47 protein-coding genes, 1 tRNA gene and 1 pseudogene (1 of these 49 running past the window's edge) are annotated in these 57671 nt (G+C 67.0%); 25 read left to right on the top strand and 24 right to left on the bottom strand.

All coding sequences use genetic code 11. From position 1 onward, the window contains the following. Positions 1-703, bottom strand: the 5' portion of a protein-coding gene (locus AC0B44_RS13140) for a class I SAM-dependent methyltransferase (RefSeq protein ID WP_471903375.1). It extends 53 nt beyond the left edge of the window; the window shows 703 of its 756 coding nt (coding positions 1-703); the start codon lies at positions 701-703; its stop codon lies beyond the left edge, outside the window. Between the two features lie 177 nt (positions 704-880). On the opposite strand from AC0B44_RS13140, the gene AC0B44_RS13135 reads away from it, so the two are divergent. Beyond that, a complete protein-coding gene (locus AC0B44_RS13135) occupies positions 881-2083 on the top strand; it encodes a glycosyltransferase family 4 protein (protein ID WP_471903299.1) in 1203 nt (400 codons plus the stop codon). Here the strand turns inward: AC0B44_RS13135 and AC0B44_RS13130 are convergent. Continuing rightward, complete coding sequence (locus AC0B44_RS13130) at positions 2021-3766, bottom strand: MmpA family trehalose lipid delivery protein (protein ID WP_471903298.1); 1746 nt, start codon at positions 3764-3766, stop codon at positions 2021-2023. The two genes, AC0B44_RS13135 and AC0B44_RS13130, sit on opposite strands and share 63 nt — an antisense overlap. Positions 3767-3808: 42 nt before the next feature. Here AC0B44_RS13130 and AC0B44_RS13125 point away from each other — a divergent pair, with 42 nt between their 5' ends. Next, on the top strand, positions 3809-5050 hold the full coding sequence (locus AC0B44_RS13125; protein ID WP_471903297.1) for a lipopolysaccharide biosynthesis protein: 1242 nt from the start codon (positions 3809-3811) through the stop codon (positions 5048-5050). Positions 5051-5082: 32 nt separating this feature from the next. Here the strand turns inward: AC0B44_RS13125 and pgfA are convergent, their stop codons facing one another. Next, a complete protein-coding gene (gene pgfA, locus AC0B44_RS13120) occupies positions 5083-6318 on the bottom strand; it encodes a cell envelope lipid trafficking protein PgfA (protein ID WP_471903296.1) in 1236 nt (411 codons plus the stop codon). A gap of 192 nt (positions 6319-6510) precedes the next feature. Between pgfA and AC0B44_RS13115 the strand changes: the two genes are divergently transcribed. Further along, positions 6511-7683 carry an acyltransferase family protein gene (locus AC0B44_RS13115; RefSeq protein WP_471903295.1) on the top strand — a complete coding sequence of 391 codons (1173 nt, stop codon included), beginning with the start codon at positions 6511-6513 and terminating at the stop codon, positions 7681-7683. Here AC0B44_RS13115 and AC0B44_RS13110 read toward each other — a convergent pair. The 4 genes from AC0B44_RS13110 to AC0B44_RS13095 form a co-directional block, all read right to left on the bottom strand. Next, positions 7572-11861: an alpha-(1->3)-arabinofuranosyltransferase gene (locus AC0B44_RS13110; RefSeq protein ID WP_471903294.1), complete on the bottom strand. Its 4290-nt coding sequence runs from the start codon at positions 11859-11861 to the stop codon at positions 7572-7574. The two genes, AC0B44_RS13115 and AC0B44_RS13110, sit on opposite strands and share 112 nt — an antisense overlap. Further along, positions 11842-12015, bottom strand: a complete 174-nt coding sequence (locus AC0B44_RS13105; RefSeq protein ID WP_471903293.1) for a DUF2613 domain-containing protein — start codon at positions 12013-12015, stop codon at positions 11842-11844. The genes AC0B44_RS13110 and AC0B44_RS13105 overlap by 20 nt, the downstream gene beginning before the upstream one ends. Before the next feature lie 96 nt (positions 12016-12111). After that, positions 12112-13194: an isochorismate synthase gene (locus AC0B44_RS13100; protein WP_471903292.1), complete on the bottom strand. Its 1083-nt coding sequence runs from the start codon at positions 13192-13194 to the stop codon at positions 12112-12114. A gap of 33 nt (positions 13195-13227) precedes the next feature. Further along, a complete protein-coding gene (locus AC0B44_RS13095) occupies positions 13228-13695 on the bottom strand; it encodes a universal stress protein (RefSeq protein WP_471903291.1) in 468 nt (155 codons plus the stop codon). 161 nt (positions 13696-13856) lie between these two features. On the opposite strand from AC0B44_RS13095, the gene AC0B44_RS13090 reads away from it, so the two are divergent. Together AC0B44_RS13090 and AC0B44_RS13085 are read left to right on the top strand one after the other, a co-directional pair. Continuing rightward, entirely contained in the window at positions 13857-15029 is a 1173-nt protein-coding gene (locus tag AC0B44_RS13090) for a glycoside hydrolase family 3 N-terminal domain-containing protein (RefSeq protein WP_471903290.1), read from the top strand. A gap of 75 nt (positions 15030-15104) precedes the next feature. Further along, entirely contained in the window at positions 15105-15713 is a 609-nt protein-coding gene (locus AC0B44_RS13085; protein WP_471903289.1) for a TetR/AcrR family transcriptional regulator, read from the top strand. 87 nt (positions 15714-15800) lie between these two features. On the opposite strand, the gene AC0B44_RS13080 is transcribed toward AC0B44_RS13085, so the two are convergent. Continuing rightward, positions 15801-16658: a MaoC family dehydratase gene (locus AC0B44_RS13080; RefSeq protein ID WP_471903288.1), complete on the bottom strand. Its 858-nt coding sequence runs from the start codon at positions 16656-16658 to the stop codon at positions 15801-15803. After that, on the bottom strand, positions 16658-18004 hold the full coding sequence (locus AC0B44_RS13075; RefSeq protein ID WP_471903287.1) for a 3-oxoacyl-ACP reductase: 1347 nt from the start codon (positions 18002-18004) through the stop codon (positions 16658-16660). Before AC0B44_RS13075 ends, AC0B44_RS13080 begins: the two co-directional genes overlap by 1 nt. 107 nt (positions 18005-18111) lie before the next feature. On the opposite strand from AC0B44_RS13075, the gene AC0B44_RS13070 reads away from it, so the two are divergent. The 4 genes from AC0B44_RS13070 to AC0B44_RS13055 all read left to right on the top strand — a co-directional run bounded on the left by AC0B44_RS13070 (position 18112) and on the right by AC0B44_RS13055 (position 24759). After that, complete coding sequence (locus AC0B44_RS13070) at positions 18112-19425, top strand: acetyl-CoA C-acetyltransferase (RefSeq protein WP_471903286.1); 1314 nt, start codon at positions 18112-18114, stop codon at positions 19423-19425. Positions 19426-19641: 216 nt separating this feature from the next. Then, positions 19642-22095, top strand: coding sequence for a VanW family protein (locus AC0B44_RS13065; RefSeq protein WP_471903285.1), 2454 nt, complete (start codon positions 19642-19644; stop codon positions 22093-22095). Positions 22096-22167: 72 nt separating this feature from the next. Then, positions 22168-23598, top strand: coding sequence for an aldehyde dehydrogenase family protein (locus AC0B44_RS13060; RefSeq protein WP_471903284.1), 1431 nt, complete (start codon positions 22168-22170; stop codon positions 23596-23598). 45 nt (positions 23599-23643) lie between these two features. Beyond that, positions 23644-24759 carry an NDMA-dependent alcohol dehydrogenase gene (locus AC0B44_RS13055; RefSeq protein ID WP_378605861.1) on the top strand — a complete coding sequence of 372 codons (1116 nt, stop codon included), beginning with the start codon at positions 23644-23646 and terminating at the stop codon, positions 24757-24759. 89 nt (positions 24760-24848) lie between these two features. On the opposite strand, the gene AC0B44_RS13050 is transcribed toward AC0B44_RS13055, so the two are convergent. Together AC0B44_RS13050 and AC0B44_RS13045 are read right to left on the bottom strand one after the other, a co-directional pair. Then, on the bottom strand, positions 24849-26684 hold the full coding sequence (locus AC0B44_RS13050; protein WP_471903283.1) for an acyl-CoA dehydrogenase: 1836 nt from the start codon (positions 26682-26684) through the stop codon (positions 24849-24851). Between the two features lie 97 nt (positions 26685-26781). Beyond that, the gene (locus tag AC0B44_RS13045; RefSeq protein WP_471903282.1) at positions 26782-27390 is read right to left on the bottom strand and encodes an SAM-dependent methyltransferase; all 609 of its coding nucleotides are present in this window, start codon (positions 27388-27390) and stop codon (positions 26782-26784) included. Between the two features lie 163 nt (positions 27391-27553). Between AC0B44_RS13045 and AC0B44_RS13040 the strand changes: the two genes are divergently transcribed. Together AC0B44_RS13040 and AC0B44_RS13035 are read left to right on the top strand one after the other, a co-directional pair. Continuing rightward, complete coding sequence (locus tag AC0B44_RS13040) at positions 27554-28576, top strand: beta-ketoacyl-ACP synthase III (protein ID WP_471903281.1); 1023 nt, start codon at positions 27554-27556, stop codon at positions 28574-28576. Positions 28577-28579: 3 nt separating this feature from the next. After that, positions 28580-29296: an HNH endonuclease family protein gene (locus AC0B44_RS13035; protein WP_471903280.1), complete on the top strand. Its 717-nt coding sequence runs from the start codon at positions 28580-28582 to the stop codon at positions 29294-29296. 60 nt (positions 29297-29356) lie between these two features. On the opposite strand, the gene AC0B44_RS13030 is transcribed toward AC0B44_RS13035, so the two are convergent. Then, the gene (locus AC0B44_RS13030; protein WP_471903279.1) at positions 29357-30277 is read right to left on the bottom strand and encodes a sigma-70 family RNA polymerase sigma factor; all 921 of its coding nucleotides are present in this window, start codon (positions 30275-30277) and stop codon (positions 29357-29359) included. A 110-nt stretch (positions 30278-30387) separates the two neighbouring features. Between AC0B44_RS13030 and AC0B44_RS13025 the strand changes: the two genes are divergently transcribed. Then, positions 30388-31710 (top strand): FAD-binding oxidoreductase, encoded by a 1323-nt coding sequence (locus AC0B44_RS13025; RefSeq protein ID WP_471903278.1) that lies wholly within the window; start codon positions 30388-30390, stop codon positions 31708-31710. Positions 31711-31751: 41 nt separating this feature from the next. Here AC0B44_RS13025 and AC0B44_RS13020 read toward each other — a convergent pair whose 3' ends face one another. Both AC0B44_RS13020 and AC0B44_RS13015 read right to left on the bottom strand, forming a co-directional pair. Then, positions 31752-33098, bottom strand: coding sequence for a cytochrome P450 (locus AC0B44_RS13020; protein ID WP_471903277.1), 1347 nt, complete (start codon positions 33096-33098; stop codon positions 31752-31754). Positions 33099-33206: 108 nt separating this feature from the next. Next, positions 33207-33941, bottom strand: a complete 735-nt coding sequence (locus AC0B44_RS13015; protein ID WP_471903276.1) for an SDR family oxidoreductase — start codon at positions 33939-33941, stop codon at positions 33207-33209. Positions 33942-34071: 130 nt separating this feature from the next. Here AC0B44_RS13015 and AC0B44_RS13010 point away from each other — a divergent pair, with 130 nt between their 5' ends. Continuing rightward, the gene (locus AC0B44_RS13010; RefSeq protein ID WP_471903275.1) at positions 34072-34983 is read left to right on the top strand and encodes an alpha/beta fold hydrolase; all 912 of its coding nucleotides are present in this window, start codon (positions 34072-34074) and stop codon (positions 34981-34983) included. 16 nt (positions 34984-34999) lie between these two features. Here AC0B44_RS13010 and aroD read toward each other — a convergent pair whose 3' ends face one another. The 4 genes from aroD to AC0B44_RS12990 form a co-directional block, all read right to left on the bottom strand. Beyond that, positions 35000-35773 carry a type I 3-dehydroquinate dehydratase gene (gene aroD / locus AC0B44_RS13005; protein ID WP_471903274.1) on the bottom strand — a complete coding sequence of 258 codons (774 nt, stop codon included), beginning with the start codon at positions 35771-35773 and terminating at the stop codon, positions 35000-35002. Between the two features lie 114 nt (positions 35774-35887). After that, complete coding sequence (locus AC0B44_RS13000; protein WP_471903273.1) at positions 35888-37555, bottom strand: MDR family MFS transporter; 1668 nt, start codon at positions 37553-37555, stop codon at positions 35888-35890. Next, positions 37552-38166, bottom strand: a complete 615-nt coding sequence (locus tag AC0B44_RS12995; RefSeq protein WP_471903272.1) for a TetR/AcrR family transcriptional regulator — start codon at positions 38164-38166, stop codon at positions 37552-37554. Before AC0B44_RS12995 ends, AC0B44_RS13000 begins: the two co-directional genes overlap by 4 nt. A gap of 94 nt (positions 38167-38260) precedes the next feature. After that, a complete protein-coding gene (locus AC0B44_RS12990; RefSeq protein WP_471903271.1) occupies positions 38261-38584 on the bottom strand; it encodes a hypothetical protein in 324 nt (107 codons plus the stop codon). A gap of 154 nt (positions 38585-38738) precedes the next feature. On the opposite strand from AC0B44_RS12990, the gene AC0B44_RS12985 reads away from it, so the two are divergent. Continuing rightward, positions 38739-40328: a hypothetical protein gene (locus AC0B44_RS12985; RefSeq protein ID WP_471903270.1), complete on the top strand. Its 1590-nt coding sequence runs from the start codon at positions 38739-38741 to the stop codon at positions 40326-40328. Positions 40329-40332: 4 nt separating this feature from the next. Here AC0B44_RS12985 and AC0B44_RS12980 read toward each other — a convergent pair whose 3' ends face one another. The 3 genes from AC0B44_RS12980 to AC0B44_RS12970 form a co-directional block, all read right to left on the bottom strand. Then, positions 40333-40713, bottom strand: coding sequence for a hypothetical protein (locus AC0B44_RS12980; RefSeq protein WP_471903269.1), 381 nt, complete (start codon positions 40711-40713; stop codon positions 40333-40335). Between the two features lie 64 nt (positions 40714-40777). Then, entirely contained in the window at positions 40778-44221 is a 3444-nt protein-coding gene (locus AC0B44_RS12975) for a bifunctional proline dehydrogenase/L-glutamate gamma-semialdehyde dehydrogenase (RefSeq protein WP_471903268.1), read from the bottom strand. 58 nt (positions 44222-44279) lie between these two features. After that, the gene (locus tag AC0B44_RS12970) at positions 44280-44687 is read right to left on the bottom strand and encodes a hypothetical protein (protein ID WP_471903267.1); all 408 of its coding nucleotides are present in this window, start codon (positions 44685-44687) and stop codon (positions 44280-44282) included. 162 nt (positions 44688-44849) lie between these two features. On the opposite strand from AC0B44_RS12970, the gene AC0B44_RS12965 reads away from it, so the two are divergent. After that, entirely contained in the window at positions 44850-45692 is an 843-nt protein-coding gene (locus AC0B44_RS12965; RefSeq protein ID WP_471903266.1) for a DUF1206 domain-containing protein, read from the top strand. A 120-nt stretch (positions 45693-45812) separates the two neighbouring features. Here the strand turns inward: AC0B44_RS12965 and AC0B44_RS12960 are convergent, their stop codons facing one another. Then, on the bottom strand, positions 45813-46304 hold the full coding sequence (locus AC0B44_RS12960) for a tellurite resistance TerB family protein (protein WP_471903265.1): 492 nt from the start codon (positions 46302-46304) through the stop codon (positions 45813-45815). Positions 46305-46401: 97 nt separating this feature from the next. Here AC0B44_RS12960 and AC0B44_RS12955 point away from each other — a divergent pair, with 97 nt between their 5' ends. Next, a complete protein-coding gene (locus tag AC0B44_RS12955) occupies positions 46402-47340 on the top strand; it encodes a zinc-binding dehydrogenase (protein WP_471903264.1) in 939 nt (312 codons plus the stop codon). Positions 47341-47362: 22 nt separating this feature from the next. On the opposite strand, the gene AC0B44_RS12950 is transcribed toward AC0B44_RS12955, so the two are convergent. After that, entirely contained in the window at positions 47363-48070 is a 708-nt protein-coding gene (locus AC0B44_RS12950) for a GAF and ANTAR domain-containing protein (RefSeq protein WP_471903263.1), read from the bottom strand. Between the two features lie 288 nt (positions 48071-48358). Here AC0B44_RS12950 and AC0B44_RS12945 point away from each other — a divergent pair, with 288 nt between their 5' ends. From AC0B44_RS12945 to AC0B44_RS12905, 9 genes and pseudogenes are all read left to right on the top strand, one after another. Then, a complete protein-coding gene (locus AC0B44_RS12945) occupies positions 48359-48700 on the top strand; it encodes an ArsR/SmtB family transcription factor (RefSeq protein WP_471903262.1) in 342 nt (113 codons plus the stop codon). Between the two features lie 3 nt (positions 48701-48703). Beyond that, positions 48704-49190, top strand: a pseudogene (locus AC0B44_RS12940) (SRPBCC family protein). Between the two features lie 205 nt (positions 49191-49395). After that, positions 49396-50751: a bifunctional lysylphosphatidylglycerol flippase/synthetase MprF gene (locus AC0B44_RS12935; RefSeq protein ID WP_231921750.1), complete on the top strand. Its 1356-nt coding sequence runs from the start codon at positions 49396-49398 to the stop codon at positions 50749-50751. A gap of 151 nt (positions 50752-50902) precedes the next feature. Beyond that, positions 50903-51754 (top strand): formate/nitrite transporter family protein, encoded by an 852-nt coding sequence (locus tag AC0B44_RS12930; protein ID WP_059384755.1) that lies wholly within the window; start codon positions 50903-50905, stop codon positions 51752-51754. 66 nt (positions 51755-51820) lie between these two features. Continuing rightward, the gene (gene cynS / locus AC0B44_RS12925; RefSeq protein ID WP_059384756.1) at positions 51821-52270 is read left to right on the top strand and encodes a cyanase; all 450 of its coding nucleotides are present in this window, start codon (positions 51821-51823) and stop codon (positions 52268-52270) included. 261 nt (positions 52271-52531) lie between these two features. Next, positions 52532-52912, top strand: coding sequence for an amino acid permease (locus AC0B44_RS12920; protein ID WP_064059939.1), 381 nt, complete (start codon positions 52532-52534; stop codon positions 52910-52912). After that, on the top strand, positions 52909-54129 hold the full coding sequence (locus AC0B44_RS12915; RefSeq protein ID WP_064059938.1) for an amino acid permease: 1221 nt from the start codon (positions 52909-52911) through the stop codon (positions 54127-54129). The genes AC0B44_RS12920 and AC0B44_RS12915 overlap by 4 nt, the downstream gene beginning before the upstream one ends. 63 nt (positions 54130-54192) lie before the next feature. Further along, positions 54193-55608: a glutamate decarboxylase gene (locus AC0B44_RS12910; RefSeq protein WP_059384757.1), complete on the top strand. Its 1416-nt coding sequence runs from the start codon at positions 54193-54195 to the stop codon at positions 55606-55608. 245 nt (positions 55609-55853) lie between these two features. Further along, positions 55854-56867, top strand: coding sequence for a zinc-dependent alcohol dehydrogenase (locus AC0B44_RS12905; RefSeq protein WP_059384765.1), 1014 nt, complete (start codon positions 55854-55856; stop codon positions 56865-56867). A 109-nt stretch (positions 56868-56976) separates the two neighbouring features. Here the strand turns inward: AC0B44_RS12905 and AC0B44_RS12900 are convergent. Then, positions 56977-57045: transfer RNA gene (locus AC0B44_RS12900), tRNA-Gly, on the bottom strand. Positions 57046-57671 lie beyond the last annotated feature (626 nt).

The raw sequence follows: 57671 nt of genomic DNA, 5'->3' as shown, positions 1-57671 counted from the left end.
CCGGCACTTTCACGAGCCACCACGCCCATCGCGGGTGGTAGCGCGGAAACGCGGCGAGCAGGATGCCGTCGGTGCTCGACCGCGCCCAGCGCAGACCGTCGCTCGCGCCCACCTCGAACAGGGAGTGCCCGTACCGGTTCTTCGGCTCGCGTCCGTTCTTGCGTGCGTAGCGGCGCGCTGCGTACTCACCGCCGAACGCGTGCCACGGCCCCGTCTCGTGACCGCCGAACGGACCCCACCACAACGTGTACGACAGCACCATGAGCCCGCCCGGCCGTGTCACCCGCAGCATCTCGTCGGCCATCACCCACGGCTCCGGGACGTGCTCGGCGACATTCGACGAAAAGCACACGTCCACCGACGCGTCACGCAGCGGCAACGCCAGTCCCGACCCGCGAATCGCGCCGCCGACCCGGAGTCCGGCCGCGTGCATCTCCGACGGATCGGGCTCGATCGGCACATATTGCGATCCGACCGCGTGGAACGCGTCGGCGAAGTATCCGGGCCCGCCGCCGACGTCGACGACCGTCGTGCCCGCCAGTCCGGTGCCGGTAGCACCGGTGTACAGGTCCCCGATCAGGTCGACGGTGTCGTGGGCGAGCCCGCCGTAGAACTTCTCGGGGGCGGTCTGCTCGAACCGGAAACTGCTCAGCAGGCCCACCGATCGCCGCAGCGTTGCGCGTCGTGCGAAGAGCCGGGTCACGCGGGCGTCGGGCGCGGTCGGGGAAGGCACGTCGAACCACCTTAGTGTGGCGCCCGAGAGAGATCTCCATACCTATAGCGGTCGCGTACCCGTTAGGGTGTTCGTTGTCATAGTTAGGCCCTGCCGGGTCACCACACCGGTCCCTTCGGGACGTCTGCAACACATTGGGGGCTCCGCGTGCAGGAGGTACTGCTGCTCTGCTGGCGTGACACCGGACACCCCCAAGGGGGTGGCAGCGAGCGGTACCTGGAACAAGTGGGCGCCCAGCTCGCCGCGCGCGGTATCAAGGTCACGCTGCGTACGGCCTCCTATCCCGGAGCGCCGAGTCGCGACACCGTCGACGGCATCGACATCAGCCGCGGCGGAGGCCGGCTCACCGTGTACCCGCGCGCGCTCGCCGCGATCGCGGCAGGCCGGCTCGGCTTCGGTCCGCTCGCCGGCATCCGTCCCGATGCCGTCATCGACACCCAGAACGGCATCCCGTTCTTCGCCCGGGTGATCGCCGGTGCGCCGGTCACCCTCCTCGTGCACCACTGCCACCGGGAGCAGTGGCCCGTCGCCGGACGGGTGATGGCCAAGCTCGGCTGGTGGATCGAATCGTCGCTGTCGCCGCGCGTCCACCGCCGCAACCAGTACCTCACGGTGTCGCTCCCGTCCGCCGACGAACTGCGCGCGCTCGGCGTCGACCGCGAACGCATCGCGGTGGTCCGCAACGGCGCCGACGCGATCCCCACCGGTGTCGAACCCGGTGACGACCACACCCGCACCGAGCATCCGAGCCTGTGCGTGTTGTCGCGGCTCGTGCCGCACAAGCAGATCGAAGATGCGCTCGGTGCCGTCGCGGCACTGCGTGGACGCATCCCCGGTCTGCACCTCGACGTCATCGGCGGCGGCTGGTGGGAACAGAACCTGCGCGATGCCGCGGCGGACCTCGGTATCGCGGACGCGGTGACCTTCCACGGTCACGTCCCCGAGGACCGCAAACACGAACTGCTCTCCCGCGCATGGCTGCACGTGATGCCCTCGCGCAAGGAGGGCTGGGGTCTGGCGGTGGTCGAAGCCGCTCAGCACGGTGTGCCCACGATCGGCTACCGCAGTTCCAAGGGCCTGACCGATTCCATCATCGACGGGGTGACGGGGTTGCTGGTCGATTCTCCGGCCGAACTCACCGGCGCGGTGGCCGACCTGCTCGAGGATCGTGACCGGCTGCGTCAACTCGGTGGGAAGGCCCGCATCCGGGCCGGGGAGTTCTCGTGGGAGGCCACCGGCGACGGAGTGTTCGACGTCCTGCTGGGCACCACCCGGGGGCAGCCCGTGTCAGGGCTGTTTCCGAGAACGGGCGAACCGCTGCACCGCCACGCCCACAGCACCGCAAGCTGACATCAGCAGCCACACCACGTGCGCCGCGACGGCGGACGCGCGGTGCGGCGACGCGTCGCCGGCCACCCCGTCCACCCGGTAGAGGCTCAGATCGTCGTCGCTGTAGACCTGGTCGAGCGCATCGAGGGTGCGCTGGGAGTCGCCCCGGTCGCCGGGAGTGTCGTGTTCGACGAGCACCCAGCCCACACCCTGCGCGGCGAGTGCTGCCGGGTCGGCACCCGTCAGCAGGAGCCGTTCGACTTCCTCCGCGCGGTGGCCCTCACCGGCTACCGTGCCGCCCGCCACCACGAGCGTGCCGGTCTGCAACACATCCGCGCGCACCAGGCGGGGAGTGGGATCGAGTACGGCGACCGGACCTGAGAAATCGAAGATCCGGAACATCCCTGCGGGTAATACGGCCACCTCACCGTCGCCTGCGGTGACCGACTCGGTGACCTTCTGCCAGCCGTCGGGATAGCGAACCGGCCGGATCTGGCCGGAGACCCCCCACGCGAGATCGGGCAGCGCGAGCATGAGGCAGGCGATCAGCGCGGCCGCCCATACCGTCGCGGGGCCGGAGAAGCGCCGACGCAGCGCTCCCACACCCGCCGCCGCGGCCAGCGCGTAGCCGGGCATCGCCAGGGCCACCCACTTCTGCGTATCGCGTAGCAGGCCGACGCCGGGCACGTTCTCCATCGACCATTCACCGGCCGCGAGCCCGGCACCCGTCGCGGCAACGGCAGGTCCGAGCACCGCCACCACAGCCAGTAGTGCGGTCGTGAGCACCACCGGGTGCCGACGACGCCGCCACAGTGCCGGGACCCCGCACGCGACGACGGCGAGCAACAGCACCGTGCCGACGAGCGCCCAGGGCGTGGTTCGAGAGCCCGGCACGGCGTCGGCGTTCCAGATGCCGCCGAGCCCGGCGAGCGAACCGAGGGTGCCGAGCATCGGCTCCGCGCGCGCGGCGAATGCCCGGACACCCGCCGGGTCGGCCTCGGTCCCTCCGCCCGCCAGAAGGGTGGCCGTGAGCCACGGCAGCGACGCGCAGACGGTGAGGGCAGCCCCGCCGGCCACCCGCGCGAGCATCGAGACGCGTCCTCCGGGGACGGCGAGTACCGCGAGTGCCGCCACGGCGGCGAGGAGAACCCCGGTCGGGGTCAGACCGGCCACCGCGAGACTCAGCGCGAGCGCCGGCCACCCACCGCGCTGGCGGCGACGAATCGCCACCGCCGCGCACATCGCCCACGGCATCGCGGCGTAACCCGCGAGCAGACTCCAATGTCCCTGGAGCAAGCGTTCCGCGACGTAGGGATTCCAGATCGCGACGGTGGCCGCAACCAGCTGCGCGGGAATCCCGGCCCGTGGCAGGACGACGGTGACGAGCCGCGCCGCTCCCCACCCGGCCACCCACACCGACGCCACCAGGATGACGGTCACCGCGAGTCCTCCGTCGACCACGGTGGTCACCCAGGCGAGCAGCGCATCCTGTGGGACCGCGCGAGCTGCCGCGTCGGACAATCCGAGTGCCGAGTCGGTGAGAAACGACCGCGGCGTGCTCACCGCATCCCGAAGCAGCAGGTAACCGGGCGAGGTCACGAGCGGCCCGAGCACGACGAATGTCAGCAGCAGAGACCACAGGGCCGGCACGAACGCGCGCACCGACACCGGTGCGAGCGAACGCGAGGACACCGGCGTGAGCATGGCGGCAGAATACGGTGTCCCTGCTGATGCGAGGATGGGCGGATGCCTCGACCCGAGACGACGCGCCGGTCGGCTGCCGCCGGAATGACGATGGTGACCGTCGGGGCGATGACCGCCAACATCGCGGCATACCTGCTGCACCTCCCGGCCGGGCGCTGGCTCGGCCCCGCCGGATACGGAGAGTTCGCGAGCCTGCTGGCCGCTCAACTCGTGCTCGCCGTCCCGGCGCTCGCGTTGCAGACCGTCGTGGCGCGTGAAGCCGTGCACGGCAGCAGTGTCGCGGTGCTGCGCCGCCTCGGCTTCCGGTGTGCAGCGGCGGCGGGTGTGGTCGCGCTGGTACTGGTCCCGGTGGTCGCGTGGGCACTCGACACGAGCGTCGCGGGTGCGTTCGGGTCTCTCGTGACCGCACCGCTGCTCGTACTCCTCGCGGGCGAACAGGGACTCCTGCAGGGCAACGGCAGGTTCGGCGCGCTCAGCGTCGTGCTGGCCACCGCGGGCGTCGCGAAAGTGGTTCCGGCGGTCGTAGTGCTGATGCTGGGCGGCGGCCCGGGTGCCGCGCTGTTCGCCGGTGCCGTCGGAACCGGCATCACCGCCCTCATCGCGGCTGCGCTCGTGGGACGTGGCGACCGAGGGGAGCAGGGATCGTCTCCGGGGCCGAGCGCCGGTGCGGTACTGCGTGCCTCCCAGGTGCAACTCGCACTGATCGCGCTGACCTCACTGGACCTGCTGCTGGCACGGGTGGTGCTCGACCCCGACTCCGCAGGTCTCTACGCCCTCGGCGCGGTGGCGACGAAGGTCGCGTTCTGGCTGCCGCAGGCGGTGGGCGTGGTGCTGTATCCCCGCATGGCCGATCCGGCGGAATCCGCCGCGGCTGTGCGGTCCGCGCTGACGGTGCTCGTGGGTCTGGGCGCGGTGCTGGTCGCGGGGGCCGCGGTGTGCGCGCCGCTCGTCCCGCTTCTCGTCGGTGACGCGTACCGGCCCGTGCAATCGCTGCTGTGGATGTTCGCACTGCAGGGCGCGTGCCTGGCGGTGCTGCAGGGCGCACTGCTGTCGGCGATCGCGGGCGAACGTACGCATCTCGCGATGGTCGCGTGGGCCGGCCTGGCCGTCGAAGCGGTTCTGATGGTCACGGTCGCCTCGACGATCGAACAGTTTGTCGGCGTCGCGGTGGGAGTGGCGGCAGCGACCGCCGCGGTCGTGGCCGTGCTGGCCGTGCGTACCGCCGGGGCGTCCGTGCCGGGTCCGGACGCAGAGAACGGCACCGCCCCCCACCGTGGACGGTGAGGGGCGGCGCCGAGGTGCAGTGACCTGATGTTCTACTGCGGAGGCTTACGCAGATCGGTGCGCGGGATCTCCTGCGTCCGGTCGGTCGTCCAGTCACGCTGCTGCGTGTCCGAATTCGAGTCCGTGCGCGGGATGACCTCGGTCCGATCGTCGGTGTAGTCGCGCTGCGACGTCGTCGACTGCGACGAACCCACCGTGGTGGTCGCCGGACCGGCCGGCGACGGCTCGGTGGCAGCAGCGGCACGACGGCCACCGTTCTGCCCGCCGCGGAGAGCGAGGACGAAGCCCGCGATCAGCAGGAGGGCGCCGATGATGCCGAGGATGATCGGCACGGTGCGGCCGAACAGGGACAACTGGTCCTGCCCGTCCTTGGCCTGGCCGATCTGGTACTCGACGGTCTCCTCGTTGAACGGCAGCGTCACATCGAGAATGGTCACCTCGGGGGTGTCCGCCTCGCGTGCGTAGTACTGGTTCTGCACTTCCTGGCCCTTTACGACGACACCGGTGATCGGGTCGACCCACAGGTCACGGACGTTGTTGTACCAGCGGATCATCGTGATCGGCTCGTCACCCTCGCCGACACCCCAGGTGGACGCGGGCAAGCTCAGCTTGTACGTCGGAACCTCGGGATCGGCCTCCGACAGGTCGATCGGTCCGAGTTCCTGGCTGAAGTGGTAGACCGCCATGCCATTGACTTCTTCCTCACCCTTGAACTCGAGGGGGAAGGTCTCGCGGGCGTTGATGTCGTAGTAGGGGTACGACTCCTGCTTGACGTCGAACGGGAACTTGTACTGCAAGCCACCGCGGTCGCCGAGGTCGGTGGGCGGCGCGTCGGCAGTCGACTGCACCGTGCTCACCCGATCGGCGAATTCCTCGGTGGACACCGGCATCGACGTGTCGCGGTCGATGGTGACCCGGTCGACCGTCGCCGAGACCAGGCCGGTGTCGCCCTGCATGTCGAGACGGCGCACCGTCTGACCTGCCTGGAGCGTCATGATGTCACCGTTCGACGGATCCTCCACCGTGACGTAACGCTGTGCCACGATCGGGACGTCGGTGTCGACCTGTGCGTTGCCTGCGAGCAGCGCTCGTGAATTGAGGATGTCGCCGGTGCCCTCGGCGATGGTGGTCACCTCGAGGTCAAGGGGCGTGGTCGCCAATTTGCCGACAGTGTAGGTCGGTACGAGAATTGCGATTACCAGGAGGAACGCCCCCAGGCCTATCAGACTCAACGCAAGTATCCGGCCGGAGCTCGAACGCTCAGCCATGCTGTCTCTCCTCACTCAACGGGTTGTCATCGAGTACCCCCACCGGCAGCAGGGCTGCACGGATCGCCTTGGCATCCGACCCGCGAACGCCACGTGAGCCCAGACACTAACAGCCCGCGCTGTCGACTTGCTCGCCGCTCGTGACGAACCCGCATTTACGCGGGTACATGTGGGCGGGCACACTGGTGGCCGATGAGTAGTACCAGGCCCTCCGACCCCCGCGTGAACGGCTTTCTCCCAGCGCTCGAAGGCATGCGCGGGCTGGCTTCCGTCGCCGTGGTCGTCACGCACGTCGCGTTCCAGACCGGCGCGGTGCACGACCCGCTGATCGGCCGGGTCTGGGGGCGGCTGGATCTTGCTGTAGCCCTGTTCTTCGCCCTGTCCGGATTTCTGCTGTGGCGGCCGCATGCTGCCGAGGTGCGTGGTCTCGGTCCGCGACCGTCGACGCGGCGGTACCTGGTCTCGCGCGCGACGCGCATCCTGCCGGCCTACTGGATCGCGGTGATTCTGGTGCTGTGGCTGCTGCCCGGCGCCGGCGGCGGAGCCACGGTGTGGTGGGCGAACCTGGCGTTCACGCAGGTCTTCGTGCCGCTTACCCTCACCGAGGGGCTCACCCAGATGTGGAGCCTGTCGGTGGAGGTCGCGTTCTATGCGGCGCTGCCGTTGATGGCGCTCGCCGTCTGCCGGTTGCGGGGCCCGGCCGCACGGATCCGGATTCCGCTCCTGCTCGGAGTGAGCGTGCTCTCGCTGCTGTGGGTGTGGTTGCCGGTGCCGACTCCCGAACACATCAACCACGAGAACTGGCTGCCCGGGTACGTGCCGTGGTTCGCTGCCGGGATGGTGCTCGCCGAACTCGTGATCGGTCCCAGGACCTGGGTGCATCGGCTCGCGGAGCGCCGGTACCTGATGCTGGGGGTCGCAGCGGTCGCATTCGGTCTGGCGACGACACCGCTCGCCGGACCGAAGACGCTCACCGACCTCGAACCGTGGGAGTACAGCAACAAGATCGTGCTGGGCGCGATCATGAGTTTCGCGCTGCTCGCTCCGCTGGTCCTTGCCCCCCGCGCCCACCACGGCTTCCTCGCGAGCCCGCCGGCGCTTGCGGTGGGGCGCTGGTCCTACGGCTTGTTCCTCTGGCATCTCGCGGTGATGGCGATCATCTTCCCCGTCTTCGGGATCGCGCCGTTCCAGGGGCATTTCTGGCCGGTGCTGGCCGTGACCTTCGTGCTCAGCATTGCGATCGCGTCGGCCAGTTACGCGCTCGTGGAGGTACCCGCGCGCGATGTCTTCCGGCGTTGGGACCGGTCTCGCAAGGGCAGGGCGGCGAGGCCCACCGCGACGAGCCCCACCAGCGCCGCGAGCTGAATCAGGTACGAGTGCCCGACGTAGCCGCCGGGTGAGCGCCACGGGCCGGTGGACAACAACGCCATCGCGATCATGGTGGCGCCGCCGGCGGTACCCACCAGCAGGCGGGATGCGGCCCGCTGTCCCCGACGGCGCGCCACGGCAGCGAGCCCCGCGGCACCCAGAACGACGATCGCGGCGCCTGCACCGCCGGCGACGACAACTGCTGCGGCCAGAAGACCGGCGAATGCCACCACCGGCGACCGCCACGTGCGCGATGCGGGACCGGGATCGGATGTGCGACGCCGGGAGACCGGCCACAGGGCCAGCGCGAACAACGGCAGCAGCAGTGCGAGACCGCCGAAGATCCCCACCCGGTACCAGCGGTCGGTGGTGAACTCGAGCGTGAGCGTGCTTTCCGGTCCGGCGGGCAGGATCCAGCCCTGTTGCCAGCCGTCGACGACGATCGGGGTGGCGGCGAGGCCGTCCGCGCTGCGTGCCGTCCACCCGACGTTGGTGCTCTCGGGGATCACCACCAGGCGGTCCTCGTCGCTCGCGGGCACGGTCAACTCGCGCAGGGCGGCAGACCAGCGCCCCTTCTGCAACTCCGTCGGCGACGTGGCAGGAGGCTCGGCACCGGGCACGGTCAGCCGCAGGCGCGACACGATGAACGCGGTTCCCGGCGTGACGTCGACATCGACCCGGCCGGCGTCCATGCTCACCGCATCGGCATCGCACAGCGTCGCGGGGACTTCGGCACCGGAAGCGAGATCGGCGACGGTCGCCGTCACCGACGTGCGGTACTGCCGGCCGTCGATGGTGACCACCGGGCCGTCGTCGCAGCCGACGGTCACCTCTCGGTCGTAGATCGGATCCTGCGCACCGATCGGGCCGTCGTCGCCGCGCACGGTGATTTCGGCGATCCCGGGAGGTGCGAGTTTCGAGAAGCCCAGCACCGTCCGGTCGAGGACGTCGTCCCACCGCAGGAGCGTGAGGGTGATCCGATCGGTGACATACGGGGTGAGGTCCACCGACGAGGTGCCCTCGCTCAGTTCGCGCACCTGCGGACCGTTGCCCAGGTTCACCGCGACGGCCTGCGGCGCGACGGGCAGCGTCCCCAGCGACGTCGCGATGTCCAGGCCCGTCACGCGTTGCGGCGAGGGCAGTTCCAGCGTCAGCGTCGGGCGGGCACCACCGGGCGCGAGTGAGCCTTCGTCGGCGGCCCACGACGTGCGAGGGTCGCCATCGGTCACCGCGAATGCCGATCCTTGCAGGTCGACGACCTCGGCGTCGCCGCGCGCGACGACCCGATCTGTGCGGGTGACGACGTCGTCGAGAGCCGGTCCGGGCCGCGCCCGCACCCACAGGTCCGGTTCCACGACGGTCGCGGTGGGAACCTCGAGCGTGCGGGTGAACCTGTTGGGCTCTTCGGTCGACGTCGCGAGGCCGCGCGCGCACCGCACCCGGTCCGGGCTGTCGACGCAACTACCCCGCCCGGGGAACTCCTGTCCGAGTTCCCAGCCGCGAACCGCGACACCTTCCGAAGGTCCGGGGACGACGATGCGCCGCCGGATGTCGATGCGCTCGGGGGTGCCGTCGGTGAATTCGTCCACCGCGAGTTCGGCGATCCCGAACTGGTTGCCTGCTGTTCCGCGGTCGGTGTAGGTGGAGGTGATCCGGATCCACGACGTCGTTCCCAGCGGCAACGCGACCGTCTGGGGGCGCCCGGGTTCCTCGACACGTACGGCGGCGCTGCCACGTTCGGTGGTCACCTCGAGCCATCGCACGGGATCGCCGAGCGCGCCGGAACTGGTGGTGAGCTGCAGCATGCCGGCGTGGATCGGGGTGTCGAGGTCGAGTTGCAGCCACTGGCCGACGGCGGATTCGAGGCCGTTGCTGTGCCAGCCCGTGGTCGGGTCTCCGTCGACGACCGCCGCGGGTCCGCTGCCCACCGCGGTGCCGCCGAGCTGGGTGGCATCCGAGGCGGCGCTCGACACGGTGATCCGCGCACCCTCCCACTCGGCGCGGACGAGGTCGGCGTCCGGCACCGGGTAGTCGGGCACCGCGTTGTGGGTGCGCCGCGGGTCGTCGGCGGCGCGGATCGCCGACGAATGGTGGTCGACCTGGCCGTAGTCGGTCTCCCGGTCGGTGGGGGTGTCGGTGACGGTGACCTCGTCGACGGGGCGGCCCGCTTGCTCCGCGTCGGCAGCGAGCAGGGTCGGCCCGACCCGGTCCGGATCCACCGTATTGAGGCCGAGCAACGATTCGGGGCCGCCCTGGACCACGGGCACGTCCGCCGCGTCCACCGTGTACGGGCCGACCGGTGCGGCTTCCGGGGAGGTCACCCGGTAGATCTCCACCGCCGGATACACCGGACGCAGGTCGGCGTCGGTGACGAATCCGTCGGCGTTCGCCACCACGATGTCGTCGCCGAAGCTCGCGACCCGCTCGATTCCGGGCGACTCGTCGAGAGCGCGATGAACCAGCGCGGGCCGTGTCGCCGGGGACGTATCCGGATCGAGGTCGTTGCGCACCACGAGGAACCCGATGCCCTGACCACGCAGGGTCGCGGCGAGGCCCGGTGAGGGGCGTCCGTCCGCGATCTGGCGTTGGACCGAATCGAGAGCGCGGATCGCGCCCGGCGGGACGAGGGGGACGGCGTCGCGCGACGCCCACGGCGTGGAGGCGAGTGCCTGCAGCGGCTCGTCGCGGGTCAGTCCCCAGATCTGGCTGCCGAACGGAGCGCCGGGCACGATCAGGGCGCGTTCGCCGCGCTCGTCGGTGTGGTCGTCGAGCCACGCGGCGGTGGCGTGCCAGTAGTCGGGCACGCTTTCGTAGGCCCCGCGCGGCGCGAGCTTTCCGGTCCACGCGAGCGACGTCGCGAGCGTGAGGGAAACGAGAACGAGCGTCCCGACGGCGACCATCGGGTTGCGTTCGGGGTGGGCGAACGCCGTCCGGGTGCGTGCCCACGGCACCGAACCGGGAAGTGGGACCCGCCGCAGCAGGTGCGCGAGTCCGAGGACGAGCGGCAACCGGATCAGCGGTTCGAGTTTGTGGACGTTGCGGAGCGGCGCGCCGGTGGAGTCGAGGAACGTCCGCACCTGGTCCGCGAACGGGGAACTGAGCTCCCCGATGTACCCGGCTCCGAGACCAGCGATACCGACGAACAGGATCAGGGTTAGACGGCCTCGTGCGGGCATGGACCGCATCGCGAGCCCGGCCATCCCGGCAGCGGCGAGCGCACCGGTGACGAGCACCGCGGCGGGCTGCGTCACCAGGACCGCGCCGGCGATGCGTTCGGGGGAGACGAACGGTGTCCAACTACTCGTCCCGCGAAGCACCTCCGCGAGCGACGTCCATTCGGTGGTCACACCCGACGATTCGATGAAGTCGAGGAACGGTGGGCTGACGCGGCCGAGCAGGAGCAGCGGAACCATCCACCACGTCACCGCGACCAGGCACAACGGGATCCACCACCGCGTGAACTGCCACCACCTGCGGTCGGGCCGGTGCGCGACCCACCAAAGCGCGGCGATGAGACATGCGGCGGCGGTGGCCACGGCGTTGATCGCGCCCATGAGGGCGACCGCCACGGCCGATTGCGCCGCCAGCCTGCGCGGCGACCCCACATACCGGGTGCTCAGGTAGCGCACCAGCGGCAGGAGCACCCACGGGGCCAGCATCATCGGATGCGCCTCGGAGGAGATGGACCCGAGTGTGGTCAGGACGCGGGGAGAGAGGACGAACACGACCGCCGCGACCACTCGGGAACCGCGGTTGCCGACTCCGAGGGCCTCGGCGAGCCGCACGATTCCCCAGAACCCGACGACCAGCAGCACAGCCCACCAGGAACGCTGGGTGATCCACGGTGGGATGTGCAGCAGTTGCCCGGCGGCGAAGAAGGTGCCGTGCGGGAAGAAGTAGCCGTACGCCTGGTTCTGTACCTGCCCGAGCGGTGCGGTGCTGCTCCACTGGTGAGCGGCGCGCGCCAGAAACCCGAGCGGGTTCTGCGTCAGGTCGTACTTGGTGTCCGCGACAACCAGGCCTGGCACCTGCGCGAACGACAAAAGCACTGCCACCACGGTGGCGCCGTACAGCCACCGGCGGGACAGGGGTTCGGCGGACGGGTTGTCCGTCGCGCCTCGGTACGTGAGTGAACCTGAAGCGTTACCGGAGCCGTCAGCGGCTGCCGTACTCAACCTGGTTCAGGAGGGAGGAATCGGCGTTTGCGCTGCGGTCGATCTGGGGGCGGGTGTCCTCCTGCACAGCGGCAGTCACTCCGAACACCGCGATGAGGCCGAGAACAGCACCGATCGCCACGCTGCCCAGGGCCGGACCCAGGATCTTCGCCATACCAATCTCCCCATCGTTCGTAACGCATGTCATATTGCTCGCGCCAAACTATCACCCCGGGGAACGATCTCCGACCGCCCGCACCCGGTAAGCGATCTACACCCCGAGTGAGCCCAGCAACGTGCGCAGTTTCGCGCTCGTCTCGTCCAGTTCCGCGTGCGGATCGGAATCGGCGACGATCCCGCCGCCACCCCACGCGATCGCGCGCCGGCAGTCCGAACTCAACTCGGCGCAACGGATCGCGACGAACCAGTCGCCGTCCCCGTCCGCGTCGCACCAGCCGACTGCCCCGCCGTAGAACCGGCGATCACCCTCGACCCGCGCGATGGCGTCCATCGCCGCTTCGGTGGGGGTGCCCGCGACGGCGGGAGTGGGCTGCAATGCGGCCGCGAGGGTGAGCGCGTCGGTCTCCGGGTCGCGCAGGGTCCCGGTGATGGGGGTGGCGAGATGCCAGACGTCCGGCGTGGAGGTGAGTTCGGGCGTTTCCGGGATCACCAGGTCGTGGCACAGGCGTGCGAGGCGGGCGCGGATCCAGTCGACGACGTATCCGTGCTCGGCGAGGTTCTTCGCGGAGCCGAGCAGGTCCTTGCCCGCCCGCAGGTCCTCGTCTGGGTCGTCGCGGCGCGCGGCGGTCCCGGCCAGCGGCCGGCACGTCACGGTGTCCCCGCGGCGGCTGACCAGCAATTCGGGGCTCGCACCGACCAGGGTGTGCCCCCAGAACCGTTCGCCTGCCGCACTCAGATCGACGGCGAACGTCGCCGCATCCGGATGCCGCTCGACCATGCGGGCTGCCAGGGTGAGCGGGTCGATGGGTGTGTCCGCGGCGAGTGCGACCTTCCTGGCCGCGACCACCTTCTCGAATTCGCCGAGTTCGAGCCGCTCCACCAGCGCGCGCACCCGCGCGACGTGCACGCGGGGTAACGGAATCTCCTGCGTCCGGCGGACCTCGGGGAGGTCGGGGAGATCGTCGGGCGACTCCCACGGTCCGTCGGTGACGACGGTGTGTTCGGGCTGGGCCAGCGCGACCGGCCGTGTCGGGTCGAACGGCAGGGCACCGACGACTAGGTCGGCGTCCCCGCGGTGCAGGGCTCGCGACGCCGACGCGACGTCGTCGAAGAGACGACGCGTGCCGGTGGCGTGCACGGTGCGATCGGCGCGGGAGAGCAGAAAACCGTCCATGGTGATTCGACGATATTCCTGCGCGCGCCGCCCTCAGCGGCCAGGTGGCACGATCAGCACGGGACGGTGGCTGTGACGCAGGACGTGGTCGGCCACCGACGACTGCAGAAGGGAACGCAGTCCGGTGGTGCCGCGCGTGCCCGCGACGATGATGTCGACGTCGAGGTCGTCGGCCGCTTCGACGATGGCCGCCCACACCGCGTTGACCACCTCGACGGTGCGGCCCTCGGCGTGCAGGCCGAGCGAGTTGGCGAGTTCGAGGCCCTCGGCGTTGGTGACCTTCGCGTCGGTCAGCGCGATGTCCTCGCGGTCCTCGTCCGGCACCCACTCGGGTTGCATGACACCGGAGAGTCCGGACATCCGCGCGGCCTGCCGCACCATCGGCTCCCACGCCGTGACGACCACAGCCCGGCACGACTCGAGGAACCGCCCGGCGTACTGCACGGCCCGCTTGGAGTTCTCGGATCCGTCGTACGCGATGAGGATCAGATCTGCGCCCACCGGCACCTCCTGTGTCGAGTGTTACGGGGTCGGGTGAGTCCGGGTGCGCCCCGGGCGGGCCTCGGCGACCGCGGGATCCGGCACGAATGTTCGGGTGCACCTTAGCGTGCGGAGACCGGCTGCGGGAGGCTTCCCGACGCCGGTCCGCTACCGTCGGAACGATGCGCACCCGCCACACTCTCGCCGTCGTTCTCACCGCTGCATTCGCGGCCGCCGGGTGCGGTGCGAACGACACCTCGGATGTTGCCTCCAGCAGTGGGGCGGAGGACACCGTGACGACGGAATCGCGGGTCACGACACCCTCGGCCGAACCGCTGCCGACCACCACGCCGGTGTGCGGCGACGACCTGCTGGCGTCCCTCACCGGCAGGCAGAAGCTCGCCCAGTTGCTCAATGTGGGAGTGACGGGCGCGGACGACGCCCTCGCGGCCGTGCAGTCCGAACAGATCGGCGGCATCTTCATCGGAAGCTGGACCGATCCGGCAATGCTGTCCGAACGGCAGGTTCAAGGAGTCGCCGCGCAGAGCGCGCTGCCGTTGATGGTCACCATCGACGAAGAGGGTGGACGGGTCTCACGCGTCGGCAAGTTGCTGGGACCCGACCCGTCCGCGCGCGTCACCGCGGAGACGATGACGGTCGAGCAGACTTATCAAATGGCGCTCGAGCGTGGCACGGAACTGCGCGATCTGGGGATCACGGTCGACTTCGCGCCCGACGTCGACGTGAGCAGCCAGCCCGACGACAGTGTCATCGGCGACCGCTCGTACTCCGCCGATCCGCAGGTGGTCGCCGAATACGCGGGCGCCTACGCGCAGGGCCTCCTCGACGCGGGGATCATGCCGGTGCTCAAGCACTTCCCGGGCCACGGGTCGGCGTCGGGGGATTCGCACACCGGTGCGGTCACCGCTCCGCCGCTCGGACAACTCCAGCAGAGCGACCTGGTGCCGTACCGGGCGCTGGTCTCTCCGGACGTCGGGGTGATGCTCGGCCATCTGGATGTGCCGGGACTGACCGGCGGCCTGCCCGCGAGCATTAGCCCCGAGGCAGTGGAACTGCTGCGCTCCGGTTCGTACGGCGGACCCGAGTTCGACGGCGTGATCTTCACCGACGACCTGTCCGGGATGCGCGCGATCACCGACACCTACGACATCACCGAGGCGGTCGAGGCGGCGTTGGTGGCCGGTGTCGACCAGGCGTTGTGGCTGACCACCGCCGAGGTACCCGCGGTTCTCGACCACCTCGAGCAGTCCGTGGCGACCGGTGAACTGCCGCAGTCCCGGGTGGACGACGCCGTCCGCACGGTCGCGCGGGCGAAGGGCGCTGTCGCCTGCTGAAACCCACGTTCGCGCGCGTGCGGAAACTTCCCTACCGTAGAGTAAGAAACCTGTTCGAGGAGGTGGGGAGGGTCCATGGCCGGCGGAACCAAGCGATTGCCGCGCGCGGTGCGGGAGCAGCAGATGCTCGACGCCGCGGTGGACGTTTTCTCCGAGAACGGCTTCCACGACACCTCCATGGATGCCATCGCAGCCCGGGCGTCGATCTCGAAACCCATGCTCTACCTCTATTACGGGTCGAAGGACGAACTGTTCGCCGCGTGCATCAATCGCGAGGGGCAGCGATTCGTCGAAGCGCTCACCCCGGCCGGCGATCCGGCCCTCGCGCCACGTGAGCAACTGAGGGTCGCGCTCGAATCGTTCCTCGGGTTCGTCGACGAGCACCGCAATTCGTGGATGGTGCTCTACCGCCAGGCGCTCGCGCAGCAGGTGTTCGCGGGCCAGGTGAGGGGCAGCCGCGACCGGCTCATCGAACTCACCGCGCACCTGCTCGAGTCGAGTACCCGAGACCCGGAACCGGGGACCGACTTCACGATCATGGCTGTCGCGCTCGTCGGCGCGGGTGAAGCGGTTGCCGACCGCATCGCGGGCGGAGAAATCGATGTCGCGAAGGCGGCCGAACTCCTCGACAACCTGGCATGGCGCGGTCTCGCAGGACGGAAACGCTCGGAACCGTCCGGCTGAGCCGAGGCTCGGCACCGCAGTGCGCCGACGCAGGAGGGCGGGTGCCGGGACGCCCCCATCGCGTCCCGGCACCCGCCCTCCTGTTGTTCAGCGCAGTGTTGCGGTGAGGTGTGGGTAGAGCTTCTTCGGATGGCGAAGCGCGAGATCCCATCCGCTGGCGTCGCGCCGCGCGTAGAGATTCACGGTCGCCGGAAGAAGTACCGGCTTACCGAATTTCACCGTATAGGTCACTGCCCCCGGGACCTTGCCCTCGACGGCGCGCAGTGCCGCCGCCGCGCTCCACATTCCGTGAGCGATGGTCTTCGGGAAGCCGAAGGCCTTGGCGCCCAGGGTAGAGACGTGGATCGGATTCCGGTCTCCGGATACCGCAGCATACCGGGAGATGACCTTCTGATCTACCCTCAACGTGGAAGTCGGGACGGGCGGAATCTCCTGCTCCGGAGGGTCCTGCTTGGGCTGCCCCGACAGCGAAGTCCGTTGCTGGTGAAGGAACGTCGACGTCTGGCGCCACACCTGTTCCCTGCCCACCGAGACTTCGCTGACCACGTCGACCAGCAGGCCCTTGCGGTGCTCACGCATGTTCTCCGCGTGCACCTTCACGTCGAGCGGTTCGGTGACGGAGATCGGCCGCTTCTGTTCGATGACGTTCTCGGCGTGCACCGAACCGACGGCTGCGAAGGGAAATCCCTTGGAGACCATCAGTTTCATCACGAGAGGGAACGTGAGCATGAACGGGTAGGTGACCGGCAGCGTGTCGCCGAACGTCAGTCCGCACACCTTCGCGTACTCGGCGAGGTTGTCCGGGTCGACACGCAGGCCACGCAGCACGAGCGTGTCGTCGGGCAGCGTGCCGCCCTTGGCCCCCACGACCGGGAGTGCCGAGAGCACGGCCCGGCTGTAGATGTCGAGAACCGAAGGGCTCGCCTCGAGTTCGATGAGCCCCATCAGGCCCCCAGCATGGACTGACCGCACACCCGGACGACCTGCCCGGTCACGGCGCTCGACGCGGGGCTCGCGAACCAGGCGACCGTCTCGGCGACGTCGACGGTCTCGCCGCCCTGCTGCAGCGAACTCATGAGCCGTCCGCCCTCGCGGGTGGCGAGCGGGATGGCCGCGGTCATGGCGGTCTCGATGAAACCGGGGGCGACCGCGTTGATGGTGATGTTCTTCTCGGCGAGGACCGGAGCGGTTGCCTGCACGAGGCCGATGACGCCGGCCTTGGATGCGCCGTAGTTGGTCTGGCCCCGGTTGCCGGCGATCCCGGCGATCGAGGAGACGTCGACTACGCGGCCACCCTCCTTGAGGGCGCCCTTCTCGACCAGGACGTCGGTGATCTTCTGCGGCGCAATCAGGTTCACGCCGATCACGGCGTTCCACCGGGAGTCGTCCATGTTCGCGAGGAGCTTGTCGCGGGTGATGCCCGCGTTGTGGACGATGATGTCCGCTCCGCCGTGACGTTCGAGAAGATGTGCCGCGAGCTTGTCGCCCGCGTCGGGGGCGGTGACGTCGAGGGCGAGCGCGGTGCCACCGACCTTGTTGGCGGTCTGCGCGAGCGCTTCGCCGGCGGCGGGGATATCGGCGGCGACAACCGTCGCGCCGTCGCGTGCGAGCACCTCGGCGATGGTGGCGCCGATGCCGCGGGCCGCGCCGGTGACGACGGCGACCTTGCCCGCGAGGGGCTTGTCCCACGACGCGGGAGCCGTGGCGTCACCCTCGCCGATACGGATGACCTGGCCGTCGACGAAGGCCGACTTCGCCGACAGCAGGAATCGCAGCGTCGACTCGGCACCCGACAATCCTGTCGACGCCTCGGGCGAGACGTAGACGAGTTGCGCGGTCGCGCCCCGGCGGAGTTCCTTCGCGAGGCTGCGGGTGAAGCCTTCGAGTGCGCGCTGGGCGATGCGCTCGTCGACCGAGGCGGTCTCCTCGGGGGTGGTGCCGAGCACCACGACGCGGCCGCTGGGCGCGACGTTGCGGATCGCGGGCTGGAAGAACGTGAAGAGCTGTTCGAGCCCCGCGGCGTCGGTGATGCCGGTGGCGTCGAAGACGAGCGCGCCGAAGGTGCTGTCGGCCGGGTCGGCGGTCGGGTAGTCGCTCAGCAGCGAGCGGAGCGGTTCGATCAGCCGGCCGTTGCCGCCGAGAAGGAGGGGCCCGGGGAGTGCGGGTTCGCCGGGCTGGTAGCGCCTGAGCTTCTCCGGCTGCGGCAGTCCGAACTGCTTGGCGAGGAAGGATCCGGGTGCGGACGAGATCATCTGGGCGTAGAGCTTGGGCGCGCCCTTGGCTTCTGCCACGGTTCCACCTTCTTCTTTCGGTCGTCGATGCAGTGGTCGACAACAAACTTACCCGTGAGTAAGAATAGTAACCAGAATTCGAGTCCATCTGAATCCGGGAGACACCAGTGACCACCAAAGCCCGTTCCACGCAACAGCGCCGTGTCGCCGTCCTCGGGGGCAACCGGATCCCGTTCGCCCGATCCGACCGCAAATACGCGCGCGCATCGAACCAGGACATGTTCACCGCGACACTCGACGGCCTCGTCGGCCGCTTCAACCTCCAGGGCGAGCGTCTCGGCGCGGTCGTCGGCGGGGCCGTCCTCAAGCACGCCCGGGACTTCAACCTCGTCCGGGAGTCGGTCCTGGGCAGTGCCCTCAGCCCGTACACGCCTGCCTGGGACCTCCAGCAAGCGTGTGGCACCGGGCTGCAGTCCATCATCTCGGTGGGCGACGCCATCGCCGCCGGCCGCATCGAGGCCGGTATCGGCGGCGGTGTCGACACCACGTCCGACGCACCCATCGCGGTGAACAACGAACTCCGCGAATTCCTGCTCTCGCTCAACCGGGCACGCAGTACCGGCGCCCGCGCCAAGCTGCTCGGCAACGTGCGTCCCTCCATGCTCGGCATCGAGATCCCGCGCAACGGCGAACCCCGCACCGGCCTGTCGATGGGCGAGCACGCCGCGATCACCGCCAAGGAATTCGGGGTCCGGCGCGAGGACCAGGACGAACTGGCCGTCGCGAGTCACCGCAACATGGCCGCCGCCTACGACCGCGGATTCTTCGACGACCTCGTCACCCCGTTCCTCGGGCTCACCCGCGACGACAATCTGCGGCCCGATTCGTCGGTCGAGAAGCTGTCGACGCTGAAGCCGGTGTTCGGCAAGAAGCTCGGCGACGCCACCATGACGGCGGGCAACTCCACGCCTCTCACCGACGGTGCCTCGGCGGCGCTGCTGTCGACGGAGGAGTGGGCGGCCGAACGCAAGCTCCCCGTCCTCGCCTACCTAGTGGATTCGGAGACGGCCGCAGTCGACTACATCCACGGTGGCGACGGCCTGCTCATGGCCCCGACCTACGCGATTCCGCGGTTGCTCCAGCGCAACGGGCTGCCCCTGCAGGATTTCGACTTCTACGAGATCCACGAGGCGTTCGCGTCCGTGGTGCTCGCGACGCTGCAGGCGTTCGAGTCGGAGGATTACTGCAAGGGCAAGCTCGGGCTCGACGCGCCGCTGGGATCGATCGACCGCAGCAAGCTCAACGTCAACGGATCCTCCCTCGCGGCCGGGCATCCGTTCGCGGCCACGGGCGGACGGATCGTGGCTTCGCTCGCCAAGATGCTGCACGAGAAGAAGCAGGAAACCGGCCGGCCGGTCCGTGGCCTCATCTCGATCTGCGCTGCCGGCGGCCAGGGTGTGACCGCGATTCTCGAGGCGTAGATCACACCTCGGAAAAAATCCGGTAGGTCTGTAACGCTCCGGCGAGCACAGCGATAGACCGGTCGACCCCGTGTTGCTGCCTGACCCCCGACCTGGTAGCAACACGGGGTTTCGGCATTCCGCCCGTAGCGGCGTTCAACCGGGGAACTACTCTGGATGTGGTAGATCGGCGCACGAGGTTCCGACCCCGCGCGCCCTGTTGTCGAAGGGATTTGGGTGAGCGGCACACACGGGACCGAGGGCTCCGAACACGAGAACGACGACGTTCGGCCCGCGGAGCCCGATTCGCGGGATTCGTCGGGAGGCGCGTCCGACGGCACCTCCGCTCCGACTGAGCAGTTCGCGGCATTCTCGCCGCCGTCGCCCGGGGAGCAGGCCGGGAACGAGCCCGCCGATCGTGCAGGTCAGCCCGCGGACGCTCCGGCTCGACCCGAGACGGACGAGAACGCCCCGTTCGATGCTCCGACCACGGTGATCCCGGTGGTGTCGAACGCCGCTCGTGGTGAAGAGCCGTCCACCACCCCTCTCCAGCGCTCGTCGGAGCCGTCTGCCCCGAAGCCTGTCGGCAGCACGCCGATTCCCGCTCCGGAGTCGCGCTCCGCCCAGCCGCAGGATTCGCGTCCCAGCCGGCCGCAGGATTCGCGTCCCGCCCAGCCTCCGGCGTCGCCGGCCACCCCGCCGCCCCCGGTGGCCCCGCCGCCCGGCGGCAACGGCTCGGGTGACGGGCCGGGTCCGTGGTGGGCCGGACTTCCGAAGCGGACGGTCGCCCTGGTGGTCGGCGGTGTCGTCGCTCTGCTCGCGGTGCTCTACGTCGCAGATCTCGCCGTCAGTTCCGGCAAGGTGCCCCGTGGGGTCACCGTCGCCGGCATCGAGATCGGCGGGGAGTCGCTCGACGAGGCGGAAACGCACCTGCGTGAGGTGCTCACCGAGCGACTCGACGAGCCGGTTCCGGTCCTCGCCGGCGAGACGACAGGCGACATCGTGCCTTCACAAGCCGGTATCGATATCGACTGGCACGCGACTCTCGACCGCGTGGGATCCCAGCCGCTGAACCCGTTCACCAGGCTCGCTTCCTTCTTCAGTACCGAGGAGATCGGCGTCGTCTCCACCCGCGACGACGCCGCCCTCGCCGTCGCCATCGACGAGTTCACCGCGGCTGCCGCTTACGCCCCCCGCGAAGGCAACATCGTGTTCGAGGGCGGGACGCCCGTTCCCGTCATCCCGCAGCCCGGACAGCGCGTCGACATCGCCGCCGCATCCGACGTGTTCGCCGAACGCTGGGCGTTCGGGGAGGTGTCGCTGCCGGTCGAGCAGGTCGATGTCACGGTGACGCGCGAAGGCCTCGACCGCGCGCTGGCCGACGTCGCGGTACCCGCGGTCTCCGCCGATCTCGTCGTGCGCGGCCGGGACGGTACTGCTGCGACCCTGGCCCGCGACCAGATCGGCGCGGTCCTCTCGTTCGCGCCCGACGGCAAGGGCGGCCTGACCCCCGAGTACCACCCGGAGGCAGCGGTCGAGATCCTCGCTCCTCAGCTGAAGCCGACCGAAACCGAGCCTCGCGACGCCCGGGTCGAGATCCAGGGCGGACGCCCCGCTGTGGTCCCCGGCGTGAAGGGTGAGCTCGTCGACTGGGCGAAGACCCTCGAAACGTTCCCGGAACTGCTCGCCGTCACCGACGATCGGGCGGTCGACGCGGTGTACCAGACGGTGGATCCCGCGCTCACCACGGAAGCTGCCGAGAAGCTCGGCATCAACGAGGTCATCGGTGAGTACACCACCGGCGGATTCGAGTACGCCTCCGGCGTCAACATCCGGCTCGCTGCCGCCGAGATCGACGGTGCGGTCGTGAAGCCGGGCGACACGTTCTCCCTCAACGGGTACACGGGACCGCGCGGCACGGCGGAAGGCTACGTCGAGTCGGGCATCATCGAGGCGGGCCGCCCCGGCAAGGCGGTCGGCGGTGGCATCAGCCAGCTCGCGACGACGCTCTACAACGCGTCCTACTTCGCGGGCATGGAAGACGTGGCCCACACCGAGCACAGCTACTACATCTCCCGGTACCCCGCGGCCCGTGAGGCCACCGTGTTCGAAGGTGCGATCGACCTGCAGTTCCGCAATCCGTTCGACACCGGCGTGCTGATCGAAACGATCACCACCAGCTCCGATGTCACGGTGCGACTGTGGGGCACCAAGACGGTGGACGTCCAGTCGATCACCGGTGAGCGTACGAACTACACGTCGCCGAACACGATCACGTTGCCGGCCGGCCCCGGCTGCATCGCCTCGGCGGGAGCCAAGGGCTTCACCGTCTCCGACACCCGTGTCGTCACCGACGCGAAGACGGGCGCACAGATCTCCACTACGACCCGCACGGTGCGCTACGACCCGGTCCCGATCGTCAAGTGCGTCGAGCCCGACGACAAGGACGACGCGGACTCCGGGCGTGATCAGGGCACAGGCGACGACGCACCCGCTCCGGCGAGCCCGGCGCCCGCCCCGGCGTCGTCGACGCCCGCGAGCGTTCCGGTGGGAGCGCCCGCGCAAGCGCCCGGTGAGGACGCTGCCTCGGACACGGCAGAACCGATCGCGCAGCCGGAAGCGGCCGCGCCGGCACGCAGACAACCCGAGTCCGTGAGCACTCCCGCGCCTGCGGGCACGTCCACGAACTGAGGTCCGGACGGCCGGTCCCGGTGAGCGAGACCCTGCGTCGGGGGTTGTGACCCCGGTCATAATCTCGGCCGCATGACCACACACACCAGCGCGGAATCTTCGGTAGACGGGATTCTCGCAGGCCAGCAGGCACAGTTCCGGACCCGGCGGACGAGTTCTGCCGAGGAGCGCCGAGCCCGGATCCAGCGCGTGATCGACATGCTCGTCGCCCGCTGCGACGAACTCGTCGCGGCGATCGACGCCGACTTCGGTGGACGTCATCCGGGCTACACGACCGTCAACGACGTGCTCGGCTCGGTGACCGCGCTGAAATACGCGCGCGATCACCTCGACGGCTGGATGCAGCCGGAGCAGCGGACAGTGTTCGCGCCCTACGACCAACTCGGTGCCACCGCCGCGATCCACTTCCAGCCCAAGGGCTCGGTCGCGATCATCGGAACGTGGAACGCTCCCGTCTACACGTTGATGGGCCCTCTCGCCGGTGTCCTGGCTGCCGGCAACCGCGCGGTGCTCAAGCCGTCCGAGGTGGTCCCGCGCACCGCGCAGGTGCTGGCCGAGGCGGCCGCCGAGTTCCTCGATCCCCTCGACGTCGCGGTGGTCACCGGTGGCCCGGACATCGCGCGGTCCCTCACATCGCTGCCCTTCGACCACATCGTGTTCACCGGTGGTGTGGCCGCCGGTCGCTCGGTGCTCGAGAACGCCGCCCGCAATCTCGTCCCGGTGACCCTGGAACTGGGCGGGAAATCGCCGGTGATCATCGGGCGCTCCGCCGATCTCGACACGGCGGCGTTCCGCATCGCGGTTGCCAAGGCCACCAACGGAGGTCAGCTCTGCGTCAACGCCGACACCGTGTACGTGCCCGCCGAATTCCTGGAGTCGTTTGTTTCGTCGGTAACCCGGTCGTACGCGGAGTTGCTGCCCACGGTGGCCGGAAATGCGGACGCGACCGCGATCGTCACCGACCGGCATGCGGCACGGATCGACGGATACATCAGCGAGGCAGCAGAATTGGGCGTTCGTATCGAGGTTGCTCCGGACGAGCCGATCAGCACCGGTGAGCGCCGTCGGCCGCTGCGCCTGGTGCTCGACCCGCCCGAGTCTGCGGCGATCTCGCGGGAAGAGATCTTCGGACCCGCCCTGGTGGTGCGGACGTACGACGATCTCGCGCACGTCCTCGACACGATCAATTCCGGACCGAAGCCCTTGGCGCTGTACTACTTCGGGAGGGACGCCGACGAGCAGCGCACCGTCGTCGACGGCACCACGTCCGGCGGCGTCACGATCAACGACGTGATGATGCACGCGGGGATGCTCGACGCACCGTTCGGCGGTGTCGGTGAATCCGGGATGGGGCACTACAACGGTCGCGAAGGATTCCTCGAATTCAGCCACGCCCGAACAATTTTCGAGTCACCGGAGCACGATCCGCGCCGCGAGTGGGGAATGTTGCCGCCGTACGGCGAGGGATACCGCGCCGCGATGGCGGCTCAGGTCACCCCTTGACGACCGGTTACCCCACGCTCGCCCCCAACCCGAGGAGAACACCTGATTAAGACCCGCGGCGCGATTATCCGCTCAGCACCCGGTACCTACGAGATCGCCGACCTCGAGTTGGACGAACCGCGCCACGGCGAACTGATGGTCCGGATGGTGGCCGCCGGGCTGTGTCATTCCGACGACCACATCGCCACCGGTGACCACGCGGTCGGCAGTTACCCCATCTGCGGTGGCCACGAGGGTGCCGGTGTCGTGGTGCAGGTCGGACCCGGAACCACGGGATGGAGCGAGGGCGACCATGTGGTGTTCTCGTTCCTGGCCGCGTGCGGACGGTGCCGGTGGTGCGCGAAAGGCCTCCAGAACCTGTGCGATCGAGGTGCGGCGATCATGACCGGCAGCCGTCCCGACGATCCGGCGAGCTTCCGGCTGAGCCTCGACGGCGTCGAGGTCGCACAGACATGCGGGCTGTCCACATTCAGCGAATACACCACCGTCAGCGTCGATTCTGCGATCAAGGTCGACAAGGATCTCCCACTCGACAAGCTGTGCCTGCTCGGCTGCGGTGTCGGCACCGGATGGGGTGCGGCGGTCAACTCCGCGGAGGTGTATCCCGGGCAGACCGTCATCGTGCAGGGAATCGGCGGAATCGGCATCAACGCCGTGCAGGGAGCCGCGCACGCCGGCGCGGCCCACATCATCGCCGTCGACCCGGTGGAGTTCAAGCGCGAGAGTGCCCTGCGCTTCGGTGCGACCCATGCCGTCGCGGGTATGGCGGAGGCCACCGAGATCGCGCGTTCGTACACCAACGGGCAGGGCGCCGATGCCGCGATCGTCACGGTGGGCGTGACCACCGGCGAGCACATCGCGGAGGCGTTCTCGTCGATCCGGAAGGCCGGTACCTGTGTGGTGACCGGTCTCGGCAAGATGACCGACTTCGGGATCCCTATCAGCGCCATGGAATTGGTGCTGTACCAGAAGCGACTCCAGGGCTCGTTGTTCGGCGCATTCGCACCGACCGCCGACATCCCCTGGATGATCGACCTCTACACCTCCGGCAAGCTCATGCTCGACGAACTGGTGACGTCCACCTACAAGCTCGACGACATCGCCCAGGGCTTCACCGACATGCACGAGGGCAGGAATCTGCGAGGAGTGGTCGTCTTCTGACCGTGCGGTAACGAGACGACAGTGGCTCCCGCCGATATCGGCGGGAGCCACTGTCATATCACGTTGTGTCCCCGGGTGTTACGCGAGGATCAGAATGCAGCTTCGTCGAGCTCCATGATGTCGAGATCGACATTGGCGATGACGTTGCGCGACGTGGTCAGCTGCGGCAGAACGTTCTTGGCGAAGAACGACGCTGCGGCAACCTTGCCCTCGTAGAAGGCCTTGTCCTTGACGTCCGCACCGGCGTCGAGCGCGTTGAGCGCGATCTCGGCGTGCTCGAGCAGCAGCCAGCCGATCATCAGGTCGCCGAACGACTCGAGGAAGCGAACCGAGCCGAGGCCGACCTTGTACAGCTCGGTCGGCTGCTCCTGCGCGCCCATGAGGAACTGGGTGAGCGTCGCGACCATGGCCTGCGTGTCGTCGAGCGCGGTGGCGAGCAGTGCGCGCTCCGCCTTGAGACGGTCGTCGCCGTTCTCACGCTCGAGGAACTTCTTGACCTGTCCGGCCACGTGAGCCAGGGCGACACCGCGGTCACGGGCGATCTTGCGGAAGAAGAAGTCCTGCGCCTGGATGGCGGTGGTGCCCTCGTACAGCGAGTCGATCTTCGCGTCGCGGATGTACTGCTCGATCGGGTAGTCCTGGAGGAAGCCCGAGCCACCGAAGGTCTGCAGCGAGTCGGTCAGGTACTCGTAGGCCCGCTCGGAACCGCAGCCCTTGACGACCGGAAGGAGCAGGTCGTTGATGCGATGGGCGAGACCGGCGTCGGCGCCCGAGACCTGCTCGGCGACAGCGTCGTCCTGGTGGGCGGCCGTGTACAGGTAGACGGCGCGCAGGCCCTCCGAGTACGCCTTCTGCATCGCGAGCGAACGACGCACGTCCGGGTGGTGCAGGATCGACACGCGCGGGGCGGTCTTGTCGGACATCTGGGTCAGGTCGGCGCCCTGGATGCGGTCCTTGGCGTAGGCCAGCGCGTTCTGGTAGCCGGTCGAGAGGGTGGCGATGGCCTTGGTGCCGACCATCATGCGAGCGTGCTCGATGACGTCGAACATCTGCGCGATGCCGTTGTGGACCTCACCGACGAGCCAGCCCTTGGCCGGGACGCCGTGGCCACCGAAGGTGAGCTCGCAGGTCGCGGAAGCCTTCAGACCCATCTTGTGCTCGACGTTGGTGACGAACACGCCGTTGCGGTCGCCCATCTCGCCCTTCTCGAAGTCGAAGTGGAACTTCGGGACGAAGAACAGCGACAGGCCCTTGGTGCCGGGGCCGGCACCCTCGGGGCGCGCGAGAACGAGGTGGAAGATGTTCTCGAACAGGTCGTCCGAGTCGGCGGACGTGATGAAGCGCTTGACACCCTCGATGTGCCACGAGCCGTCGTCCTGCTTGATCGCCTTCGTGCGGCCCGCGCCGACGTCGGATCCGGCGTCGGGCTCGGTGAGGACCATCGTGGCGCCCCAGCCGCGCTCGACGCAGGTGGCCGCCCACTTCTTCTGCTCGTCGGTGCCGTTGTCGAACAGCACCCCGGCGAAGGCGGGGCCGGCTGCGTACATGAACGCGGCGGGCTGTGCGCCGAGCATCATCTCGTTGACCGCCCACAGGAGCGCGCGCGGCGATTCGGTGCCGCCGAGTTCCTCGGGGATTCCCATGGACCAGTAGCCGGCATCCCACCACGCCCGGAACGCCTTCTTGAAGCCCTCGGGGATGGACACCGAGTGGGTCTCCGGGTCGAACACCGGAGGAGTGCGGTCGGTTTCTGCGAAGGCCTCGGCAGCGGGGCCTTCGGCAAGTGCCTTGACCTCGGAAAGGATGCCGCGCGAGGTTTCCTCGTCGAGGTCGCCGAACGCGCCGGTTTCGAGGACCTTCTGAATCTGCAGGAACTCGAAGAGATTGAACTCGAGGTCGCGGAGGTTGCTCTTGTAATGGCCCATGTCTGATGTCTCCCGGGGGTGTGGTGCGGTCCAGCTGAATCAAGTACCGCCCAAGTTATTACTCGTCGGTAACATCTCTATGTTACTCGCCGGGCAACTAACTTCCAAGACCGAGTTTGCGTGCTACTACCAACGCATCCACCGCGGTTCCCGATTCCGTTTCCCGGTGCCTGTGTTCGGCAATGTCGATAACGAGTCGCCCGTCGATATCTGAGACGATATCTGTTGGGGTGTAAAGGATTTCGGGATCTCGAGGTCCGCCGGTACCGTGCAGGAGATTTGCTCGGTCGTGCCCGAGAAATATGAGGATTCCGTCAGGTTTCAGGGAATTGATCATCTTGTCGACGAGGGCTTTGCGTTCCGCCGGAGGGAAGTGGAGGAATATCGAGAGGATCAAGTCATAATCCCCATCGAATGTGTCTGAAGTCACATCCGAAAGCCGGTATTCGAGCCGGTCGCGAGATCTCTTCGGTGCCTGCGCCGAAATCCGCCGGGCCTTGTCCAAAGCGACCTCCGAGAAATCGGTGCCCACTACCTCCCAGCCGCGCGTCGCGAGCCACAACGAGTGACGCCCCTCCCCGCAACCGAGGTCGAGAGCGCGGCCGTGTGGCAGCGATGCCGCGAACTCCACCACCACCGGATTGGGCGGGGCACCCCACACCAGTTCCGACGCCGCATACCGCTCGTCCCAGTCCTCTGCGTCCATACCGGGCACGGTAGCGGGCACCGCCTCGACCTGACCCGACGACGGGGTGACCCACGTGGTGTGGCCTGCATGGACCCCCTGCTGTGACATTTCCGTAACCCGCGCTACCGTGTCTCGATGCGGCGCACTGATGAGCAGTGCCCGAGGAGGAGGAGTTCGCCTGATGGGTGCACAGATCGCCGTCCCCGCGACGCTGAGGAACAGCGCACTTCTCGGGTTGGGTGTGCACAGGCCCGAACGGGTCGTCACCAATGCGGAGATCTGTGAGCAGATCGATTCGAGCGACGAGTGGATCCAGTCGCGTTCCGGTATCAAGGAGCGCCGCTTCGCCAAGCCCCACCCCGAAGAGACGATCGTCGACATGTCCGTCAGTGCTTCCGAGAAGGCGCTCGACGCCGCCGGACTGACCGGCGCCCAGATCGACACCGTGATCATCGCGACGTCCACCTACGGCTTTCAGACGCCGCAGGCCGCCGCGCTCGTCGCCGACCGCCTCGGCACCGGCGGTGCCTCGGCCCTCGACCTGCAGGCCGGCTGCGCAGGCTTCTGCTACGCGCTGGGCGTCGCATCCGACCTCGTCCGCGCCGGTACGGCGGAGAAGGTGCTCGTCGTCGGCGTCGAGCGCATGAGCGACGCCACCGAGCCCACCGACCGCTCCGTGCGATTCATCTTCGGTGACGGCGCCGGTGCTGTGGTCGTCGGTGCCTCCGACGAGGTCGGCGTGGGCCCGACGGTGTGGGGATCCGACGGCTCCCAGGGCAACGCCATCCGCCAGGAGCCCGACTGGGTGGACTTCGCCCAGAACCCGCAGCAGAAGCGCCCGTGGATCATCATGGAAGGCACCGCGGTCTTCCGCTGGGCGGCCTTCGAGATGAGCAAGTACGCCCGCCAGATCGCGGAGAGGTCCGGGGTCGCTCTCAGCGATCTCGACGCGTTCGTCCCGCACCAGGCGAACCTGCGCATCAACGACGTCATCGTCAAGCAGCTCGAGCTTCCCGAGAGCGTGCCGGTGGCCGACGACATCATCGAGACCGGCAACACCTCGGCCGCGTCCATCCCGCTCGCCATGGAGAAGATGCTGCGCACCGGCCAGGTTCAGCCGGGCGGCACGGCCCTTCTGCTCGCGTTCGGTGCCGGTCTGTCCTATGCCGGCCAGATTGTGAAGATGCCTCCGCTGGCGCAGTAGTACATGGCCGCTGCAGCAAAGCCGTCGATTCCTCGATGGCTGTGGATTCTGTGCTTCATCGCGGTCTCGATCGCGGTCGTCGTCCTCGAACCCGTCGTCACCGACGAGTCGGGGGCTGCGGAGCAGCCGGGGGTTGTCACGGGAGGCAACCCTTCGGCTGCCCTCGCGGCACTCTCGGCGCTGCCGGTGCGCCCGCCCGATCCCCAGGACGGTTACAGCCGTGACCTCTTCGGGCCGGCCTGGACCGACAATGTCACCGTCGGTTTCGGCCGCAACGGCTGCGACACCCGCAACGACATTCTCAAGCGCGACCTCGTCGACATCTCGCTCGAACCCGCGACGAAGGACTGCACCGTGCGGACGGGCACACTCCGGGACACGTACACCAACCTGGAGATCTTCTTCCGGCGTGGCAGCGACACGTCCACCGCGGTGCAGATCGACCACATCGTGGCGTTGTCGGATGCGTGGAAGAAAGGTGCCCGCCACCTCGACGATCAGGCGCGCCGCAACCTGGCCAACGATCCGCGCAACCTGCAGGCGGTCGACGGGCGGACCAACCAGGCCAAGGGCGACTCCGACGCCTCCGAGTGGCTGCCGCCCAACGTCGGCTATCACTGCGACTACGTGTCGCGGCAGGTCGAGGTGAAGATCGAGTACCGGCTGTGGGTCACCCCGGAAGAGCGCGACGCCATGGCCCGCGTTCTCTCGGCGTGTTGAGAAACCGTCAGGGGCCTGGAGAATTCGCCAGCAGATAACGCTCCGTCCCGGCCTGCAGGTTTACCGGGGGCCGTCGACCAGGAGTCCGGTCAACCGTGCGGGATCGGCGATGACGCTCACTCGATGGATCGCGTCGGCACGGAACTCGAACAGGTAGAGGGCGTGCACGACGCCGTCCGAGACGTAAGCGGCCCCGGGGACTCCGCCGATGTGGATCGGCGTTGCGAGTTCGGCTCGCCCGGCGAACGCTCTCGCTACGGCGTCTGCCCCCGAGATGCTGCGACCGAGGAGCGGTGCGCCGTGATCGGCGCCTTCGGCTGCCAGGTCTACTGCCGTGTCGTCGCTGCGTAGTTCGATGTCGGAGTCGAGGAGTTGCAGGAGTGCCCCGAACTCTCCGTTACGCGCCGCGTCGAGAAATGCGGCGATCGCCGATTCTCGCTTCTCCCGAACACTGTCCACGTCGACCGTGCGGACACGCGCTCGTGCACGGGACGCGAGCTGGCGGGTAGTTGCAGGGGTGCGTTCGACGATAGGTGCGATGTCGTCGTACGACAGCGCAAAGACGTCGTGCAGAACCAGGGCCAGCCGCTCGAGGGGGCCGAGTGTGTCCAGCACGACGTGTACAGCCAAGGCGAGGTCTTCGGACAACAGTACGGCGCTTGGGGGCTCGCGCTCCGCAGGGGCGCCGGTCCCTGATCCGGCTTCGCCCGAGAGGTCGTGACCCAGTTCTTCCCGCCACGTGGCGCGCCGTCGAATCATGTCGATGCACACCCGGGAGACGACCGTCGTAAGCCATGCCTCGAGGTTCCGGATACTCCCGATATCGGCTTGCTGGAGGCGTAACCACGCCTCTTGGACGGCATCGTCCGCGTTCCACGGAGAGCCGCACGTCCGCTGGGCGATCGCATGCAGCTTGGGTCGTTGTACGACGAATTGCGCTGCCAACCCGTCCAGAGTCGGTGCCGACCGATCCCGTCCCATGGGGGCTCCTCAGGGGCTGCTCGTCACGTTTCGATCGTCACGCTCGACTCGATAGTGAGGCGGACACCCCGATCCTGCCTCGAATCTACGACATCGAGCGAGGAGTCACCATGAGTATCCTGCGGGCTGCGACCGTCGGAAAGTTGAGGGCAAGTGTTCGGGGCCGGGTTCACCTTCCGGTCGATTCAGGCTTCGAACCGGCGCGACGTCCCTGGAATCTCGCCGTCGAGCAGGACGTCTGTGCGGTGGTGGAGGCGGCCGATGCCGACGACATCGTCGCACTCGTGAGATATGCGCAGTCACAGGGCTTGTCCATCGCGGTGCAACCCAGCGGTCACGGCGCGACCGGTCGGGCTCGCGGTTCCGTCCTGTTGCGCACGACTCGACTGGAATCCATCGATATCGATCCGGCGCGGAGGACGGCGAGGGTCGGAGCAGGTGTACGTGCCGGTGATCTTCAGCGCGCCGCCGCTGCGCACGGACTGACGGCGCTACCGGGAAGTTCTCCCGTCGTCACAGTGACCGGGGCGGCACTCGGGGGTGGTCTGAGCTGGTTCGGACGCTCGTTCGGATGGATGGCCGACAGCGTTCTCGCCTTCGAGATCGTCGCGGCAGACGGCACGAGACAACATGTCACTCCCGAAACCGACCCGGAACTGTTCTGGGCGTTGCGAGGAGGCGGAGGCGACCTTGTCATCGTCACCGCGATGGAATTGCAGTTGCATTCTGCGCCCCGGGTTTTCGGTGGACGGCAACTGTGGTCGGCCGCTTCGGCACGACAAGTGGCCGAGGTCTACCGATCGATGACGGAGACTGCACCGGACGCACTCACGCTCTGGTTCGAGGTGCTGAACTTTCCCGGAGCCGATCCGATGGTCGCCATCGACGTGACGTTCCTGGGGAGTGAAACCGACGCCCGCCGGCTCATGACAGAGGTCGACCGCTTACCCGCGCCGATTGTGGACACCCGTTCGCCGATGAGCGCCGGGGATCTGGGAACGATCACGGCGGAGCCGACCGCCCCGAGTCCCGGGCGGGCACGCGGTGAACTCCTCACCGCATTCGACGACGACGTGTTCGCTTCCTTGATCGACGAACCGATCTCTCCTCTCCTGACCGTGCAACTCCGACACCTCGGAGGAGCGCTGGCACGCCCCAGCGACTCCCCCCACGGGGCACTCACGGAGCCGTACGCCGCATACATGTTCGGGGTGCCGTCGACCGACGCGGTCGGAGATGCCATCGTGTCGAAGCAAGCGGCGCTGGCGCACTCACTGCCTGTCAGTGGTCGCAAACCGATCACATTCCTGAATCCGTCCGAGAAGCTCTCCGCCGCGCTGAGTTCCCCGTCCCTACAGCGGCTGCGTCGACTCAAGGCGGAACGGGATCCCGCGAATGTCATTCGCGGAAACTTCGCGACGTCGGATGGGTGATCCCGACTCGCACAGGCGGTGGCTCGATTTCCCGTCGGCCGTTACCGGGCTCGGAGGTCGATCGGTCCACCGTCGTCCGGGTACGGCAGTGACGTGAAGTTCATCGGCGCGACGTAGTCGGCCGGTACGTCCCACTCGTACCGGAGCAGCAGGTGGTGGAGCACGGTCTTGATCTCCGCGCCGGAGAAGTGCTGGCCGAGACAGCGGTGCACCCCGCCGCCGAACGGCGTCCACGCGTGTGGATGCACGCGGTCCTCCCGCCGTTCGGGGGAGAAGCGCTCGGGGTCGAAACGCTCGGGATCCGGCCACAACTCGGCCATGTGGTGGCTGTAGTGCACGCCGACGTTGACGAGCGTGCCCTTGGGGATGAAATGCCCGAGGATCTCCGTGTCGGTCCCTGCCCGGCGCACCACGCCGGGGACGGGCGTGACCAGACGCTGGCATTCCTTGATGACCAGGTCGAGTGAGGAGAGTTCGTCGAGTTGCGAGAAACCGGGCGTCGGAGTCCCGAGCGCTTCGGATTCTGCGCGGCACCGCTGCTGCCACTCGGGGAACTGCCCGAGATATTGCATCGCGGTCGACAATGTGATGGTCGAGGTGTCGTGTGCCGCCATCATCAGGAAGATCATGTGGTTGACGACATCGTCGTCCGAGAACCGTTCTCCGTCTTCGGATTCCACGTGGCAGAAGACGGAGAAGATGTCGTTGCCCTCTGTCGCGCGTCGTGCGGGCAGGTATCGGCGGAAGAACGCCTCGAGCCGCTTGCGGCCCTGGATTCCCCTGCGCCACCGCGTGCCCGGCAGGGGGTAACGGATGATTGCCGTCGCCGCCTGCACGCATCCGATGAAGGCGCGGTTGACCTCGCGCATCTCCTGGGCCGACGACCCCTCGGCGCCGCCCATGAAGATTTCGGTGGCCAGGCTCAAGGTGAGTTCCTTGATCGCGGGGTAGGCGCGGAAGCCGGCCTTCGGCACCCAGGTGTCGAGGGTCCGCTCGATCGACGGGTGCATCGCGTCGGTGTAGAGCGCGAGACGGTTGCGGGTGAATGCCTGGGCCATGATCCGGCGGTGTGCGGTGTGCTCCTCGCCGTCCATCAGCATCAGGCCGCGGTCGAAGAACGGCCCGATCAGCGCGCGCCATCCGGGGCCGCTCAGCAGGGCGCGATCACGATTCTGGAGTGCCGCGCCCACGGCGTCCGGTCCGATGAGCACCACCCAGGGCCGGCCTGCGAACCGGAACCACGACACCGGGCCGTGTTCCTGGAAGCGCTTGTCGTAGGCCTTGATCGGATCTCGCATGTAGTCCAGGGCGTATCCGATGTAGGGCAGACCGGCGTCGCCGGGGACGGGTTCCAGGCCGGGTGGCGGGGGTGCGAGCATCTTCGTCACGGGGACACATCTCCGTCCGTCGGAATCTGACTCTGTCTGTAGTCAGATTACTGTAATCCCGGTCACATCAAGCAAGGAAGGCTCGAGCGGGGTTACGCCGGAGGGTGCTCACCCGGGCTGGTCGGACGGGCGCAGAAGGATCTCGTTGATGGTGAGGTGCCGGGGCCGCGTCAGCGCGAAGAGGATGACGTCCGCGATCTCGTGCGGCTCGACCGAGGCGGTGTCGTAGCCTGCCTGCACCGCCTGGCGCGTCGCGTTGTCGGTGATGTGGCTGGGCAGTTCGGTGTCGACGGTGCCGGGCTCGATCAGTGTGACGCGCACATCGGGGTGCAGTTCCTGGCGGAGCGATTCGGACCAGCCGTTGAGTCCCCATTTCGTCGCGGCGTACACGCCGTTGTTCGGATGCGCGGTGCGTCCGGCCACCGAGGAGATGTTGACGAGGTCCCCTCCGCCGTCCCGCAGTTGATCGAGGAAGACTTCTGTGACGGTGATGGCGCCGAGCAGGTTCACCTCGATCATCGCGCGGTAGTCGGAGTGGAGCTTCGCCGAGAACGGCCCCAGCAGCATCACTCCGGCGTTGTTGACAAGCACATCGGTGCCGCCGAACTCGTCGCGCACCCGCTGTGCGGCGGCGAGGACGGAATCGCGGTCCGTCACATCCGCCCGGATCGGGATGACGCCACCGCCGAGGTCTGCCGCGAGTGCTTCGATCCGGTTGAGGCGACGTGCCAGGAGAGCGACACGAAAACCGGCGGTCGCGAGGGCACGTGCGGTCGCGGCGCCGATGCCGGACGACGCGCCGGTGACGACCGCGACGCGGTCCGAAGTCGAGGCGTCGGTCATGGATTGCTCCCTTCGTGGGGTGACGCCTCCATCAGACCACCGTCCGGGCCGCCGGGTCCGGCGAATACCCATCCCGAACTCGTCCGGAACGGAGATGTACGTGACCGGCGACACATGCGATGCTGGCGCTATGGATGTCGAAAGACCGAAGCTCGAAGGTACGGTCGCGGTCGGAAACGGCCGCCGCCTCGGTTTCGCCGAATTCGGATCGGCGCAGGGACGAGCGGTGTTCTGGCTGCACGGCACCCCGGGCGCCCGGCGCCAGATCCCCGTCGAAGCGAGAGCCTTCGCCCTACGCGAGAACATTCGGCTCATCGGGATCGACCGGCCGGGTATCGGTTCGTCGACCCCGCACGTGTACGAGAATGTCCTCGCGTTCAGCGACGATCTGGAAATCGTCGCCGACACCCTGGGCGTCGACCGGATGGCGGTCGTCGGGCTGTCCGGGGGCGGCCCGTTCACGTTGGCCGCCGCGTACGCGATGCCGGACCGCGTGGTGGCGGCTGCGGTGCTCGGCGGTGTCGCGCCCGTCGTCGGCCCCGAGGCGATCAGCAGTCCCCTGATGAAACTGGGAACGTTCGCGGCGCCGGTCCTGCAGGTGGCGGGTGTGCCGATCGGTACGGCGCTGAGTGCAGGTATCCGCGTGGTGCGGCCTTTCGCGTCGCCGATCATCGACCTCTACGGGAGGCTCTCCCCGGAGGCCGACCGGCGCCTGCTGGCTCGCCCGGAGTTCAAGGCGATGTTCCTCGACGACCTGCTCAACGGCAGTCGCCGTCGCATCGCCGCGCCGTTCGCCGACATCGTGGTCTTCACCCGCGACTGGGGTTTCCGCGTGGCCGACGTGAGGGTCCCGGTGCGATGGTGGCACGGCGACAGCGACCACATCATTCCGTTCGAGCACGGCCTGCACATGGTGCGCCTACTTCCCGACGCGGAGTTCCATCATCTGCCGGGGGAGAGCCACCTCGCCGGTCTCGGGGCCGCTGAGCAGATTCTCACGACCCAGATGAAGCTGTGGGACGACGCGGACGCCGATATGTAGGGCGCCGGACGGCGGACTACTGCGACCGTGCGAGAACGTCGAGCAGCGTTCGCAGTTCCGACGCGTCGACCTGTCCGGGCGCGGACGCCGCCCCCACCATGCCGAAGGTCGCGGCGGAACCGAAGACCTGCCCGGCGATTCGCGAGATCACACCGAGTCCGCCCATCGACATCGTGATCAGCGGCCGTTCCGCGTGGTCCTCGTGCATGATGCGTGTCGCGTCGAGCAGTGTGAGTACATCCGCGGCCGACTGCGGCATCACGGCGATCTTGCAGACGTCCGCTCCGAGGACCTGCATCGCGCGCAACCGCGCGACGATCTCTTCCTTCGGGGGCGTGGCGTCGAAATCGTGGTTGGACGCCACTACCGCGATGTTCCGGAGGTGGGCCGCCGCGATGATCCTTTCGACCGCGCTGCCGCCGCGACGGTATTCGACGTCGACCAGATCCACGGCGCCGCACTCGGCCAGGGTTACGACGAGATCGGCGTAGGCGTCGTCGTCGATCCTTGCCTGTCCGCCCTCCTCGGACGTGCGGCACGTCGCGAGCAACGGCCTGCCGCAGAGGTGGGCGGCGAGGGCGCGAGCCTGATCTGTCACCCCGGGTGTGTCGTCGAGCGCGGCCAGGAAGTCGACTCGCCACTCCACGATGTCCACCGGGCGACCCGACAGTGCGTCGACCTGCGCGCGCAGTTCGTCGGGGGTGCGGCCCGTGACGGACACGATGATCTTGGGTGCGCCTTCGCCGATCGTGACGTCTTTGACGCGGACCGGTGTGATGATCCGACCCATGTGCCGCCTCCCGTTGCCCGGCCGTCCCCTCGACGTGCCTGTCGCGTCCATTCGATCACGCGCGGTTCCCCGCGCTCCGGAGACCTCGATCCCCGCAGCGCGTGGAACCGGTGGCTACGCGTTCCGGGATCCCGGCGGTTCCGTCCGATCACCGGTTACCACGACCGTGTCGTGCCCGGCGTGGTCTTCGGTGGAGCCGTCCAGGGGTGCGACGCGCGCATCCGCATCCTTCGCGCTGATCGCCTCGCCGCGCGCGACCATGCCTGCCTCGTCGGAGAGCGGGATCTCCTTCAAGAAGCAGGCCAGGACGATGGCGACCACGAGGAACGGGATGAGGTACCAGAACACGGGTGCAAGCGAGTCGGCGTACGCGTCGACGACGCCCTGCTGGACCTCGTCGGGCAGCGTCTTCAGGATCGCGGGATCGAGGCTCGCGGTGGCCTGCCCGGCCTGCTCCGGATCGGCACCCGCGGCGGTGAACACGTCGGTGAGTTTCACGGAGAGCTGGTTGGTGAAGATCGTGCCGAAGATGGCCACGCCCAGCGCGGCACCGACCTCGCGGAAGTAGTTGTTCGAACTCGTCGCGGTGCCGATCTCGTCGACGGGCACGGCATTCTGTACGACCAGGATCACCACCTGCATGATCAAACCGAGGCCGAGACCGAAGACGAACAGCATCGAGCAGATCAGCCACAGCGGCGTGTTGCCCTGCAGGGTGGTCAGCCACAGCATCGCGAGCGCGGTGATCGTGGCACCGGCGATCGGATACATCTTGTAGCGCTGCGTCTTGGTGATCGCGAGGCCGGAGCCGATCGCGGTGATCATGAGACCGGCCATCATCGGCAGCAGCAGCAGACCCGATACCGCCGCGGAGGTGCCCGACGACATCTGCAGGAACGTCGGCATGAATGCGAGCGCCGCGAACATGCCGAGCCCGAGCACGAACCCGATCGCGGTGGCGTTGACGAAGATCGAATTGCGGAACAGCGACAGCGGGATGATCGGATCCTGCGCACGCGATTCGACGAGCACGAACAGGCATACCGCGACGAGCAATCCCACCCCGAAGGCCCAGGTCATCGGGTCGCTCCAGCCGCGGTCGGCGTCGCCACCGAAATCGGTGAAGAAGATCAGGCAGGTCGTCGCGATCGACAGGGTCACCACACCGGCCACGTCGATCCGCTTGGTGGGCTTCTTCGTGGGCAGCGTCAGCATGAACCACGAGATCACCAGGGCGATGATGCCGACGGGGATGTTGATGTAGAAGCACCATTCCCACGACAGGTGGTCGACGAAGAAGCCGCCGAGCAGCGGGCCGCCTACGGCCGACAGACCGAAGATCGCGCCGAGCGGGCCCATGTATTTGCCGCGTTCGCTGGCCGGAACGATGTCCGCGATGATCGCCTGGGACAGGATCATCAGCCCGCCGCCGCCGGCGCCCTGGAGGGCACGGAACACCACGAAGGTCCAGAAATCGTCGGTGAAGGCGCAGCCCGCCGACGCCAGCGTGAAGATGCCGATGGCGATCATGAACAGGTATCGACGGCCGAAGACGTCACCGAATTTGCCGTAGATCGGCATGACGATCGTGGTGGCGAGCAGGTACGCGGTGGTGATCCACGCCTGGTGCTCGACGCCGCCGAGTTGGCCGACGATGGTGGGCATCGCGGTGGAGACGATCGTCTGGTCCAGGCTCGCGAGCAACATGCCGGCGATCAGGGCCGAGAAGATGATCCAGATTCGGCGTTGGGAGAGAACCAAGGGTTCTGCGCTGGTGGTCACCGTGTTCCTGTCGAGTCGTGGAGGTCGGGTCGAGGTTTGAGCAACTGCCGGGCGCACGCGATGTCGCGCTCGAGCAGGTCGCCGAATGGTGGGCTGTGGACCGTGCGGAAGTACTCGTCGACGGCGTCGCGGACGAGACCGGCGACGATCCGCACGGTGACCCGGACGAAGGGATCGTCGGACGACAGCCCCTCGCGTCTGGCGATCAGTTCGGCGAAGTCCTGTTGATGGGATTCGCCGAGCGACATCAGTCGCGCGAGCAACTGGGGTTCGCTGCGAACGATCGCGCACTGGAGGCGATGTTGCTCCCGCGTGAATTCGTGGCGTTCGAACAGCGTCGCCGCGAGTCGTGCGATATCGCGCAGCAGAGTCGACGAGGGACCGGGACTCGAGGCATCGCCTCCCGCCACGAATTCGGCGCGGTCGGCGGGGGTGAGCGCTGCGGGCGGGCTGCCGAGGACCGCGTCCTCTTTCGAGGCGAAGTAGTTGAAGAAGGTCCGTCGGGACACCCCGACGTGTTCGCACAGTTCCTCGACGGTGAACCCGGCGAGCCCGTGTCGGGCCGTGAGCATGCGGGCGTGGTCGACCAGCGCGGCGCGGGTGCGCTGCATACGGCGGGTCCGGGCACCACCCTCGGAAGAAATTGCACTCTCGGCCACGGAGTGCAGTTCTACCAGCTGCGGGCGCCGGACGCACCGCGAGCGTCTATTCGAGCCAGGACCGGACCGGCGGCTTGACCCACATGATCTTCTCGTCGGAATGGGTGCGGGTCGCTGCGGGATGGTCGGGGTGCTGCTCGGCCCAGGTCGTTTTCTCGTCCAGCAACTGCGCCACGAGAGCCCACGTCTCCATCGTGCGTGGCGGGTGGTGGTCGGCGGCTCGTGCCAGCCGCCTGCGCGCGTCGTCCGACATCGCGAGCAACTCCGCTCCGGTGATGCCGCGGTTCCACGTGTACCGCGCGAGCGCGAGTGCCTTCTCTCGGCGATTCTTCTCGGCGCGGTCGGTGTGGGCGAAGTCGGCGCTGGTCATCCGCCCCTCCTGCTTCCTCTGTCGGTGGGCCCGAGGGCCTCGATGGTCCGTCCCGTCGCAATATTCTCGCGCACCGCCGACGCGCCCGCGCCCTTGACAGACCTCGCGCGCGAGGCACACGCTCGACGGGACGACACACCGAGGGGGTGACCCTGTGTCCACGCCGAGTGCGCTTCCGGAAGGGACGCCGAAATCCGTTGTGGACCAGGCCGGAGCGTCGCCGCGCGTGCCGGTATTCGATCCGACCGTCGGAATCGCCGTCGACACATCGCGCTTCCGTGGAGTTCCCCCGCACCGACTCGTTGCGCTCGGTGACTCGCTGCTCGAGGGTTTCCAGAGCGGTGCGGTCTACCGCACGGAGGTGTCGGTTCCCGCGGTGCTCGCCTACGAACTCGGCGTCCGGTCGTCCTTCCGGTACCCGCGTTTCGGCGGGCCGGGCGGGCTTCCGCTCAACATCGAGATGCTGCTGCACCGCCTCGAAGACCGATACGGGCGGCGTCTCGACCTGTGGGAACTCCCGGCAGCGTTGTTCACCGTGCGCGGGTTCATGGACGAGGTGGAGGACTACTGGGAACGCGGGCCGGGGTCCGTGGTGCCGACGGTGGCCGGCTACATCCACAACCTCTCCTGCTACGGCTGGGACCTGCGCGACGCGCTGGAGAGGACGGCGGCGCAGTGCGAGGCCGCCCTCGCGACTCCACGCGACAATCTCGTGGATCAGATCGTCGAGAACAACGGTGAGCGTGCCGCCCTCCGGGTGTATCCGCACTGGGACGAGCAGCGTCGTCACGAGACCTTGTTCGACGCCGCGCGTGCCCTCGGCACCGAGCACGACGCCGGGACCGAGGCCGGGATCGAGACTCTCGTGGTGTTTCTCGGAGCCAACAATGCTTTACGCACCGCGACCGAACTGCGGGTCGTGTGGAGCGGTGACGATTTCCGGGGACCCGGACGTACGCGCGCCTACACGATCTGGACACCCGAGCACTTCGACGCCGAGTTCGCCGAAGTCGTTGCGCGACTGCACACTGTCGAGGCGCGTCACGTGATTCTGTGTACCGTCCCGCACGTCACCATCGTCCCGATCGCCCGTGGGATCGGCACGAAATCGGGATCACCGTACTTTCCGTACTACACCCGGCCCTGGATCGACGAAGACCACTTCGACCCCGCCCGCGACGAGCACCTCACCGGTGCGCAGGCACAGGCTGTCGACACCGCGATCGACCTCTACAACATCACGATCACGCAGGCGGTCGCCGACGGTCGCCGGGACGGTCTCGACTGGTATCTGCTCGACACCGCGGGGATTCTCGACCGCCTGGCCGCCCGCCGATACGTCGACGACGAGGCCGCGCGTCCGGACTGGTGGACGCCGTACCCGTTGCCGCCGGTGCTGGCCGAATTGCGTCCGGTTCCGGACACCCGGTTTCTCGCCGCCGACGGGAAGGGCGGACGCGCCGCAGGTGGTTTGTTCTCCCTGGACGGCGTGCACCCGACGACCGTGGGATACGGCATCCTGGCGCAGGAGATCATCGACATCATGGTGCGTGCCGGTGTCGAGTTCCGGTACCCGAACGGTGCTTTGCGTGACGGTCGCGTCGAGGTGGATTTCGTTCGCCTGCTCCGGAACGACACCCTCGTGCAGGCACCTCCGCAGAATCTCGACTCGTCGCTGTCCGTGCTCGGGTGGGCGGACCAGGTTCTCGATCTGTTCGGGATCGGGTTGAACCTGCGGTTGTGACCGGTCAGGTGAGATTGACGACGTGTTCCTGTGCTTCGAACGCAGCCTGTAACTTCTTGCGCGACAGACCTTTCGGTCCGCACGCGCAGCCGGACGGGATGCCGTCGTCCTCGAATTGTGTCGCCTCGAGGGTGTCGACGAACTCGGAGTTCAGCTTGTCGCCGTGGTGACCGGTCGACTCACGATCGCGATTGCCACGCCCACCCGGACCGCTCTTGGACACGATCACCGGTCCCTCGGAAGTCTTGTACACAGCGGCGATGGTGTGGCCGGCAGGGCACCGGACCTTCAGTTCCGCCTTTTCCGTCCGATTGGGACCGAGTTCCTTCACGGCGGCCAACGCCAATTTCCGGCGTTCGGTCGGGGATGTCGTGGCGATGTCCATGGTCCTATTGCACCTCAGTTCCAGTCGTTGCACATGGCTTCGGGGTAAACGGATGGGGCCGAGCTCAGATGATCTCGTCTGTGAGGTGGTGGAGGGCACCGAACCGGTGGGCGGTGATGGAGATCGACTGTTCCAGCAGGAAGGGCAGCATTTCGACGCGTCCCGATTCGGTCGCGGGATGATCCCACACCGGCAGGTCGCAGCGGCCTCCGAGACGTTCCGCGAGGGCATGTGCGTCGCCGCCGATCATCCGGATACGCATCGCGCCGGCCGAGGAGATCCCGTCCAGCCACGACGCATCGCTTTCGATGGCGGACGTGCCGACCACTTCCTCCGTCGCCGACAGGACGGCGTGCGGAATCTCGAGAGCCGAGGACACGTCCACCTGTGCACCGGCGCGTGCCGCAGCACCGAGCACCCTGACCAGATCGACGGGACGTCCGCCCTCGCCGAGGCGGACGCAGACCCGCGTCGGCCGATAGCGGAACAGGTTCCGTTCCACGACGAGTCCGCTGACATCCTCGGCGACACCGAATTCCGTCCGCCAGGCGTGTGCGTCCGCGGCGAAGGACCGGCGCAACATCTCCGAATCGGTGCCGGTCCATTCGCGCGCCGCGGTGAGGAGACGCTCGAACATCTCGCCGGTGTCTGCATCCGGGGGACTATTGCCGACGTCGGTGCGCCGCAACGGCTCCCACGTTCCGAAGCCGAACAGGTAATTGGGGCCGCCGGCCTTGAAACCCGAACCGACCGACGACTTCTTCCACCCGCCGAACGGTTGCCTGCGCACGACAGCGCCGGTGATCCCACGATCGACGTACACGTTCCCGGCTTCGACACCGCCGAGCCAGTGGTCGATCTCGGCGGTGTCGAGGGAGTGGAGACCTGCCGTGAGTCCGTACTCGACCTCGTTCTGGATGTCGACAGCCTCGTCGAGATCGGCCGCGGTCATGATGCCCAGGACCGGACCGAAGAATTCGACCATGTGGGTGCGCGACCGGCGCTGCACCCCGACGCGCACCCCCGGAGTCCACAGGCGGCCCTCGTCGTCGAGGCACCGTGGCTCGACCAGCCAGGATTCACCCGGGTCCAGGGTGGTGAGGGCGTCGAGCAACTTCCCGTGCGCGGGTTCGATCAACGGTCCCATCCGGGTGCGCGGGTCGTGCGCCGGGCCGACCCTCAGCGAGGTGACCGCGTCGACGAGTTGGTTGCGGAAACGCCGCGACGACGCCATCGACCCGACGAGCACGACCAGCGACGCCGCCGAACACTTCTGCCCGGCGTGGCCGAACGCGGACTGCACGATGTCGCGCACCGCCGCGTCGGGATCGGCGCTCGGCATCACCACGATGGCGTTCTTCCCGCTCGTCTCCGCCATCAGCCGCAGTCCAGGACGGAACGAGCGGAACTTCTCGGCGGTTTCGTAGGAGCCGGTGAGCACCACCCGGTCGACCCGGGGATCGGAGATCAACTGCTTGCCGAGGGAACGTTCCTCGAGGTGTACGAGACGGAGCACGTCGTGCGGGACCCCGGCCTCCCACAGTGCCTCGGCCAGGACCGAACCGCATCGCGCGGTCAGCGCCGCGGGTTTGAGCACGACCGCCGAGCCCGACGCCAAGGCCGCCAGCGTCGACCCCGCCGGAATCGCCACCGGGAAATTCCACGGGGGCGTGACCACGGTGAGGGCCGACGGCACGAAGCGGGCTCCGTCCATCACCGCGAGGTCGCGCGCGCGGCCGGCGTAGTAGCGGGCGAAGTCGATCGCTTCGGATACTTCCGGATCGGATTCGTCGAGAGTCTTGCCGCCCTCGGCCGCCATGATCTCCAGGAGGTCGGCGCGGCGGGCCTCGAGGTTCGCCGCCACGCGTTCGAGCACCGCTGCTCTGTCTGCGGCACTGCGCGCGCCCCAGTCGCGTCCGGCCGCTGCCGCCGTGGCGACGATGTGATCGAGTTCGTCGGTCGATCGGACTGTGTGTGCGCGGACGATATCGGAACCCAAGGGGGAGTGGGGAACCCGCGCGAGGATCGCGCGACCCCAGCCCAGGTTCTGCGGCAACGACGGGTCGGTGTCCGCAGTGTTCGCGAAGCCGTGTCCGGACTCCGAATCCGGGACGTCGCTGCGATTCTGCCGCCGGTTCGGAGAGGGGATCTCGTCGTCGAGCGCGGCGACCGAGTCCCGGAATCGCTGGGCCTCGCGCTCGAAGAGCGACGGATCCTCGCGCAGGTCGAACGCCGCCGACATGTAGTTGTCGCGGCCGGCGCCCTCTTCGAGTCTGCGTACCAGGTAGGCGAGCGCGACGTCGAATTCTCCCGGGTGGACCACCGGTGTGTAGAGCAACAGGCTGCCGACGTGGCGGCGCACCACATCGGCCTGGTTCTGCGCCATCCCCAGCAGCATTTCGAAATCGACACCGTGGCGGACACCGCGCCGGCCCGCCAGCAGCCAGGCGTAGGCGATATCGAAGAGGTTGTGCCCGGCAACACCGATCCGGACGTTGTCGATCCGCTCGGGGGTGAACGCGTAGTGGAGCAACCGTTTGTAGTTCGTGTCGGTCTCCTGCTTGGTGCTCCACGTCGCGAGCGGCCAACCGCGCAGCGCCGCCTCGACGCGTTCCATCGGCAGGTTCGCGCCTTTGACCACGCGCACCTTGACGGGAGCGCCACCTCGGGCCCGCCGCTCGGCAGCCCACTCCTCGAGCCGGATCAGTGCCACGAGCGCATCGGGAAGATAGGCCTGCACGACGATTCCTGCCTCCAGGTGCAGGAACTCGGGGAGATCCAGCAGTCGCGTGAACGCGGCGAGGGTCGGTTCGAGGTCCTGATACTCCTCCATGTCCAGGTTGACGAACTTCGGTGTCGACGACCGCGCCGCGAGCCGATACAGCGGCATGAGCCTTTCGACGATCTCGGCGACCGCCTCGTCGAATGCCCATGCGGGGTGCGGGGCGACCGTGGCGGAGACCTTGATCGAGACGTAGTCCACGTCGTCGCGGGCGAGGAGCCTTCGCGTGCCCTCGAAGCGGCGTGCGGCTTCCTTCTCTCCCAGCACCGCTTCACCGAGCAGGTTGAGGTTCAGCTTCACGTGGCGTCGGCGGATCGCCGCGAGCGCACGTCCGAGACGCTCGTCGCTCGCGTCGACGAGGAGATGCCCCACCATCGCCCGGAGCGCGCGACGTGCGACCGGAACGACCAGATCCGGGAATTCGGGACCGAGGGCGCCGCCGGCCCGCATCGAGAGGCGCAGATGGCGCGGCAGGAAGGACGGGACGTCGCGGGCAAGTTCGGCGAGGTTGTGCGCGGCGACCGCCGGGTCCTCCGGCCTGATCACCCCGTCGACGAAGCGCACCGTGAAGTCGAGGCCGTGCGGGTCCCTCAATACTCCGGCAAGTTGGCGTCCTGCACGGTCGGGGGCCGACGTGGCGGACTCCTCCACCCACCGCCGCGCCAGAGCGACCGCATCGTCGGCGATCGTGCGAGGCGGGTGCGGTGCGTGGGCGCTACCCGTCATGGCTGTCCTCCCGTCGTCGCACCAGCCGCCACCGTGACGGGAGCAGCGAGTCCCGGGCCTAGCGCTTGCGGATCCCGTCGAGCATCAGGGTCAGCCCTCCGCCCAGCATCCAGACGTCCTTGGCGAGTGCCAAGCCGTCCTGGGTGGGGCGCGGGTCCCCTTCCTCGTGCATGCCGGGGGTGTTCCAGTACATAGCCATCATTCCGCCGCCGAACGCCGTCAGTGCTGCGCCTGCCAGGAACGATGGGACGATCGGCGCCAGCAGCGCCACCCCGATCCCGATTTCGGCGGTCGACAGCGCCGTGCCGAAGGTTGTCGGGCGCCACTGTTTGACGAACGGGAACGCTTGGGCGGCCATACCCTGCAAGGCTTCGGCATTCTCTGCGGGGAGATTCCGTTTACCCAGGCCCGAATTGAGGATGAACGCGCCGGTGGCGACTCGGAGCGGGATGTGAGCGATTCGCACGACGAACCTCCGGGGGTCGGTTTCGATGCTTCTGGCCAATCTACCGACTGCGCGCGGAATGCGTTTGATCTCCGAACCCTTCGGGCATACCGGACAGGACAACGAGCGCAGGTTGATGAGCATCGAGTGGGCGAGCTGAGCCGGCCGCGCGGTGCCTGGAGGATGGGTGGACAAGTGACGCGGCAAATTTCGACATCGAGTGGATCGTCGGTAACGGGGCAACTCTCACGAAGTAAATGGTTCGAGCGGCTCGCACGTGCGGGTTACGTCGCCAGTGGGCTGGTCCACCTGCTGGTGGGCTACCTCGCGATCCGTGTCGCCCTGGGAAGCAACGAGGAAGCATCCCAATCGGGTGCTCTGGCCGAAATCGCGGCCAAGCCCGGAGGAAAGTTCCTGCTGTCCGTCCTCTGCGTCGTGCTCTTCGTGCTGGCCTTGTGGCGTCTTGCCGAGGGAGTGCTCGGCCGGGCGGGACACTCGTCGACGGGCGGCCAGGACAAGAAGGACGAGACCCTGGATCGCGTCAAGGCCATCGGCACCTCCTTCGTGTACTTCGGTCTGGCCTACACGGCTTTCAAGTTCGCGAGCGGTAGCGGCAAGTCGGACGGCGACAAGAGCGCCGGAATCACCGCGACTCTCCTCGAATCGGGCGGCGGAAAGGTCCTGCTCGTCGTTGCGGCTCTCGTGATCATCGGTGTCGGCCTCTACCACATCTACAAGGGTGCGACGAAGAAGTTCGTCGAAGACCTGAAGGGCAACACCAGTTCGCTCGTCCGTGGACTCGGGATGGCCGGCTACATCGCCAAGGGTGTCGCTGTCACCGTGATCGGTGGCCTCGTGATCGCCGCTGTCATCCAGGCCGATCCGCAGAAGGCATCCGGTCTCGACGCCGCGCTGAAGACCCTCGGTGCACAGCCGTTCGGCGTGTTCCTGCTGATCGCGGTGGGCCTGGGGCTCATCATGTACGGCCTCTACAGCTTCGTCCGGGCACGCGACGCCAAGATGTGACACCTGCACGCGGCGACAACTCTCGCCTCGACAAAGAACGCTCGACCGGGTCTCCCCGGTCGAGCGTTCTTTTCGTGCGTGCCCGGCTCGACGGGCGGCGCGCTCAGTTATGGGCCGCGGTCAGAGGTCGAATTCTGCCGGGTTGATGCCGACCGCATGTGCGGCGCCGCGTACCGCGGCCTTCTCGTGATCGTCGAAGAATCCGTCGGCACCGCCGATGATGATTCCGATCTGGATCACCGCACGCGCCTGATCCTGCTTGGCTTTCAGCTTCGCGATCGTGGCCGTGGCCTCGACCTTTCCGAAGTCGAAGTCGGACTCGAGCTTGCTGCAGTACCAGTCGAACTTCTCCCGGAGTTCACTCGGCGGGAAGACGGACAGCACGTCGTTGCTCATGATGAGCGCGGCGGTCTTCTGCCGCTCGCTCGGGTCGATGCTTCCGTCCGCCGCCGCGATCAGTGCGCACATCGCCATGCTCGCGTTCGCGAACTCCTTGTTGCGGAACTGGTCGGACTTCGTCTTGAGCTGGCTGCTCAGTTCGGTGGTCTTGGCCTTGAGTTGATCCCAGAACGCCATTGCTGCCTTCCATCGAGTGACACCTTCGCTCTCCACTCTGCCACCCCCGCGTAAACCGTCGTCCGGGCCGACGGTTGCCTACGGTGGCAACAGGCCGGCGTACCGTCCGGCGGGTTTCACAGGAGGTATAGCAATGAAGGCATGGCAGTTCGAAGGCACCGGCATACCCATCGCATTGAACGAGGTGCCGGAACCGGCACCCGGCCCGGGAGAGGTGGTCATCGACGTCAAGGCGGCGGGTTTGTGCCACAGCGACCTCATGTACATGGAGGTCGGCGAAGGGACCATGCCCTTCCTGCCGATGACCCAGGGACACGAGAACGCCGGTGTCATCAGCGCCATCGGTGACGGCGTCGAGGGATGGAAGGTCGGTGACGTCGTGGGCGTCTGCTCTTCCGGCGTGCGCCCGCCGCTCGGCATGTTCACTCCGGGCGGTTTCGCCGACAAACTCGTCGCCGACGCGCGTGATCTCGCCCGTGTGCCCGATCGCCTCGACCTGTCACTCGCCGCACTCGCAACCGACGCGGGCATGACCTCGTACCACGCGATCATCAAGGTCGGTGGTGCGACGACCGGGATGAAGGTCGGCGTCATCGGTTACGGAGGGCTCGGCCAGATCGGCACTCGCGCAGCAGTACTCGCGGGCGCCGAAGTGCATGTGGCCGAGACCAAGGAATCCGTGTGGGATCTCGCGCGAGAAGCGGGAGTCACCGATGTCGTGGCCGACGCAGCGGAATGGGCCGGCCAGGACTTCGACCTCGTCGTCGACTACGCGGGCTTCGACACCACCCAACGGGCTGTGGACGCGGTCAAACGCGGAACCGGCACGGTCGTCCAGGTCGGTCTGGGCCTCCCGACGTTCACGATCTCGTCCCCGTCGATCCTCGGCAAGACCATCGTCGGGTCCCTGGGCGGAACCGTGCAGGACATCGAGGAAGTCTTCAAGCTGCTGCTCGACCGTGAAATCGAGCCGACTTACAGCGTCATTGCGTTCGACGAGATCGGTGAGGGACTGGAACGGTTGCGCCGCAACGAAGTTGCCGGCCGTCTCGTCGCCCGCTTCGGCGATTGACCGACCGCTGCGGGTAAGGACGTCAACTCTCGGATCGACTTCTCTCGGATCCGAATTCGACTATCTGCCTGGCGATCTCGGCAACGCGCGTGTTGGACTCCTGCGACAGGGCGACCATCATGTCGAAAGCGCGCCCGGCGTCGACGGCAAACCGCTCCATGATCATGCCTTTGGCTTGGCCGATCAAATCGCGTGAGGCAATCGCGGACTGCAGTTGCAGTTGCCTCCGCGTCGCTGTCAGAGCGATAGCAGCATGTGCCGCGAGCACTTCTCCGAGATACACCGCTTCCGAGTCGAAAACGTTCGGTTGTCCCGCAAAGAGATTCAACGCGCCGATCTGATCATCTCCGGTGCAGAGCTTGAACGACAGGACGCTGAGCACTCCGGCGGCAACTGCCTCCGGAGCAAAACTCGGCCAACGGGATTCGGTGCTCAGATCGTTGCTACGGGTGAGCGCCGAATCCTCGGCGGCGTCGATACAGGGCCCTTCCCCGAGTCGTGCCTGGAGAGTGTCCATCGTCCTCGGCATCTGCGAGGTCGCCGCGTGCGATTCGAACTTCCTGCGGCCGGTGATGGTGAGAATGTCGGCACTCTCGGCGCCCGGGATCATCTCGACCGCGGCGTTGGTGGTGTGTTGCAGGGTGGCGTCCAGGTCGGCACCCTGGGCATCGAGTGTGCGGGCAAACTCTGCCATCGCCCTGCCGAGGCTGCCGCGATCGAACTCGTTCATGTGAAAGCCCTACCACTTCGGCGGCTCGTACTGCGAGGTGCGCGTCGAGGGTCGTAGCGGCCGTGCGCTGCGCGTCGTTCCGTCCAGACTACGCGCTGATCGATTGCGGAACCCTCGTTACCGTATTCCGTTCGGCCGCAATGCCCGGTGCCTCGAGGGCTGAGTGCGGGAAGGGCAGTTCGGGCACTGCTGCACGCCACAGGATCGGCAACTCTTCGTTCCGGTCCGGCGTGAATGAGAGTAAGTGACCCCTTGCACGTACAACCGTTTGGTTGTAGGTTTGCGACTGTGAACGGAAACGACGAGGACCGGGCCGACGCCCTGTTCCAGGCCCTCGCAGACCGCACTCGACGCGACATCCTGCGCCGGGTGCTGGCAGGGGAGTATTCGGTTTCCGCACTCGCGGCGCAGTACGACATGAGCTTCGCCGCGGTCCAGAAGCACGTTGCTGTGCTGGAAAAGGCGGGTCTGCTGACCAAGCGTCGCAGCGGTCGGGAGCAACTTGCCAGTGGCGACGTGGAAGCGGTGCGGTCGGTGACCTCCATGCTCACCGAACTCGAGCAGATCTGGCGGGGCCGCATCGCGCGCATCGACGAACTGATCGCGTCCGACTCGAACAGCGAGGACTGAACCATGCCTGTGACAAACGTCCGCAAGGACATCGACAACCTGACTCTTACGATCACCGCAGAATTCGCCGCACCGACGGAACGTATCTGGCAGATCTACTCGGACCCGCGCCAGCTGGAAAAGGTTTGGGGGCCTCCGGAGTACCCGGCGACCTTCGTAGAACACGACCTGTCTCCCGGAGGCCGGACCACCTATTACATGCAGGGTCCCGAGGGTGAGAAGTATCCCGGATACTGGCAGATCTCCACAGTCGACGAACCGACGAGCTTCACCTTTTCCGACGGTTTCGCCGATCAGGATATGAATCCGGACCCCAGCCTGCCGGTCTCGACCAACGTGTACAGCTTCGACGAACACGCCGGGGGCACACGAGCCACCTACGTGAGCACCTACGAGTCCGCGGAAGCGCTGCAGAAGATTCTGGGACATGGGGTTCCTCGAAGGCACGTCGTTGGCGATCGGCCAGATCGACGATCTGATCACCGCCTGAACCGCGGAGACTGCGCACCCGCTCGAATCGGATCCGGTTCGAGCGGGTCGTCTCCGCATCGTGAGCGAGTGCGAGCGGCGTAATGCCGGATAAATCGTGTTCGTTCCCTTGACTGCTCGCTCTTCATCAGAAACCGCAGGGTGGGCGATTCAACGGGCATACGGTCGTAAGGGCGCCCGATGCCGCGGAGAATCGAGAGTGAGCCATGACGACCCTGCAAACCGCCGCAGCCTCGGCGACACCCGGCGTGCAGCGAATGGGACTCCGCTTGTACCTGCTCGCGATGATCGTGCTGGAAATCGCGGCATTCCGGTCGGGCAGGGACACAAAACTGATCGTCGCGCTCGCTGTCGCGATCGCGTTCGTCGCCCGCGGGGTGTGGTTGCGCCGTCCCGTGACCCGTATGCATGCGGTAGCAGCCCTGTTGTGTCTGCTGGTGGCAGGTTTCGCCTACGCCTGGGGACACAGCCATGTCGCGTTCGTCGCGATCGCGGTGTCGGGGCCCGTGTTGGTTCTTCCCGTCGGGAGCAGGCCGGAACCCGAGGAGGAAGAACGCATCGCCTCGCTCGTGCGGGAGTCCAGCGGTGACCCGTTGGCGCCGTTTGCGCTGAATTCGACCAAGTCGTACTTCTACAATTCCGGTCGCACCGCCGCGATCGGGTATCGCACGCGCGCCGGTATCGCGGTGGTGTCGGGCGACCCGGTGGGCCACCCGCCGGCGTTCGACAACCTGCTTTCGGACTTCACGCGCTTCGCCTCCGACCGGGGGTGGCGGGTGGCTGTCCTCGGGGCCGGTGAGAACACCGTTCGGTTGTGGCAGTCGGGCGGTCGGGGTCGCCCACGACTGAGATCGGTCTGCATCGGGTGCGACGTCATCGTCGACGTCGGGCATTTCACCCTCGTCGGCCGGCGTTTCCGTAACCTCCGCCAGGCGGTGCACCGCGCCGAGAACGCCGGAGTCACCACCGAGATCGTCGCCGAAAGGGATCTGTCCCCCGAAGTGCGGAGTCAACTGCTCGACATCGTGGCTCACACTCGCTCCGGCCATCAGCGCCGGGGCTTTTCGATGATCCTCGACCATCTGCTCGACGGGACGTACCCGGACATGATGATCGTCATCGCACGCGACCGGGACATGGTTCCCGTCGGGTTTCAGCGATACGGCCTTGCAGATCATGGCGAAGAATGGAGCCTGGACGTGCCATGGCGTAGCCCCCGGGCACCGAACGGCACCGACGAGCGGATGGCCGTCGCCGTCATCGACCACGTCCGCAGCATCGGCGGAACGTCGGTGTCGTTGGCATTTGCCCCGTTCCCGGACCTTCTCGGCCCGAACGGCACCGGCCGATGGCGTTCCGGAGTGCGCATGGTGCTCCGCCTCGGAGACTCGATCATCGCGCTCGAGTCGCTGTATCGCTATCTGGACAAGTTTCACGCGGGGACAGACCGGCGGTTCGTCCTCTTCAAATTGCGTTACCTCCTACCTGCGGCGTTCGCCATGCTGACCTTCGAATTCGTTCCGCACCGCGAATACAGCGCTCGCCGCGACGACCGGCCCTAGTCCCGGCCACAAGCCCGCAGGAATACCCGCCGTGCGGCCTCACAACGTGGCGGGCACCCGTGCGAGGAGAACGTAACGACCGCTTTTACTGCTCGGCAATGTGCCGGACACGCAACCCCGAAACACTGGCCTACCCGACCAGGAGGTTGATGTGTCCTACGTTCCCCCCGCCGAACTCGCCCGTTCGATGGTCGACGCAGGCGAGAGCAAGGTCCTCATGTCCACACGGGACACCGTCATCCGGTCCTACATGGGTGGCGCGATCCTCGCGCTCGCGGCCGCATTCGCCGTCACGGTCACCGTGCAGACCGGCAACGCACTGCTCGGCGCGGTGCTATTCCCGGTCGGCTTCTGCATGCTCTATCTGCTCGGGTTCGACTTGCTCACCGGGGTGTTCACGCTCGCCCCGGTCGCCTACGTCGACAAGCGCCCGGGGGTGACCATCGGTGCGGTACTGCGCAATTGGGGTCTGGTCTTCCTCGGCAACTTTGCGGGTGCTTTCACTGTCGCCGTCATGATCACCTTCATTCTCACCTACGGCTACTCCATCCCGCCGAACGATGTGGCCCAGCAACTGATGCACATCGGGGAAGCGCGCACCGTCGGCTACGCCGAGCACGGCGCCGCAGGCATGATGACTCTGTTCCTGCGTGGTGTGCTGTGCAACTGGATGGTGTCCACCGCTGTCGTTGCAGCGCTGATGTCCAAGAGTGTTCCCGGCAAGGTCCTGGTCATGTGGATGCCGGTCATGCTGTTCTTCTACATGGGCTTCGAGCACTCCGTGGTCAACATGTTCCTCTTCCCGTCCGGATTGTTGCTCGGCGGCGAATTCTCGTTGGGCGATTATCTCGTGTGGAACGAAATCCCCACGGTGATAGGTAATCTCGTGGGAGGAATTGTTTTCGTCGGTGCGGTGATCTATGTGACCCACATGCGCACTGCACCGAAGCGGGGAGCAAGAGCCGAGACGGAGACGACGGAATCGGAACTCACGCCGGCCTGAGCAAGCGTCCGCCCCGACAACAGCCGAACCACGTCCACCCGGCAACCACATCGAAAGGCAGTACCCATGAACCCGATTCTTCCGAAGGCCGACGCTGCGGCAATTGTGGACGCGGCGAGAATCCGCCAGGGACTCACGTGGGCGGACCTCGCCGAGCACCTCGGCGCGCCGCTGGTGTGGACGACTGCAGCACTGCTGGGCCAGCACCCCCTCAGCGCAGAGCAGGCGAGCCGCGTATGTGAGCGGCTCGGATTGGGTGAGGAAATCGCTGAAAGCCTTGCACTGCAACCTCACCGCGGTTCCTCACCCGAGGTCATGCGCGACCCGACGATCTACCGTTTCTCGGAGGCGCTCTCGGTGTACGGACCGGCGCTCAAAGCGCTCATCCACGAAGAGTTCGGTGACGGAATCATGAGCGCGATCAATTTCACCGTCGACATCACGCGGCGGCCCGATCCGGACGGTGACCGAGTGGTCGTCACCTTCGACGGAAAGTTCCTGGACTACCGCTGGTAGCTGCGAGCCGTGGCCTGCCTGCCCGTGGGTCGGTTCCTGGCGGGTGGGCCGCGACAGGTGCGTCGAGAGAGTTCTTTGACGACGCGCGCATATTGCGTGGAATGCGAAGGTGCTTGAACTATTGCCAGTTCGGTCCGGTTCGGCATCTCAAGATCGTCGCTTTCATGATTCTTGCTTTCGGACTGCGATACGCTTTGCGTGCCGCAGTAAAGCGCCGGGCGACAGTGTTGTTGACCGATACCTAGTGAATAAGGAACGGGTATGGTTGCTCCGAAGGCTCCGCCGAAGACACTGACCCTCTTCGGGTTCTTTGCGATCACTGCTTCGATGGTCATGACCGTCTACGAGTATCCGACGTTCGCGACTTCCGGTCTGAGCCTGGTCTTTTTCCTCGTTCTCGGCGGCTTCTGCTGGTTCATCCCGGTGGCTCTGTGTGCTGCCGAAATGGCAACGGTCAAGGGATGGGAAGAGGGCGGCATCTTCAAATGGGTCGGGTCGACTCTGGGCGAACGATTCGGCTTCGCGGCCATCTTCTTCCAATGGCTGCAGATAACCGTCGGATTCGTCACGATGATCTATTTCATCCTCGGTGCCCTGGGCTACGTCTTCAACTGGGACAACTCGACGAGGTTCCGTGGATGAAGTTCGCCGGGGTGCTGGTGATCTTCTGGCTACTCACGTTCAGCCAACTCGGTGGCACCAAATACACCGCCCGTATTGCGAAAACAGGTTTTGTGGGCGGCGTGATCATCCCCGGAATAGTCCTCATCGTCTTGGCGATCGCGTATCTCGCCACCGGTGGACAGTCGGATGTCGAGATCAGTGCCGCCGCGCTGGTGCCCGACTTCAGTGAACTCTCCACGTTGGTCGTGTTCGTGTCGTTCATCCTGGCGTACATGGGTGTCGAGGCCAGCGCCAGTCATGCCAACGAAATGGTGAATCCCAAACGGGATTACCCGTTGGCCATGCTGATGCTCGTGATCGCGGCAGTAGTCCTCAACACCGTGGGCGGCCTGTCGGTGGCGGCAGTCGTCCCGGAGAGTGAACTCTCGCTCAGCGCCGGCGTGGTCCAGACGTTCGCCGGGCTACTCGAGCACTTCAGTCATAGTCTTGTCTGGCTGGCGAAGGTGCTTGCGGTGATGCTCGCGGTCGGCGTCATGGCCGAAGTGAGCGCCTGGGTCGTCGGCCCGGCCCGGGGTATGTATGTGACTGCCCAGAAAGGGATCCTGCCCAGGTCCATGCGCAAAGTGAACCGTGCAGACGTCCCGGTCAATTTCATCGTCGTGCAGGGTGTGATCGTCACGGGTTGGGCCGCTCTGCTCACCTTCGGCGGCGGTGCAGGCAACGTCAGCTTCTTCACCGCCATCGCCCTGACCACGGTGATCTATCTCGTCGGCTATCTCCTGTTCTTCATCGCGTACATGGTCCTGGTGTTGAGGAAGAAGAATCTGGAACGCGCGTACGAGATTCCGGGCGGAACTGTGGTCAAACTGTTCGTCGCAGTGGTCGGGTTCATCGTGTCGGGATTTGCGCTGGCGATCAGCTTTGTGACGCCCTCGACCTTGGCGAAGAGATACGATACGGAATACACGGGAATCTTGGTCTGCGCATTCATCGTCGCGGTCCTCATTCCGTTCATCATCTACGCGCTCCACGACAAGAGGTCCCACCCGCGCCTTGTCGAACCGATTCGGCAACGGTACGGCGAGGTGAACAAGTTCGTCCCGCCGATTGCACGCGGCGAGCACGTAATGCTCACCGCAGGTGAAGATGTGGCTGATCAGACGGACTACACCAAGGAGGGCCCGGACGGTCCTCGCCCCACCGGCTCGGGGACCGGCAATGCGAGCAGATCATGACGCATACGTCGAATCCGCCGTCTACACACGACTATGGTCCGATTCGCTTTCCGAGGGAGAACAATGTCTGAACCGATCGATCCCACCGAGTTCCGTGGACGTGGTGTCGGCACCAGCGACTCGCTTTCGCTCAATCCGGTCTTCGAGCGACCGGGGGAGGCCACCGACCTCCCGAAAAACCGGATGCCGCAGTCGGAGTCGTACCCCGAGACCGCCTACCAGATTGTGCACGACGAGGCGATGCTGGACGGCAACGCGCGGCTGAATCTGGCCACATTCGTCGGCACGTGGATGGACGACTTTGCCGTTCGTCTCTATACCGAGTCCGCCGACAAGAACATGATCGACAAGGACGAGTATCCGCAGACGGCGGCTATCGAAACGCGTTGCTGGACAATACTTGCCGATTTGTGGAACGCCAACGATCCCGACAACGCCATCGGAACGTCCACGATCGGTTCCTCCGAGGCGTGCATGCTCGGCGGATTGGCACTCAAACGAAGGTGGCAGAAGCGCCGGCGCTCCGAAGGAAAGTCCACCGAGGCGCCGAACCTCGTGCTTTCGAGCGCTGTTCAGGTGTGCTGGGAGAAGTTCTGCAACTATTTCGAAGTCGAAGCACGGTATGTACCCATCACCTTGGAGCACAGAACCCTCGACGGGCACGAACTCGACAAGTATGTGGACGAGAACACCATCGGCGTCGTCGCCATCATGGGCGTGACGTATACCGGAGCGTACGAACCTGTTGCCGAGATCAGTGAGGCACTGGACCGCATCGCCGCCGACACCGGCGTCGACGTCCCGATTCACGTCGACGGCGCGTCCGGAGCGATGATCGCGCCGTTCTGTCAGCCGGACCTGGTGTGGGATTTCCGGCTCGACCGGGTGGCGTCGATCAGCACGTCGGGTCACAAGTACGGTCTCGTCTATCCCGGCGTGGGCTGGGTGGTATGGCGTGACAAGCAGGCGCTACCGGACGAACTGGTCTTCTACGTCAGTTACCTCGGCGGCAGCATGCCAACCTTTGCGCTGAACTTCTCACGGCCGGGCGCGCAGGTGCTGTTGCAGTACTACATGTTCCTGCGCTTGGGGTCCAACGGTTACAAACGAGTCCAACAGGAGTCGCTGGCAGTCGCGCAGTACCTTGCGCAGGAGATAGCCAAGCTTCCGGCATTCGAACTGTGGAACGACGGCTCCGACATTCCGGTGTTCGCGTGGATGCTCAAAAAGGGCTACACCGACAAGTGGACCCTCTACGACCTGTCGGACAGGTTGCGGATGAAGGGATGGCTCGTACCCGCGTATCCCATGCCCGACGACCTGGCCGACGTCACGGTGCAGCGGATCGTCGTGCGCAACGGTTTGAGCCACGACCTCGCCACCGCGCTTCTGGCCGAAATCAAGACGGAGGTCGACTTCCTCGATCGGCTGGAGACGCCTATTCCGCGGGAAGGTCAGCCGGTGCTGTTCCACCACTAGTCGGCCGGTTCGTCGCTGCGGAAGCGATGCACAGTTGGCGTGGAGCGGCACATCCTCGCGAAGGAAGCAGGTACCAACTGCATACCGATTCGTGACCGAGAACCCTGATATCCCGGCACCTCGTGGTCGAGGATGGGGACACGACGCCGGGAGAAGGATGGACGGTCTTCGGGTTCGGGGGCACGGGGCTCTCGGGGTCGTACGGCTCGTGGATGTGCGGGCCCGCCCACCACAGGAGATTCGCGATGAAAGCAGCAGTCGTCACCGACTTCACAGCACCCCTCGAGATCCAAGATCTGCCTGTTCCCGAGCCCGGACCGACCGACGTACTGGTGAAGATGGAAGTGACCGGGCTCTGCCACACCGATATCCACGCGGCACACGGTGATTGGCCGGTCAAGCCGTCTCCGCCGTTCATACCCGGGCACGAGGGCATCGGACGTGTCGAGGCGATCGGATCGGACGTCACCGACCGACCGGTGGGTGAGCGGGTCGCCATCGCCTGGCTGGGATATGCGTGTGGTGCGTGCCGGTATTGCATCTCCGGCTGGGAGACTCTGTGCGAGAACCAGCGCAATTCCGGTTACTCCGTCAACGGCAGCTTCGGTGAGTACGCGGTGCTCCCCTCTGCTTTCGCAACCCCTGTCCCCGACGGTGTTTCGTCCGTGGACGCGGGGCCACTGACGTGCGCCGGCGTGACGACCTACAAGGCGGTACTGGTGGCGAAGGTGCGTCCCGCGCAGACCGTCGCCGTCTTCGGTATCGGCGGACTCGGACACCTCGCAGTGCAGTATGCGCGGATCGCAGGCGGCTTCGTGGTCGCTGTCGACGTCGAAGACGAGAAGCTCGAAATGGCGCGGCGTCTCGGCGCAGACCATGTTGTCAACGCCAAGAAGGAGGACCCGGTGGAGGCGATCGCCCGCCTCGGGGGAGCGGATGTGGCTCTCGCGCTCGTGGCCTCGGCTGCGTCCTTCCAGCAGGCTTACGCCTCGCTGCGTCGCGGCGGGCGACTCGTCTGTGTAGCGCTGCCGGCCGGTGATGCGTCGTTGCCGGTGCCGATCTTCGACACGGTGCTCGGCGGCAAGTCCGTGATCGGATCGATCGTGGGGACGCGCAACGACCTGGCCGACGTCTTCGCCCTGCACGCAGCGGGACGCACCCAGGTCATCTCCGAAACCCGACCGTTGGAATCGGTGAACCAGTCGATCAGCGATGTGCTCAGCGGATCTGTTCCCGCTCGAGTGGTGTTCGAATTCTGATACATCTCTCGCGCGTTCCGAGGACGACATCGGCACCCGGAACCGCAGTACCGAGAATCGCGAAAGCCCCGGACCGGAAGATAATCCGGCCGGGGCTTTTCGTCTGAGCCGATGACGGGAATCGAACCCGCGTATTCAGCTTGGGAAGCTGAACGAATGGCATCGTCCCAGGTCAGCTGGGTAAGAACAAGACCGACTAAGGCATGATAAGAACGGCCATGACGGGCTTCCGCACGTACCTCAACTCGTACCTCTGTGTCGGGCCTAGACGAGTTGTCATTCGCTGAATAAATTATCTTTGACGCTACGCGACCGATAACTTATCCCGCTGAGCGGTCTTGGTCACCAGTCATGCTTGGACGGGGCGGTTCCCTAGCCATCGGTTGTAATGCGGTTTGCAGAGTCCCCGTGTATTGGCCTCCCTTTCGCACCCAGGCTCAGCGCAGACGGTGCCGTTGCGGAGGTGTCGCGCGTAGTGAGATCGACAGAGTCCGCGCGCTCGTACCAGTTTCGTGCACCCACCGACTGAGCAGACGAGTGGCTTCGTTGGCAACTCCGTCGAACCATGTGTCACGAATCGCCGACGATGTTTCTGGCACATTCCATGGGACTCGGCACGGCGGTCGCAGCTGTCAACTGAGCATTTGGTTCGCGTCATCGCAGTGCCGTGGGCCTCCCACTCGGCGAGCAATGGTGCTACTGCGGAGGGGTGACTGGATCCCACTGAGCAGGTCCAGTGGTTGTGCGAGTTCGAATGCACCAAAATGAGTGCAGGAGGGCGAGTACACGACATGGCACGACGAC

It is taken from the genome of Rhodococcus sp. NPDC019050 (genome assembly GCF_055664235.1).
This window is presented reverse-complemented; position numbering and strand designations above follow the sequence as displayed.

Coding starts and splice junctions, on each gene's coding strand:
- AC0B44_RS13115 (WP_471903295.1), top strand. CDS start 6,511: ATGAGTAGTACCAGGCCCTCCGACCCCCGCGTGAACGGCTTTCTCCCA.
- AC0B44_RS13125 (WP_471903297.1), top strand. CDS start 3,809: ATGCCTCGACCCGAGACGACGCGCCGGTCGGCTGCCGCCGGAATGACG.
- AC0B44_RS12935 (WP_231921750.1), top strand. CDS start 49,396: ATGACGACCCTGCAAACCGCCGCAGCCTCGGCGACACCCGGCGTGCAG.
- AC0B44_RS12975 (WP_471903268.1), bottom strand. CDS start 44,221: ATGACGGGTAGCGCCCACGCACCGCACCCGCCTCGCACGATCGCCGAC.
- AC0B44_RS13035 (WP_471903280.1), top strand. CDS start 28,580: ATGGCCGCTGCAGCAAAGCCGTCGATTCCTCGATGGCTGTGGATTCTG.
- AC0B44_RS12950 (WP_471903263.1), bottom strand. CDS start 48,070: ATGAACGAGTTCGATCGCGGCAGCCTCGGCAGGGCGATGGCAGAGTTT.
- AC0B44_RS12995 (WP_471903272.1), bottom strand. CDS start 38,166: ATGCAGCGCACCCGCGCCGCGCTGGTCGACCACGCCCGCATGCTCACG.
- AC0B44_RS13130 (WP_471903298.1), bottom strand. CDS start 3,766: ATGCTCACGCCGGTGTCCTCGCGTTCGCTCGCACCGGTGTCGGTGCGC.
- AC0B44_RS12955 (WP_471903264.1), top strand. CDS start 46,402: ATGAAGGCATGGCAGTTCGAAGGCACCGGCATACCCATCGCATTGAAC.
- AC0B44_RS13090 (WP_471903290.1), top strand. CDS start 13,857: ATGCGCACCCGCCACACTCTCGCCGTCGTTCTCACCGCTGCATTCGCG.
- AC0B44_RS12980 (WP_471903269.1), bottom strand. CDS start 40,713: ATGGACATCGCCACGACATCCCCGACCGAACGCCGGAAATTGGCGTTG.
- aroD (WP_471903274.1), bottom strand. CDS start 35,773: ATGGGTCGGATCATCACACCGGTCCGCGTCAAAGACGTCACGATCGGC.
- AC0B44_RS12965 (WP_471903266.1), top strand. CDS start 44,850: ATGGGTGGACAAGTGACGCGGCAAATTTCGACATCGAGTGGATCGTCG.
- AC0B44_RS12920 (WP_064059939.1), top strand. CDS start 52,532: ATGGTTGCTCCGAAGGCTCCGCCGAAGACACTGACCCTCTTCGGGTTC.
- AC0B44_RS13105 (WP_471903293.1), bottom strand. CDS start 12,015: ATGGCGAAGATCCTGGGTCCGGCCCTGGGCAGCGTGGCGATCGGTGCT.
- AC0B44_RS13050 (WP_471903283.1), bottom strand. CDS start 26,684: ATGGGCCATTACAAGAGCAACCTCCGCGACCTCGAGTTCAATCTCTTC.
- AC0B44_RS12990 (WP_471903271.1), bottom strand. CDS start 38,584: ATGACCAGCGCCGACTTCGCCCACACCGACCGCGCCGAGAAGAATCGC.
- AC0B44_RS12915 (WP_064059938.1), top strand. CDS start 52,909: ATGAAGTTCGCCGGGGTGCTGGTGATCTTCTGGCTACTCACGTTCAGC.
- AC0B44_RS13015 (WP_471903276.1), bottom strand. CDS start 33,941: ATGACCGACGCCTCGACTTCGGACCGCGTCGCGGTCGTCACCGGCGCG.
- AC0B44_RS13085 (WP_471903289.1), top strand. CDS start 15,105: ATGGCCGGCGGAACCAAGCGATTGCCGCGCGCGGTGCGGGAGCAGCAG.
- AC0B44_RS13080 (WP_471903288.1), bottom strand. CDS start 16,658: ATGGGGCTCATCGAACTCGAGGCGAGCCCTTCGGTTCTCGACATCTAC.
- AC0B44_RS13025 (WP_471903278.1), top strand. CDS start 30,388: ATGAGTATCCTGCGGGCTGCGACCGTCGGAAAGTTGAGGGCAAGTGTT.
- AC0B44_RS13100 (WP_471903292.1), bottom strand. CDS start 13,194: ATGGACGGTTTTCTGCTCTCCCGCGCCGATCGCACCGTGCACGCCACC.
- AC0B44_RS12910 (WP_059384757.1), top strand. CDS start 54,193: ATGTCTGAACCGATCGATCCCACCGAGTTCCGTGGACGTGGTGTCGGC.
- AC0B44_RS13060 (WP_471903284.1), top strand. CDS start 22,168: ATGACCACACACACCAGCGCGGAATCTTCGGTAGACGGGATTCTCGCA.
- cynS (WP_059384756.1), top strand. CDS start 51,821: ATGAACCCGATTCTTCCGAAGGCCGACGCTGCGGCAATTGTGGACGCG.
- pgfA (WP_471903296.1), bottom strand. CDS start 6,318: ATGGCTGAGCGTTCGAGCTCCGGCCGGATACTTGCGTTGAGTCTGATA.
- AC0B44_RS13045 (WP_471903282.1), bottom strand. CDS start 27,390: ATGGACGCAGAGGACTGGGACGAGCGGTATGCGGCGTCGGAACTGGTG.
- AC0B44_RS13040 (WP_471903281.1), top strand. CDS start 27,554: ATGGGTGCACAGATCGCCGTCCCCGCGACGCTGAGGAACAGCGCACTT.
- AC0B44_RS12905 (WP_059384765.1), top strand. CDS start 55,854: ATGAAAGCAGCAGTCGTCACCGACTTCACAGCACCCCTCGAGATCCAA.
- AC0B44_RS13030 (WP_471903279.1), bottom strand. CDS start 30,277: ATGGGACGGGATCGGTCGGCACCGACTCTGGACGGGTTGGCAGCGCAA.
- AC0B44_RS13010 (WP_471903275.1), top strand. CDS start 34,072: ATGGATGTCGAAAGACCGAAGCTCGAAGGTACGGTCGCGGTCGGAAAC.